The following is a 47,147-nucleotide window of genomic DNA, read 5'->3' as shown; positions in this document are numbered from 1 at the left end:
GCGGCGACATGTCGCGGGTGCCCATATGAATACTGCCGACCAGGTGCAGATAGCGCTCGCCGGGAAGCGTGATATCCAGCGCGGGCCAGGAATAAGACGAGCCGACGGCGGCTTGCCACAGCATTTTTATTCGGTTTAACAGGCCCATACGTGCTCCGTAGTGTGAGGAAGCCATGCTAGCGCGCGGGGGGCTGGGGCGCAAGGGGACTCAACGTGCGCGACGGAAGAGGCGTTTTGCAATGTCACGAAAATAACAAAAAAATTTGATGTTCTCTTTTTCGTCATTTCTTTAATGACGTTTTTAAATTAATTATCACTTAAAAAACAATGTAATGACTATTTATAACGTGAATGACTATGGTGTTTTTTTCTCAAATATTCCTCGATTGTGATAATAAAATAAAAAATCTGTAACAAAAGATAAACAAAACGCTTCTATATTGGCCCCTTCAATTTTTGGGGGGAGTGACATGCGTAACTGGAGTGAGCCTAAAAAGAATAAAGCCCATATCGAGCTGATCCCGATGATCGATGTGATGATGTTTCTACTGGTTTTCTTTGTCCTGATTAGCCTGAATGTGATCCCGGCTCTGGGCTTGAAAACGCAGCTGCCGTCGGCCGGCAGCGCCCAACAGCTTAAACCGCAAAAAAAAGCCATTATCACCCTCGGTGCCGGCGACCAGCTGCAGCTTGATGGCCAGCCGCTGCCCCTGAATGCGCTGGTCAATACCCTGAAGCAACAGCAGCAGGAAAACCAAACCACCACCATTATCGTGAACAGCGATAAAGATGTTGCGGTGGAACGCCTGATCGCCGTGATGGATACCCTGCGTCAGGGTGGTTTCTTCTCCATTTCCATTGCCACACGGAAGCAGTGATATGTATCTGCTTTATCGCTCACGTCACGTTGTTAGCTGGCTACCCGCCCTCGTCGTCGCCGGATGTTTACTGTTTGTCAGCCAGCAGGCAGTGCTGCAGGTCAAACCGCATTACGACGATACGGTCATGGAACTGTCGCTGGCTGAACCCGAACCGCCGCAGCCGGAGCCTGTCCCGGAACCGCAGCCGGAAATACCGCCGCAAATTCAACCTGAGCCGGAACCGGAGGCGGTCGCTGAACCCGTCGTTCCTGCGCCAGAACCCATTATCCAGGCCAAACCGGTTGTTAAACCGAAAGCCAAACCCAGGCCCAAACCGATTGTGAAGGAAAACGCGCCGAAACCGCAGGCGATCGCGGCTCCGCAGCCCGCCGCCGTTCGTCGCCCGGTGAGTAAACCGGCCCCGCCGCCTTCTCCCCCGGCGCCGAAGGCGAACGTGCAGGCGGTGGAAAACGGCTATCTGCAGGCGCTGCGCCGGGAGCTGGAGCAGCGCAAGCGCTACCCGAGCGGCCGTCAGGCTTCGCTGGAGCGCCCGCAGGGCAACGTGGAGGTCTGGCTGGAGGTTGACCGCAGCGGCAGAGTGCTGGCTTCCGGTATTGCCAGCAGGGCGCCGAACATGCTGCTCAATCGCGCTGCGCTTAGTTCCCTGCAAAGCATCAGCCAGCTGAAGCCCTTTCCTGAAGAGGCTTTTGCCGGACAAAGCAGCAAAAAATTTACCGCGACGTTTAATTACCAGGCGCCATAAGCCTAATTAATCATTTGTTTTTACAGGAAAAGAAATGAAAAACTTTAATTATTCCGGGATTGCGTTAGCCGTGGTGTCGGCCCTGTTATCGGGGGCCTCGCTGGCGGCGGAAAGCAGCGACGTGGGGGAGATTAACGTTAAGGGGCAATCGCTCGGCGGCGGTCTGATGGTGCAGGAAGACAGCGGCAAAGCGCGTTCCACCCTGACCAAAGAGGCGATGGAAAAAGCCCCCGGCGCCAGCAACGCTATCGACATGCTGAAATATACGCCGGGAATGAACGTCAACAGCAATGACGCCAGCGGCCTGAGCGGTATCGACTACACCATGCGCGGGATGAACTCGGATCAGATCGGCCTGTCGATGGACGGCATCCCGATTAACGACTCGGGCAACTATGCGGTCTACCCCAACCTGCTGGGCGACGCGGAAAACCTTGAGCAGATCTTTGTCACCCAGGGCTCTTCCGAGGCTGACGGCCCGCATATTGGTTCCAGCGGCGGTAATATTGGCCTTGTGACAAAGCGTCCCTCAAAGGAGTTTGGCGGCTTCGTCAAACAAACGCTCGGCAGCCATAACCTCAGCAAAACTTTCGCTCGTCTGGAGACCGGGGAGTACAACGGTTTTAGCAACTGGCTCTCGTACTCGCATACTGAAGCCAAAAAATGGCGCGGGGAGGGGCGTAATTATTCCGATAAGTTCGAAATGAACTCGCTGTACGAGGATGGCAACGGCAACAGCAGCAACCTGATCATGAAGTATAACCGTCAGGATAACAGCAACTATAACACCCTGAGTAAAGCGCAGTTCGAAGAAGACCCGCGTCAGGACTACTCGACCACCCCGGTCTACAACAGCAAAGGTCAACTGAGCAAATATTACAAGCTGAACCGTAATCCGTTTGAAACCTTCACCCTCTCTTTTGCCCAGCGCTTACAGCTGCGCGATAACCTCGCGTTGACCGTTCAGCCCTATTACTACTGGGGTAACGGCGGCAGCTTTACCGGACAAACGGCCTCGGTGCTGTCCAATACGTCTGATACCGCCGGACAGTACGATCTCAGCAACCTGACTTCCAATACCTACTACCGGCCTTCGTGGACCCAGACCTGGCGGCCGGGCGTTACTACGAAATTGAAGTGGGATATTAACGACGAACACAGCCTGGATATTGGCTACTGGTACGAGCGCGCGCGTCAGTCGCAGACCCAGCCGTTTATTAGCATTCAGGACGATGGCAACCCGGCGAACGTTTCCGGAAAACCGGGCGGTTCCGATCAGGTTAAAGATGCGAACGGCAATACGGTACAGGGGCGTAACCAGTACACGGTGACTCCTGCGCACAAAGTATGGCTTCAGGACAGCTGGTTCGTGACGCCGGACTGGACGCTGGTGGGCGGGCTGGCTTATCAGTATGTTGAACGTAAAGGCGATAATAAAGGCAGCCTGTATAGCGCTGCGGAAAAACGCCAGGCGACCTACCATGAATTCCTGCCGAACTTTAGCATCAGCTATAAGCCGGATAGTGAAAATCAGCTGTTCTATAACCTGACGCGCAACATGCGTACACCACCCAACTACGTGCTCTACAACGTCGGCGATTCGATCAGCACCAAACCTGAGCTGAGCTGGAACCATGAGCTGGGCTGGCGTTTTCAGCGCGAAGATATGTTGCTGAGCGCGACGCTGTTCTATATGCGCTATACCGACCGGCAGATTTCGACCACCAATGCGGATGGTGACTACGAAATGATGAACATCGGCAGCGTGGAGAGTAAAGGTCTGGAGCTGGAGTGGAGCGGTAAGCTGCCGTACAACTTCAACTACTACACCTCTTATACCTACACCCATTCCGAACAAAAAGACGACATTGTGAGCAACGGCGGACATCCGCTGCCAACGGCGGGCAAAACGGTGCCAAACGTACCGAAAAACATGCTTAACGCGTCGCTGGGCTATGACGATGGTCTCTACTACGGCAGCTTCGGCGGCAAATACGTCAGTTCGTTCTACGGCGATTTGACCAACGACGAAAAAATCGGCGGGCGCACGGTCTTTGATGTCGCCGCGGGCGTGCATCTGCCGGTGGATAAAAAGATTGTCAAAAGCGCCACCCTGCGCTTTGGCATCGATAACCTGTTCGATAAACAGTACCTGACCTCCGTCCGCTCGACGACTTTTAACGCGGCGGCTTACGACGGCGTGAAGGCCAGTACCCCGTACTACAACGTTGGCGAAGAGCGCACCTTTAGCGTCTCGCTGGAAGCAACCTTTTAATTAACCGGAGGGCACTCTGATGGATGCCAATCTGATTCACGATATTATTTTCTACGTTATGTACGCCGCGCTGGCGATCGCCGTGGTGATACTGGTTGAACGCGGCCTCTATTTTTCGTGGGCCCAGCGTCAGGCTTTGCGCTTTGAAAAGGCGCTGACGCCGGACGTTCGTCGCGCGTCGGATCTGCCGGAATCGCTGACCGGCCGCAGTAGCCTCCCGCTGACCCTCATTCTGCCGGTGCTGGAGAAAAAGCAGACGGCGGAAGACCGTGAGGCGATGAGCGATCTGATCGACGCTCAGTATCTGCTCAGCAAACCGCAGATGTCGCGTGGGCTGTGGATGCTTGAAACTGTTGTCACCGCCGCGCCGCTGTTGGGCCTGCTGGGGACGATCCTCGGTATTATGGATACCTTTAAGGCCCTTTCCGCCTCCGGCGTCTCCGATGCCAGCATGGTTTCTGCGGGTATGGGAACCGCCCTGTACGCCACCGGCCTGGGCATTGCGATTGCGCTGCTGTGCCTGGTGGGCAATAACTATTTGCAAAGCCGCATGGAGCGAATCAACGAACTGCTGAAGGTGCTGCTGATCCGCGCCGGCAGCCCGGTCAGCCGTCCGGAGCAGGGCGGCAAACGCTGGGAAGGCCACGAGGCGCAGCGCTATGCCTGAACATAGTCAATGCGGGTGGCCAACTGGCCGCCTGATGAGCGTGCTGGCGGGGAGCTGGATGCTGTTAAGCCATCCGGTATGGGCGGCGTTCTCTATACCCGGCTACGAGCTGGTGTATAACGCGCCGCAGGAAACCACCTTACAGGATAACGATTTACGTCACGCCGCCGAAGTCTGGCAGCAGATGTTCGATGCGGCGCGCAGCCATATCGATCTGGCGCAGTTTTATGTGGCGAATGAAAAAGGCTCTCTGCTGGATGGGGTTCTGGCACGTCTGCGGGCCGCCGGGGAGCGTGGAGTAAAAATTCGTTTTCTGATGGAGGAGAAGGGCGTGGGCCTTTCAACGCCGGAAACGCTGACGGCCCTGAAAGCGATCCCGAATCTGGAGCTGAGGGTGATCCCGTTCCATCGGCTGACCGACGGTATTGTTCACGCCAAGTATCTGCTGGTGGATGGCAAAGAGGCTTTTGTCGGTAGCCAGAATTTTGACTGGCGCGCGCTGGAACAGATCCAGGAGACCGGTCTGCGCATCAGCGATCCGCAAACGGTGCAGCAGATTCAGGCTATTTTCGATCAGGACTGGCAGGCGCAAGCTCTGCTGGCGGAGGGTAAGACGGTACCGAAGCCGCCGCGGCAAGCGGTAGCGTCGGCCCCGCAGGGCAATTATCTGGTTGCCAGCCCGCGCGATTATAACCCGAGCGGGGTGATAGATTCGCAGGTGGCGCTGCCGAGGCTGCTGGCGAGCGCCAAATCGCGGATCCGGGTGCAGGTGATGGACTATGCGCCGCTGGCGTGGGGAGAAAAGGGAAGCCGGCCCTTTTATGCGCCCATTGATAACGCCCTGCGCAGCGCGGCAGCCCGCGGCGTACAGGTGGAGCTGATGGTGGCGAACTGGAACCTGAAAAAGCCGGAGGTATTCTGGCTGAAGAGTCTCTCTCTGGTGCCAAACGTTCAGCTAAAAGTGGTGACCATACCTCCCGCCAGCCGAGGGTTTATCCCCTTTGCCAGGGTGGTACACAGTAAGCTGATGACCATCGACGGTACGACGGCGTGGATCGGAACCAGCAACTGGAGCGGAGGCTATTTCGATAACTCACGCAACCTTGAGCTGGTGCTGAATAATGCGTCGATGGCCGCGCGCGTGGACGCGCTTTACAGCCAGCTGTGGAATAGCCGCTATGCGGCACCGATCAAGGTCGATTTTGATTATCCGCTTCCGCATCCTGGCCGCGAGTTCGAATAGATAGATCGGCTGAGGCTTCCCCTCTCCCGAAGGGGGAGAGGAGAAGCCTGTTTTCGCCCTAGCCAGAGGCTGCCTTATTCTTTGGGCTTATAGCGCAGCAGGCGGTTGGCGTTGCTCACGACGGTAATCGAAGAGAGCGCCATGGCCGCGCCCGCCACCACCGGGTTGAGCAGCGTTCCGGTCAGCGGCCACAGGATCCCGGCGGCAATCGGAATGCCCAGCGAGTTATAAACAAATGCCCCCAGCAGGTTCTGCTTCATATTACGCAGCGTGGCTTTGGCGATGTCCAGCGCATCGGCAACGCCGTTCAGGCTATGGCGCATCAGGGTAATCGCTGCCGTCTCAATGGCGACATCGCTGCCGCCGCCCATGGCGATCCCCACATCGGCCTGCGCCAGCGCGGGCGCATCGTTGATACCGTCGCCGATCATCGCCACCTGATGCCCTTCGCTTTGCAGGCGCTTAATCGCATCGGCTTTCCCGTCCGGCAGCACTCCGGCAATCACTTCATCAATGCCCGCCTCTTTGGCGATAGCGTGGGCGGTGGTGGGGTTATCTCCGGTCAGCATCACCAGACGATAGCCCTGGCGGTGCAGCCTGGCTAATGCCGCCACGCTATCTTCGCGCAGCGGGTCGCGGATGGCGAACAGTGCCGCCGCCTGACCACCCACCGCCAGCAGCACCGGCGTGGCACCCTGTGACGCCTGGGCGGTCATGTCGTCTTCTATTTCAGCCGTTGCAATCTTGTGCTCATTAAGCAGCGCCTGGTTGCCGAGTAGCAGACGGCGGCCTTCGGCTTCGCCGCTGACCCCCAGCCCGCGCAGCGTACGGAAGTTTTCTACCGCAGGCAGGCGCTGGTCAGCGGCTTTGTCGAGAATGGCGCGCGCCAGCGGATGGCTGGAACCTTGCTCCAGAGACGCCGCCAGACGCAGAGCGGTGGACTCATCCATGGCGGTAAAGGTTTTTATCGCCACCACCTGCGGTTTACCCTCGGTCAGGGTACCAGTTTTATCAAAGACCAGCGTATCGAGGGTGCTGGCACGCTGCAGCGCATCGGCGTCGCGCACCAGTACGCCGTACTCCGCCGCGCGGCCCACGCCGGAGATAATCGACATCGGCGTTGCCAACCCCAGGGCGCACGGACAGGCGATAATCAGCACCGTGGTGGCGATCACCAGGGTATAGACAATTTGCGGCGCCGGGCCAAAAAAGTACCAGATTGCGGCGCTGAACAGGGCTATCGCCACAACAGCCGGGACGAACACGGCGGAGATTTTGTCCGCCAGCTGGCCGATTTCAGGTTTACTGCTCTGCGCCTGGCGCACCATGCGGATAATGCGCGCCAGGGTGGTTTGACTGCCGACGGCGCTGGCGATAAACAGTACGCTGCCGTCCTGCACTACGGTCCCGGCATGAACGGGGTCACCGTCGCCTTTTTGCTGCGGCACCGGCTCGCCGGTGAGCATCGCTTCATCGAACCAGGCTTCGCCCTGGCTAATGACCCCGTCGACCGGTACGCGATCGCCGGTGGTCAGACGCAGGATCATTCCCGCCTGAACCTCAGCCAGCGGCAGATCTTTTTCGCCTTCGTCGGTGACCACCCTCGCTGACGGCGGGGTTAAATCGAGCAGTTTTTCCAGCGCTTTCGAAGAGCGCTGGCGCGCGCGGGCTTCCAGCATATGGCCGAGGTTAATCAGACCGATAATCATCGCGCTGGCTTCATAATAAAGGTGGCGGGCTTCCATCGGAAACCACTGCGGCCACAGGTTGACGCTCATTGAATAGAGCCAGGCGACGCCGGTACCCAGCGCCACCAGCGTATCCATGGTCGCGGTGCCGTTTTTCAGGCTTTTCCACGCGCTGCGGTAGAAATGGCCGCCGGCAAAGATCATCACCGCCAGGGTGACAACACCGATAGCCAGCCACAGGGAGCGGTTATCATCGCTGACCATCATATTGTCGCCGATCATTCCCCAGCCCATGACCGGAATACCAACCAGCAGGGCGACGATAGCCTGCCAGCGGAAGCGCTTCATTGTGGCGACGGCGGTTTCCTGCTGGCGCTCTCGGCGTTCGAGGTCGTCTTCGATAGCTTCCGCGCCGTAGCCCGCTTTCTCTACGGCCTGGACTAATTCTGCGGCGGACGCGCTGCCCATCACCAGCGCAGTGCGTTCCGCCAGGTTGACCCGCGCCTGCGAGACGCCCGGCACCGCGGCGAGCGCGTGTTGTACCCGGGATACGCAGCTGGCGCAGCTCATGCCGTTGATTAACAGCTGCTGGCTGTCATCTTCGTCACGGGCTGCCGGAAGCTCAGAGGTGGCCGCTGTCAGCGCTTCCGGCGGGATTGATGATTCTGCCAGCGGTTTAGCCTTTGGGTGGCTGAGCTCCGCGCCGTATCCGGCCTGTTTAATGGTCTCAATCAGCGCTTCCGCGCTGGCGCTGCCCGTGACGTGGGCTTCGGTAACGGTGACTTCCGCCTGCTCAACGTCAGGACGCTGCTCCAGACTCTCTTTCACCCGTTTAACGCAGTGGCCGCAGGAGAGGCCATCAAGCACGAGGTCGATAGTGGTAGACATACATAACTCCTGAATAAATTTCCGGTTAATGATTGACCGAACACACTCTTTCATCGAGTATTAACAAGGTTAAACCTTCCAGCAAGGGGAAGGTCAAGGGGGAAAGATGAATATTAGCGATGTGGCGAAAAAGACCGGCTTAACCAGCAAAGCGATCCGTTTTTACGAGGAGAAGGGGCTGGTGACGCCGCCGCTGCGTAGCGAAAACGGCTACCGCAGCTACAGCCAGCAGCATCTGGATGAACTGACCCTGCTGCGCCAGGCGCGCCAGGTGGGGTTTAATCTGGAAGAGTGTCGCGAGCTGATATTCCTGTTCAACGATCCCTCGCGGCACAGCGCCGACGTGAAACGCCGGACGCTGGAGAAAGTCGCGGAAATTGAGCGGCATATCAGCGAGCTGCAGGGCATGCGTACGCAGCTGCTGGCGCTGGCGGACTCCTGCCCCGGCGATGACAGCGCGGATTGCCCGATCATTGATAATCTCTCAGGCTGCTGTCACCGCAAGGTGCAGGCTTAACGCCGCGTCGGGTTGAACATAAAGACCACCGTGCCGCGGTAGTAGGGGGAGTCATTCAGCTGCATTTCCGCCTGCCGATCGCGTCTGCCGTTTTGCACCAGCCCGAGTTTGAACGGGATACGCAGCCGGCTGAGCGCGGGGAGATAGTCCTGATAATTCGCCACCGTGCGGCGTCCTTGATAGCTTTGCACCACCAGTTCATCAACTGCAAGCGCGTTCAGTGTGGCAATATCGCCGGTTTTAGCCCAGTCCAGCAGTCCCGTTACCCCCAGCGCGAACTCTGGCGGCAGCTGCTGGCGTAGCTGTTGCAAAAATTGGGCGTAGTCGGCGAGCTGATATGTGGCTGCGTCAAAATCAACCTGCAGACCAACCACCTGATTGCCAGCCGCCCGCCAGCGCTGCATCAGGCGTACGATCCGCGGCACAATCGTCTGTGGTACATCAAGTGTGGTAAACCGGACGGTAAGCCAGATTGCGGGAAACGTCAGGCGGCTGACCGGCAGGCCGAGGCGCTGGAATATGACCTCGCCCGCGCGCGTCAGCACCTCGCCCTGATGCAGATACACCGTCTGCGCGTTCTGCAGATCGTTGCTGGCTTTCACCCCGGACCACAGCCAGAAGGCGGAATGCTGGTGCGCATCCACGCGCTCTGCCGCCTGCGCTGACCCGGACAGCAGCGCGATTACCAGTAATATTTGAGTTTTTGCGCCCACGGGCTTCCCGGATACTGCGTTTTCAACTGCGTGAACCAGCCCTTACGCTGCAGTTTTTCGACATCTTCGCCGCCGCATTCGTTGCTACCGGAGGGGGCGTAACAGAGAATCGCCCGATAGAGCGCATAGCTTTTATCTTCCGGCTCCGCTTTCGGCGAGGTGATAATCTGCTGGTAATAGCTTTGGCGATCGTACTGTCCCAGAGGCTGCTGGCGGTTGATGGCGGCCTCGAGCATATCGTTGCCGGCGTGGTCTTTCCACAGATCAACATGCGTCCGCGTGGTGCGGAAGAACTCGCCCAGGCAGTTAAGCGCATGGGCATCATCGGCGTTTTTACTGAGCACGGTGACGGTGTCATCCAGGCTGCGGCAGGCATAACCGGCTTCGGCCGCCTCGCCATCCCAGTCGAAGCTGCTAAGGTTGACGTCGTTAAAGGCCTCGCTAATTACCGGCTGGGTAATGGCGGTGGCGAGCTTTTTGTCGTTCAGCCAGTCGCTGAAACGGCTTTCCGTGAGATCCCGCACCAGCAGCGTATGCAGAGCGACAGTACGTTCTTCGTTATTGGGACCGTTGGCCGCCTGTTGGCGTAGCAGTTCAGGCGAGGCCTGGGTTTTCAGCACTCGGGAGCGAAAGCGTAGATTGGTCACCGGGCTATCGGCGGCAAAGATAGCCGCCGCGTTACCGCTGTAGACCAGCGTTGCCGCCAGTTTTGCCTGGATATACTGCTGTTGCTCGGGGTTTTGGCTAAGCTGTAGCAGCTGCTGCCAAAAATCGCGCGCCGCGGGCCACTGTGTTTGTCCCATTAGCGCTTCGCCGTAAAGGACCTGTTCGCTGAAGGCGAGAATATCATTCGCCGGCAGCGTTTTCGCCGGCGTGACAGCCTGCAGGATGGCGGCATCGTTGCCCGTCGCGCTCCACAGCTGCAGCTGCAGGTCGCGCCACAGCGGCAGATTTCCGCTCTTCTCAAACGCCGCTTTGCTGGCGTCAAGCTGTGTCTGGGTTAAGGTTGGCTTATTGTCAGCATTCAGGCGCAGGGCGCGGAGAAGTTCGACATAGCTGACCTGCAGCGCGTCCGGGAATGCTGCCAGAACGGGCTGCGCGTAGAACGGCATGCCGAAGACATTATCATATTCACTCACCAGTCTACGCAGCTCCCCGGCGTCGGCAGCCTGCCGGAAGGCCTGCTCATAGAGTCCGGCCAGCTGCGGCCACGCCTGCAGATACCAGTTAATGCGGCGCAGCATATTGCGCGCGGAGTCGGCATAAAGCCCTGCGGGCCAGCGTTGCAAATAGGCTTGAGCTTCTTTTTGCGCCTGTGCGGCATCATCACGATTGATCCGCGCAATATCAAAATCGCCGTACTGCCCGACGCTGTTCTGGCTACTTTTGTTGAGCGCCGTGCGCATCAGCATATATTGCGCGGTCTCGCTCAGCCAGGGCTGCTGACTCTCCAGCAACAGGGTGAAATCGTGGGTCGCGGCGGGGTAATTGCCGCCGTAGAAGTGGGCGATACCGGAAAGGTAATAAGCGAATAAGTCGGCGTCCGCATCTGCCGGGAAGCTATTAAGGATATCAGCAACTGCGGTGATATTGGCGCCATAAAACAGTTTCAGCCGCGCCAGCGCGAGGTCATGGCGCTGCTGCGGGGTCACAGAGGGCGCGGCGAGCAGGGCGGCGTTGAACTGGCTGACGGCGGCAAGGGTGTTGCTGACAAAGCGGTTTTCCAGTTCATAGTCGGATGTTCCCAGCCGTTCAGCCGAATCGGCCGGCATGACCTGCGCCGGATCGATATTCAGCGCCGCCATTTGTTGGATGAAGGTTTCATCTTCGCGTTGCGCCGGCGGCGCGGGAGGAAGCGACGCGCTATCCCACTCAGGATGCCAGGCGAAGTAAACATCGCGGGTACGGCTGACATCAGCGGGAATGGCCTGAACGGGCAGGGCGAAAGATTTCGCTTCGCTCAGCAGGCGCAACAGATTATCGCGAGAATCGTTTCCCGGGGTGAGGATTGGGTCGCCTTTTAGCAGGCATAGCGGGTCGCTCCACGAGCAATCTTCGATATCAGCAGAAGCATATGCCTGAGCGGCTGCCGCGAGCAGGGCGCAGAGCGAAAGGGTAAACGCTGTCTTCCTGACCATGACGGATGTCCTGTGGCGTTATTATTGTGATACGGCTCTTATATGTAGGGTGATGCCTTCGATGGCGACCACTTCAACCTTGCTGCCCGCCGCGAGGTCGTCATCGGCAATGACCGGCCATGAACTGTCGCCCACGCGAACGTGTCCGCGGCCGTTAACCAGCGCCGTTTCCAGCGTAAAGCGGCGGCCAAGCAGCTGCTGCCCGCGCTGATTAAGCTGAGCGTCCGCCGGCTTCTGGCGCTTAACGCGGTTACGCAGCCAGCGCGACCACAGCCAGGCCGCCAGCAGGGTCAGGACGGCAAACAGCGTACCCTGCCACTCCCAGCTCAACGGCAGCATCCAGACCAGTAGCCCGGTTACGACGCCGGCAATGCCGCTCCACAGCAGATAACCGTTGCCGCCGAGCATTTCCGCCGCCAGCAGCAGCCCGCCGAGGCTGAGCCAGAAAATATGCGGGTGGGCGAGAATCAGCGCGATCATGATTTTTTCTGCGCGCCAGCGCCTTCTTTAAGCAGCTCGCCGATCCCGGCGATGGAGCCCATCAGGCTGCTGGCGTCGAGCGGCATCAGCACCACTTTACTGTTGTTGGCCGCGCCAATTTGCTGCAGCGCATCGGTATATTTCTGCGCGACAAAGTAGTTGATGGCCTGAATGTCGCCGGAGGCGATAGCGGATGAGACCATCTGCGTAGCGCGCGCTTCCGCTTCCGCGGAACGTTCGCGCGCCTCTGCCTGTAAAAACGCCGACTGACGCTCGCCTTCGGCTTTGAGGATCTGCGACTGCTTCTCGCCCTCGGCTTTTAAAATTTCCGCCTGACGTATCCCTTCGGCCTCAAGAATATAGGCGCGCTTGGTTCGCTCGGCTTTCATCTGGGCGTTCATTGAGGCGATAAGCTCCGCCGGTGGGCGTACGTCGCGGATCTCAACGCGGGTGATTTTGATGCCCCACGGGTTGGTCGCTTCATCGACAATATGCAGCAGGCGGGTGTTGATGCTGTCGCGCTGGGAGAGCATTTCGTCCAGCTCCATGGAGCCCAGCACGGTACGAATGTTGGTCATGGTCAGGTTGATGATCGCCAGCTCGAGGTTGCTGACTTCATAGGCGGCTTTCGGCGCGTCGATGACCTGAATAAAGCACACCGCATCAATGGTGACGTTGGCGTTATCGCGCGAAATCACCTCCTGCGAAGGGATATCGAGCACTTGCTCCATCATATTAATTTTGCGCCCGATACGATCCATAAAGGGCACCACCAGGCTCATCCCCGGCTGCAGCGTTTGCGTATAGCGGCCAAAGCGCTCTACCGTCCACTGGTAGCCCTGAGGAACGATTTTTACCGCCGCTCCGACGATAACCAGCGCGACGAAAATAAGAATGGGGATAAAAATCAGCATCAAAAACCTCCTGTCTTGTTGCCTGTTGATGCGCCGGGAGAGTGGCGCGCGTTTAACCAGAGTATATCTTTCCGCGCATCCGGGTGAAAGAAAAGTGGAGTAAACTAGAGGCGTTGTCGAAAAACTGGGAATAATAATGACCGAAAGTAACGCTATTTTGCGCCTGGATAATGTGGGTTTTCAGGCCGATGGAGTGACCATCCTTAATGAGATGAGTTTTCAGCTCAGGGCAGGGGAATTTAAGCTGATTACCGGCCCTTCCGGCTGCGGAAAAAGCACGTTATTAAAAATAATCGCTTCGCTGCTGAGCCCCACCGCGGGAAGCATTTTCTTCGCCGGTAAAAACATTAATGACTTAACCCCGGAAACCTATCGTCAGCAGGTTTCCTACTGCGCGCAAACCCCGGCGCTGTTCGGCGATTCAGTGTATGACAACCTGGTCTTCCCGTGGCAGATCCGTCATCAACAGCCGGATCCCAACGCGCTGGTCGCCGATCTGCTGCGCTTCGGGCTGGCGGAGAATACGCTGGAAAAGTCAATCAATGAACTTTCGGGCGGGGAAAAGCAGCGCGTTTCGTTGATTCGCAATCTGCAGTTTTTACCGCAGGTGCTGCTGCTCGATGAAATTACCAGCGCGCTGGACGAGAGCAATAAAAAAAACGTGAATGAGATTATCCATCGCTACACGACCGAAAAAAATATCGCCGTTCTGTGGGTCACTCACGATAGCAATGAAATTGCCCATGCGGATGAAGTGATTACCCTAAAGCCTGCCGGCGGAAAAGCGCAGGAGGAGAAAAAAAATGAACGGGCATAATATTACTAACGAATCGCTGGCGCTCTCCATGGTTCTGGTGCTGGTGGCGATCGTGGTCAGCTACCGGGAAAAGCTGGCGCTGGAAAAAGATATTATCTGGAGTATCTGCCGGGCGATTGTGCAACTGATTATCGTCGGCTACGTGCTGAAATATATCTTTAACGTTAATCACGCCGTGCTGACGCTGCTGATGGTGCTGTTTATCTGCTTTAACGCGGCGTGGAATGCGAAAAAGCGCAGCAAATATATCGATAAAGCCTTTGTTTCTTCGTTTATCGCGATAACCACCGGCGCCGGATTAACCCTGGCGGTGCTGGTTTTTTCCGGATCGATTGCGTTTGTGCCGATGCAGGTGATTCCGATTGCCGGGATGGTGGCCGGTAACGCGATGGTGGCGGTCGGGCTGTGCTACAACAACATGGGGCAGCGTTTCAGCAGCGAGCAGCAGCAGATCCAGGAGAAGCTGAGCCTGGGCGCGACGCCGAAGATGGCTTCCGCAAGGCTTATCCGCGATAGCATTCGCGCCGCGCTGATCCCGACGGTAGATTCGGCGAAAACGGTGGGGCTGGTGAGCCTGCCGGGGATGATGTCGGGGCTGATTTTCGCCGGGATTGATCCGGTAAAAGCGATTAAGTACCAGATTATGGTGACGTTTATGCTGCTGTCGACCGCCAGCCTGTCAACGATTATCGCCGGGTATCTGACCTACCTGAAGTTCTTTAATGCTCGCCATCAGCTGGTGGTGACGCAGTTGAAAAAACGCGCGTAACCTTTCCCCGGGTTGCGGCGTAAACGCCTTACCCGGGCTACTTGCCCGCAGGCGGCGGTGAACCTGTATCCCGGGTTGAGGCGTAAACGCCTTACCCGGGCTACCCGCCCGCAGGTGGCGGTGAGCCTGTAGCCCGGCTAAGCGCAGCGCGAGCCGGGGTTGTTGCAATTAGTACAGCAGAGAGTAGAGCTGACGGCGGTACTTCGCGGCCAGCGCGTCACCGGTGCCGAGTGCGGAGAGGATCTCCTGCAGCATCTTGCGAACCTCGCCGTTTCCGGCGCCTAAATCTTTTTGCAGATGGCTGAACAGCAGCGCCAGCGCCTCTTCGTTACGCCCAACCTGATGCAGCTGTAATGCCAGCTGGGAGGCCAGCGCCGCGTCTTCCGGGTTCTGCTCTACCTGTTGCTGCAGCTGCTGAATTTCCGGCGTGTCGGCGGCTTTTTTCAGCAGCTCGATCTGCGCTACCAGCCCCTGATAGCGGGTATCCTGATCCTGCAGCGGCACGGTTTTCAGCACCGTTTCCGCTTCATCGGAACGGTGCAGGGCAATCAGCGTTTCCGCCAGCAGCAGGCCAATCTGGCTCTCCTGGTTCGACAGCTGCCAGGCGTCTTTCAGCAGCGGCAGCGCTTCGGCGTAGTTCTCTTCCTCCATCAGCGCCAGCGCCTGCTGCGCTTTGAGCTCCTCTTCGCGCGGCAGGAACTTATCCAGCAGCGCGCGCACCGCTTCTTCCGGCTGCGGGCCTTCGAAGCCGTCGACCGGCTGACCGTTCTGGAACAGGTAAACCGTAGGGATTGCGCGCAGGCCAAACTGCGAAGCCAGCATTTGTTCGGCATCGCAGTCAACTTTAGCGAGGGTAAACAGGCCGTTGTACTGGGCGGCGAGGCTCTCCAGTACCGGCGTCAGCTGCTCGCAATGTTGGCTGCGCGCGGACCAGAAATAGAACAGCACCGGCGTTGTCGCGGACTGCTGTAGCGTCTGGTGTAGGTTAGCTTCGGTAATATTGACAATATTCTGTGCGGACATGAGCAAGTCTCTTTAATCGATATTTGTATAGATATATGGGGGCGACGGCAGGCGCTTCAACTTAGCCCTGGATAATTTTGTCCATCGCGCGGGTCGGCAGCAGGCGTTTCAGCAGGGCGACCGCATGCGCCACCAGAGTGACCGGGTAGCGCAGCTTCGGTTTATCGCTGACAAAAGCATGGCGCACTTTTTCCACCACCGCTTCCGGCCCGAGAGTAAAGCGGGCGGCGATGCCGGGGTTTTCCACCGGCTTATCGGCCTGGGTCTGGTTGACGTTGTTGGTGAAGCGGGTGTGGATCGGGCCCGGCTCAATCAGGATGACCTTAATTCCGCTGTGGCGCAGCTCCATGCGCAGCGCGTCGGACCAGGCTTCCAGCGCGAATTTGCTGGCGGCATAGGCGCCGCGGCCGGGGCTGGAGATAATTCCCATCACCGATGAGGTCATCACAATACGCCCTTCGCCGTGCGGCTCCATTGCCGGAAGCAGCAGCATCGTTAGCTGATGGGCGCCGAAAAAGTTGGCGGAAAACTGCTGCTCCATCTGCCGGCGGCTGATGGTCGGCAGCGGGCCGTAGACGCCGTAGCCTGCGTTGTTAAACAGGCCGTACAGGCGGTTGTCGGTCAGGGCAATCACCTCGGCGGCGGCGCGTTCAACGCTCTGCGGATCGTCAAGATCCAGCAACACACCGGTCAGCCCCAGCTCCTGCATCCGTGCGACATCTTCCGCTTTGCGGCAGGCGGCCAGCACGTTAAAGCCCTGGCGCTTTAAATCAAGGGCGCTTTCAAGACCAATTCCGCTGGAACATCCTGTAACTAAAACCGATTTTTGCATAACTTTACCTGCAAATGACTCGCTGTTATCAGGAGTCATGATTAACTAAGGGAGCCAAACGCGTCGCCATCCAGTCGGCGATAAACGGCTGGGCGTCGCGATTAGGGTGAATTCCATCGTCCTGCATCCACTGCGGTTTCAGATAAACCTCTTCCATAAAAAAGGGCAGCAGAGGAATATCAAACTCTTTGGCCAGTGCCGGATAAATTGCGCTAAAGGCTTCATTATAACGGCGGCCATAGTTGGCGGGCAGGCGAATTTGCATCAGCAGCGGCTGGGCGTTCGCCGCTTTGATATGCTCAATAATGGTACGCAGCGTCTGCTCCGTCTGCTGCGGCGGGAAACCGCGCAGCCCGTCGTTACCGCCCAGCTCTACCAGCACCCAGCGCGGCTGATGCTGCTTAAGCAGGGCCGGCAGCCTTGCCAGCCCCTGCTGCGAGGTATCGCCGCTGATGCTGGCGTTGACCACCGGCGTTTTGGTCTGCCACTTATCGTTAAGCAGCGCAGGCCAGGCGGTATTTCCCGCCATGCGATAACCGGCGCTCAGACTGTCGCCGAGAACCAACAGCGTGTCGGCCGCCATCGCGCGGCAGGTAAACAGGACCAGAAACAGGAAAGGCAAATGCCAGCGGAAAACATACTTGAAGTTCATCATCTTAAGAAATCCGTCGGTCAGGGTGAGCATCAGCTTTCCATCCTTACCGGAGTTGAGCTGGTTGTCAAACAGGGGCAGACCATCGCCCTGATTGGCGAGTCGGGGTCCGGTAAATCGACGCTGCTGGCGATCCTCGCCGGGCTGGACGACGGCAGCAGCGGGGAGGTTTCGCTGCTCGGACAACCGCTGCACCAGATGGACGAAGAGGCGCGGGCGAAGCTGCGCGCTAAGCACGTCGGCTTTGTGTTTCAATCTTTTATGCTGATCCCCACCCTCAATGCGCTGGAAAACGTTGAGCTTCCGGCGCTGCTGCGCGGCGAAAGCGACAGCCAGAGCCGCGGCAGCGCCCGGGCGCTGCTGGAGCAACTGGGGCTGGGCAAACGCCTGCATCACCTGCCGGTACAACTCTCCGGCGGCGAGCAGCAGCGGGTCGCGCTGGCGCGCGCATTTAACGGCCGCCCGGAGCTGTTGTTCGCCGATGAACCCACCGGCAACCTCGACCGTCACACTGGGGATAAAATCGCCGACCTGCTGTTCTCGCTGAACCGCGAGCACGGCACCACGCTGATCCTCGTCACCCACGACCCGCTGCTGGCGGCGCGCTGCGACCGACGGCTGCGGCTGGTGGATGGCCAGCTGCGGGAGGAAGCATGATCGCCCGCTGGTTCTGGCGCGAATGGCGTTCGCCGTCGCTGCTGATCGTCTGGCTGGCGCTGAGCCTGGCGGTGGCCTGCGTGCTGGCGCTGGGCTCGATAAGCGACCGCATGGAGAAAGGACTCAGCCAGCAGAGCCGGGAATTTATGGCCGGCGACCGCACGCTGCGCAGCTCGCGCGAAGTCCCGGGCGCTTGGATTGACGAAGCGCGTCGCCTTGGCTTAACCGTCGGCGAACAGCTGAGCTTCGCCACTATGACGTTTTCCGGCGATACGCCGCAGCTGGCGGACGTCAAAGCGGTTGACGACACCTATCCGCTATATGGTCAGCTGCAGACCCAGCCGCCGGGGCTGAAGCCGCACGCCGGCACGGTGCTGCTGGCGCCGCGATTAATGGCGCTGCTGAATCTGAAAACCGGCGACACCATCGACGTGGGCGACGCCACGCTGCGCATCGCCGGCGAGGTGATTCAGGAGCCGGATGCCGGATTTAACCCCTTCCAGATGGCGCCGCGGCTGATGATGAATACCGCAGACGTGGCGAAGACCGGCGCGGTGCAGCCCGGGAGCCGCGTCTCCTGGCGCTATAAGTATGCCGGAACCCCGCAGCAGCTGGCGGACTACGAAAAGTGGCTGCTGCCGAAGCTGGGGCCTGAACACCGCTGGATCGGCCTGGAGCAGGACGACAGCGCGCTGGGTAAATCGCTGGAGCGCTCGCAGCAGTTTTTGCTGCTGTCGGCGCTGTTAACGCTGCTGCTGGCGGTCGCCGCGGTGGCGGTGGCGATGAGCCACTACTGCCGCAGTCGTTACGATCTGGTGGCGATCCTCAAAACCCTCGGCGCCGGGCGGGCGCAGCTGCGCAGGTTGATTGTCGGCCAGTGGCTGATGCTGCTGGCGCTGGCGGTGGTCGCCGGCGGGGCGATGGGCGTCGGGCTGGAGCATATTCTGCTGCTGATGCTTAAGCCGGTGCTCCCGGCGGCGCTGCCGGCGGCGAGCGGCTGGCCGTGGCTGTGGGCGATCGGCGCGATGGTGGTGATTTCCCTGCTGGTCGGGCTGCGACCCTATCGACTGCTGCTGGCGACGCTGCCGCTGCGGGTGCTGCGCCAGGATGTCGTCGCTAACGTCTGGCCGCTCAAGTTCTATGTTCCCGTGGTGTGCGCGGTAGTGGTGGCGCTGCTGGCACTGCTGATGGGCGGCAGCCCTCTGCTATGGGCGGTGCTGGCGGGCGCCGTGGTGCTGGCGCTGGTGTGCGGCCTGGCGGGATGGGGCGTTCTGTGGCTGCTGAAGCGTTTGACGTTAAAAGCGCTGCCGCTGCGCCTGGCGGTGAACCGTCTGCTGCGCCAGCCATGGTCTACCCTGAGCCAGCTGGCGGCCTTTTCGCTGTCGTTTATGCTGCTGGCCCTGCTGCTGGTGCTGCGCGGCGATCTGCTTGATCGCTGGCAGCAGCAGCTGCCGCCGGAAAGTCCTAACTATTTCCTGATTAACATTGCGCCGGAGCAGGTGGTGCCGGTGAAAACCTTCCTCGCCGAACATCAGACCCGCGCCACCGAGTTCTACCCCATCGTGCGCGCCCGCCTGACGCAAATTAACGGTCAGGTGACGGAGGGCAATAAAGATGAAGCCCTGAACCGGGAGCTTAACCTCACCTGGAGCCGCGAGCGTCCGGATCATAATCCGCTGGTTGCCGGTAGCTGGCCGCCGAAGGCGGGCGAGGTGTCGATTGAAGAGGGGCTGGCGCAGCGTCTGGGCGTCAAGCTCGGCGATAGCGTGACCTTTACCGGGGATACTCAGGACTTTAGCGCGAAGGTGTCCAGCGTGCGTAAAGTCGACTGGGAGAGCCTGCGGCCGAACTTCTTCTTTATCTTCCCGCAGGGGGCGCTCGACGGCCAGCCGCAAAGCTGGCTGACCAGCTTCCGCTGGGATAACGGCAACGGGATGCTCACGCAGCTCAACCGCGAATTCCCCACCGTCAGCCTGCTGGATATCGGCGCGATTTTGCAGCAGATTGGCCAGGTGCTGACCCAGGTAAGCCGCGCGCTTGAGGTGATGGTGATTCTGGTCACTGCCTGCGGCGTTTTGCTGCTGCTGGCGCAGGTACAGGTCGGGATGCGTCAGCGTTATCAGGAGCTGGTGGTCTGGCGCACGCTGGGGGCCGGGAAGTCTCTGCTGCGCACCACGCTGTGGGCGGAGTTCGCGCTGCTGGGCGTGGTGTCCGGCGTCGTGGCGGCGATTGGCGCTGAGGTGGCGCTGGCGCTGCTGCAAAGCAAAATCTTTGACTTCCCGTGGTCTCCGGACTGGCGGCTGTGGGTAATGCTGCCGCTCTGCGGGGCGATACTGCTGTCGCTGTGCGGCGGCTGGCTGGGGCTGCGTTTGCTGAAAGGGAAGGCGCTGTTCCGCCAGTTTAGTCAGGGATAGGGTTAGCTATGTTGCCCGGGTAAGGCGTTAGCCGCGACCCGGGGTTTTCACCCGGCTCGCGCTGCGCTTAGCCGGGCTACCGTTTCACCGCTGTCTGCGGGAAAGTAGCCCGGGTAAGGCGTCAGCCGCAACCCGGGGGACTCGGTACGGATGCCAGGGGCTATTACACATGACCGTGGTTCAAGACGGTGAGCGGCTCGTTGACGTCGAAGATTTTGCAGATAACGTCAGCCACGCCGAGAGATTTCAGACGCGCGGTGTGCTTGTTGAGATAAGCGAGCGCGGTTTCTTCATTCGCAAAAAGATAGATCCCGCCCGCCTCCTGATTTTTTTCGCTTTCCGTCCAGACCTTCCAGATAAACCCCGGCTCCTGATTGATGGACTCGGCCAGCTCCACGAGCTGACGGGACATCTCGCTGCCGAAGGGACCGTTAAAGGCAAAGTGCAGCTGCAGTAGTTTTTTCGACATACTTCCTCCATGGATGATGTTTGCGCGGTAATAGACCATTTTAATGACATGGCGATGAAAAGATAACCACAGTTTTTTTAACGGCACAAAATGGTAAGTCACTGATTTTTAACCGCACGAAACATTAAAAACTCAACAACACGCCATACTCAATCGCAGTTAATATTCAACTGGCAAATATAAGGTTGCTTATTAATCAAGGAAAAAGTATGGCACATAAAATAAAAGCGCTGGCGATAACGATCGGCGCAGCTCTGGCGTTAACCTCTTTTGCATCCCAGGCGGAAATTACGCTTTTAAAACAAGATCCGCAGGCGGGCGATCCGTTAAGCCGGCTTAATTTCACCGTCGGCGGGAGTATCCGTCCCCAGTTCAACATGATGTCCGGCGACGGAGACAAAGGCTCTTATAAACGTAACGGTTTTGACGGCGGCACCCGTTTCCGCTTCGCCGCCGACTACTATCTGTTCGATGATATTAGCTGGATCAGCTACTACGAACTGGGCGTCAATATTCCGGCGCTTTTCGACTGGGATAACCACTACGCCGAAGGCGCGAATAACACCAGCCGCCGTATGCTCTATACCGGCCTGAAAAGCGATACCTGGGGGACGTTAACCTACGGTCAGCAGAACAGCGTTTATTACGACGTGGTCGGGGTAAAAACCGATATCTGGGATTACGACATGATAGGCCAGGCGCCGGGTAACGGCATCAACGGCGACTACGATGGCTCCTATCGCTCACGCAATATGCTGAAATATAAGAAAACCGTTGGCGATGTCGATCTTTACGCCTCTTATCTGTTTGAGGACAGCGAATATCTGCCGGGCAACGGCCTGCGCTACAAGCGTAAAGGCGGCGGCTCCATCGGCGCCGATTACCACATCATGAAGGATTTGACCTGGGGCGCAGCGTGGAACTATACCCGCGCCGATATGCGTAACCCCTCCAGTTCAGACAGTAAATCATACGATCAGAATATCGTCGGTACCGCGCTAAGCTGGACGCCGGATAACTGGACCTTCTCCTTCGGCGGCGGCTGGTATCAGAACTTCCTGACCACCAAAAAAACCGATGTTCATAACTATTTCGCGGGCGATGCCTGGGGTATTGAGTACTTTGCCGGTTATAAATTCCCGATTGGTCAGTATGCGGTAAAATCTATTCAGCCGTACTTTATGGGCGACCGCCTGCAGTACGTGAACGGCCGCAACTATCAGCGGATCGATAACGGCGTCGGCGTGAGCTTCCAGCTGGATTATGGTTTCCGCGTTGACTATGAACACGTCTTCACGTCGAGCACCGACAACCTGGGCGATATGAACCTGGTGCGTCTGCGCTACGACTTCTAAGCGCTGACACTTCCCCGGTGGCGCTGCGCTTACCGGGGCTACAGGTTCACTGCCGTCTGCGGACCCGTAGCCCGGCTAAGGCGTTTACGCCGCAAGCCGGGACAGGAGAGGATGTGATTACTCCGCCAGCCAGGCGGCGACGTCCTGCCAGCTGCCGCGAAAAATAATCTTCTCCGCTTTTTTGCCGAGCTGGTAGCGGTACATCGGATCGTAATACTCGTTCAGCAGGGGAACCAGCCAGCTGAAGTGGGCTTCGGTGCTGGTGGTTCGCTGCTGCTCAAGCAGGGCTTCATCAAGCCGGGCGGTGAGCTGGGCAAAACGCTGTAACCCGAGGCGGCGGCGGATTGCGAACAGACCATGATGCAGATATTCGCTATACGCCTGCCAGCCTTGCTCTTCGCCGTAGGCCGCCAGGAAGTCATGATGCATGCGCGCAAAATACTCTTCGCGCAGCCGTTCAAGACGGACAGCGAACGGATCTTCCACCACCGCCAGCGGCGACTGCGCCATGCGAAGGCGCATGCACTCCGGCAGATGATTGGCGCCAATCATATGCCCCTCATCCTCCAGCACCCAGCGCGTCTGCCGCTCTGACTTTTTGAGCATTACCACTGCCAGGTGATTTTCAAAGGTAGCCTGCTGATGCTGCTCCTGGAGGGTACGGCCAAATGAAGAGCCACGATGATGGGCGAGCCCTTCGAGATCGATACCGTCCGGTTGAGCGCAGACCAGCTGGGTTTTACCGTTACCGGTACAGCCGCCGATCAGCACGATAGGGCGCTGCACCAGCTCTTCGGTAAGCTGTATCGCCGCCTGGCGCAGCGCTTTGTAGCCGCCGACGATCAGCGGATAATCCACGCCCGCTTCCTTCAGCCACTGCTGGACGATATGCGAACGCTGGCCGCCGCGAGCGCAGCACAGGTAGCCCTCGGGATAGCGCGCGCAGGCCTCTTTCCAGGCGGCGAGGCGGCGGGCGCGAATCTCGCCGTTGACCAGCTGATGGCCCAGCGCGAGGGCGGCGTCCGGCCCCTGACGCTTATAGCAGGTGCCGACGGCGGCGCGCTCGTCATCGTTCATCAGCGGCAGGTTGATCGCCGTGGGCATGGCGCTTTGCCTGAATTCAACCGGGGCGCGTACGTCAATCAGCGGCGTATCGCTGGCGAGAATCTGCCGAATATTCTGTGGTACTAATTCCATCATTTAAACCGTTAAGCCATCCAGACGCGTCACGCGACGCGATAATTCTTCTATTGTACGCGGTGAGCGGCAGGCTGAATTGATTTTTCACGGTGTATCGCTGAATAGCGTCAGGAATGGCTGGGTTTAAGCATCCGTGGGGCTGGCAAGTTGGATAGCCCGGCTAAGGCGCAGCGCGCCGCAAGCCGGGATAAAAGAGAAAGGATTACGCCAGCTGCGCCTGCGCCCAGAAGATACCGCTGGCGTATTCCGGCGGCAGCAGCGGCTTCAGCGCTTCCAGCGTCGCGCTCAGACGGTCGGTATCGCTGTCGGTCAGGTTCAGGTGCCCGACTTTACGACCCGGACGCACCTCTTTGTCGTACCAGTGCAGATGCACCAGCGGCAGCTTCAGCCAGTCATAGTTCAGAGCGGTACCGATCAGGTTGATCATCACCGACGGGCTGTTTACCACCGGCGGCGGCAGCGGCAGATCGGTAATCGCCCGCAGATGCAGCTCAAACTGGCTGATGGACGCGCCGTTCTGCGTCCAGTGGCCGCTATTGTGCACGCGCGGCGCCAGTTCGTTAATCAGCAGACCATCAGCGGTGACAAAACACTCCATCGCCATCACGCCAACGTAGCCCAGCTCATGCATGATCGCCGACAGCATCTGCTCCGCCTGCGCCTGCTGGCGGGCGTTGGCCTGCGGAAAGGCGACGCTGGCGCGTAAAATACCGTCCTGATGCAGGTTGCGGGTCAGCGGATAGAAGACCGTGCTGCCGTCCCGGGCGCGTGCGCCGACCAGCGAGACTTCGGCGGAGAAGTTAATCCCCTGCTCAACGATACACTCGCCGTAGTTATCATCCGGCAGCTGCGCGGTTTCATTTTCCCGCAAACGCCACTGGCCGCGGCCATCGTAGCCGCCGACGCGGCGCTTAACGATAGCCAGCTCGCCGAGGCGGGCGAAGACCGCAGGCCATTCGCTTTTATCCGCCAGAAGCTGCCACGGCGCGGTGGCGAGCGCCAGCTTATCGAACAGCTGCTTTTGCGTCAGGCGGTCGGCGATTATCGGGAAAACGTCGCGGTTAACGAAGGCGGAATGACGCGCCAGCTCGCGGGTCAACGCGGTTTCCGGCCAGCGTTCAATCTCTGCGGTAATCACGCTTTGCTGTACCGGCACCGCTTCCGGGTCGGCTTCCAGACCGACCGGCCAGACCGCAATACCCAGCGGCTCGCCGGCCTGGCGCAGCATCCGGCCTAGCTGGCCGTTGCCGAGAACGCAAACCTGCTTCATGCCGCACCCCGCGGATCCGGGTTATCCAGCACTTCATCGGTTTGCGCCTGACGCCAGGCGCTGAGGCGCTGGTGCAGTTCCGCATCGTGCTGGGCGAGGATCTGCGCCGCCAGCAGTGCGGCGTTGGCGGCCCCGGCTTTGCCGATGGCCAGCGTACCCACCGGGATGCCGCGCGGCATCTGGACGATGGAGTAGAGGCTGTCTACGCCGCTCAGCGCCGCGCTCTGAACCGGCACGCCTAACACCGGCACCAGCGTTTTCGCCGCAATCATGCCCGGCAGATGCGCCGCGCCGCCGGCACCCGCAATAATCACCTGAAAACCGTTTTCTTCCGCGCCTTCGGCGAAGCTGAACAGTTTATCTGGCGTGCGGTGGGCGGAGACCACTTCGACATGGTACGGAACGTTCAGGGCATCAAGGATTTCTGCGGTAAACTGCATGGTAGCCCAGTCGCTTTTGGACCCCATCACGATGGCGATACGCGCCGAATTATTGCGGGAAGACATGCGTCTTAAAACTCCTGTGGGTGTGTTGCACACTGCTTTAGAGGCCACAGAGAATAGCATGAACTTCCGGCAAGGAAAACGGTTGCGTGCGCATGGCTAGCCGTCTTATGTATCGTCGTTACTGGATGAAACTCGTCGGTTATGAGCGGCGGTCGCGCTGGCGAAAAAGGTAAAAATCAGCACCAGCCCCCAGGGCAGCATAAGAATACTCATAATCAGCATGTATACCTGCACAAAGCGCTCATCGTGCGGTCGCGTACAGAGCAGATAAATCGCGTAAAAATAGAGGAACCATAATAAAACCGCGAACCAGACTACGCTCAGCGTTCCAAAATAGGTAAACGCCAGGCCAAAAAAGCTGGCCATAATCGGGCCGATGACGGCGATGACCATTCCCCAAATCAGGGGCTGACTCCATTTTTGCATGCTCGTTCCTTGAGAGAGGTTTGCTGGAAAATTAACCTGGCGGGAGCAAGGAAAGACAGCAATTCAGTTGCCTGAGGGGATTTTTCAGAATAGTGCTTGCAGGCTATCAGAAAGGGAAATGAATCAGCTCGACGTCTTCTGGCGTGACTTTGACCATGGAACCTTCGCTGTGCCATGCGCCGAGCACCACCCGATACGCGGTTTTGCCGTTGGCTTCCAGGGAATGGACGGCAGGGCGGTGCGTATGCCCGTGAATCAGCCACTGGACGCGATGTTTCTCCATGACGTCAACGACCGCCTGGGGGGTCACATCCATAATTTCCATCGACTTGCTGCTGTTGGCCGCTTTGCTGTCGGCGCGCATTCTGGCGGCGATACGGCGGCGGATAAACAGCGGCAGGGCCAGAAACAGGCGCTGGATCCAGGGATTGTGGACTTTCGCGCGAAACGCCAGATAGCCCGCGTCGTCGGTGCAGAGGGTGTCGCCGTGCATAATCAGCACTTTGCGTCCGTAGAGGTCGAGAAGCTTCTCTTCCGGCAGCAGGGTCATGGCGCTTTCGCGGGCAAAGCGCTGACCGACGAGAAAATCGCGGTTGCCGTGGAGAAAGTAGCAGGGGACGCCGGACTCGGCTAACGCTTTGAGCGCAGAGGCAATTTGCCGATGCAGCGGGTTCGGATCGTCATCGCCGATCCAGGCTTCAAACAGGTCGCCGAGGATATACAGGGCGTCCGCCTGGCGGGCTTCCCCCTGTAAAAAACGCAGAAAACCGGCGGTAATCGCCGGTTCTTCCGTTTGCAGATGCAAATCCGCAATAAAAAGCGTCGCCACGAATTATTCGCTAACGGTGACGCTTTTGATCACAACATCTTCTTTCGGCACATCCTGATGCATGCCGCTGCGGCCGGTGGCGACCGCTTTGATTTTGTCGACCACGTCCATACCCTCAACGACCTCTGCGAATACGCAGTAGCCCCAACCCTGCAGGCTTTCGCCGGAGAAGTTCAGGAAGTCGTTATCGGCGACGTTGATGAAGAACTGCGCGGTGGCGGAGTGGGGCGCCTGAGTACGGGCCATCGCCAGGGTGCCGCGGGTGTTTTTCAGACCGTTGTTCGCTTCGTTCTGAATAGGAGATTTGGTGGTTTTCTGATTCATGCCCGGCTCAAAACCGCCGCCCTGAATCATAAAGCCGTTGATTACACGGTGGAAAATAGTGTTGTCGTAGAAACCTTCACGACAGTAGTCCAGGAAGTTTTTAACTGTTTCCGGCGCTTTGTCGTCAAACGTCTTGATTACGATATCGCCATGATTGGTGTGGAAAGTAACCATTTTTGCATCCTGTTCCGATGATTGTGGTGCCTGCACCCGGTGTCGGGTGAGATATAGGGGGCTGTTATAGCATAACCGCGAGGTTGGATCACCTTGCAATGTGTGCTGCTTCGGGGTTGAATTAAGGTTAGAATACGCGACTTATATCCACACACGTCTACACGGAATCTTCGATGTTAAAAATTTTTAATACACTGACGCGCCAAAAAGAAGAATTTAAACCTATCCATGCCGGGGAAGTTGGCATGTACGTGTGTGGTATTACCGTTTACGACCTCTGTCACATCGGCCATGGCCGTACCTTCGTCTCCTTCGACGTGGTTGCGCGCTATCTGCGTTTTTTAGGCTACAAGCTAAAGTATGTGCGCAACATCACCGACATTGACGACAAAATCATCAAGCGTGCCAATGAAAACGGCGAAAGCTTTGTTGCGCTGGTAGACCGCATGATTGCCGAGATGCACAAAGACTTCGACGCGTTGAATATCCTGCGCCCGGATATGGAGCCGCGAGCGACTCATCACATTGCGGAAATTATTGAGATTACCGAGCAGCTGATCGCTAAAGGCCACGCGTATGTTGCTGACAACGGCGACGTCATGTTCGATGTGCCGACCGATCCGAACTACGGCCAGCTGTCGCGTCAGGATCTCGACCAGCTGCAGGCCGGCGCGCGCGTTGATGTCGTTGACGTCAAGCATAACCCGATGGACTTTGTGCTGTGGAAAATGTCGAAAGAGGGCGAGCCAAGCTGGCCGTCGCCGTGGGGCGCGGGCCGTCCAGGCTGGCACATTGAGTGTTCAGCGATGAACTGCAAGCAGCTGGGCAACCATTTTGATATTCACGGCGGTGGTTCGGATCTGATGTTCCCGCACCATGAAAACGAAATCGCCCAGTCCACCTGCGCCCACGACGGCGAGTACGTGAACTACTGGATGCACTCCGGGATGGTGATGGTTGACCGCGAGAAGATGTCAAAATCGCTGGGCAACTTCTTTACCGTGCGCGACGTCCTGAAGTTCTATGACGCGGAAACCATTCGCTACTTCCTGATGTCCGGCCACTATCGCAGCCAGCTGAACTACAGCGAAGAGAACTTAAAACAGGCGCGTTCCGCGCTGGAGCGTCTGTATACCGCGCTGCGCGGAACCGATAAAAACGCAGAGCCGGCCGGCGGCGAAGCGTTTGAAGCGCGCTTCATTGAAGCGATGGACGACGATTTTAATACGCCGGAGGCTTATTCCGTGCTGTTTGATATGGCGCGTGAGGTTAACCGCCTGAAAACCGAAGATGCCGCCGCGGCCAACGCGATGGCGGCGCATATGCGCAAACTCTCTTCGGTGCTGGGGCTGCTCGAACAGGAGCCAGATGCGTTCCTGCAGAGCGGCGCGCAGGCGGACGACGGGGAAGTGGCGGAAATCGAGTCTTTAATCCAGCAGCGTCTGGACGCGCGTAAAGCGAAAGACTGGGCGGCGGCGGATGCCGCGCGTGACCGTCTTAACGAGATGGGGATCGTGCTGGAAGATGGGCCGCAGGGTACCACCTGGCGCCGGAAGTAGTCTCATTCTCTCTTTTTGCCGGGGTTATCCCCGGCATTTTTTTTGCCCATACCCAGATCAGTACACCCGACGCTGACCGTCGTGTTTAATGTCCTGGATGGGGATAACGTTAAGGCGCCAGTTGCGGCGCCTGAACGTTTTACTCGGTGACGGTAACGCTCTGACCTTCAAAGCTGACCGTTTGGCCGGCGACGATTTTACAGCGTTTGCGGGTTTCGACCGCGCCGTCGACTTTGACCAGACCATCGGCAATGGCGATTTTCGCCTGCGCGCCGCTTTCGCTCCAGCCTTCCAGCTTAAGCAGGTCGCAAAGCTCAACGTGCGGGTGTTTGCCTAAAGAAAAATTCGCCATCTCAGGCCTCCTGAATATCGTGATATTCTTCGCACGCCTGCAGCGTGTTCTGAATAAGGGTGGCTACGGTCATCGGGCCGACGCCGCCGGGAACCGGCGTGATGTACGACGCGCGCGCGGCGGCATCTTCATAGACCACATCGCCAACCACTTTGCCGTTTTCCAGGCGGTTAATCCCGACATCGATCACGATCGCGCCTTCTTTAATCCATTCGCCCGGAATAAAGCCCGGTTTACCGACAGCCACGATCAGCAGGTCGGCGTTTTCGACGTGATGACGCAGGTTTTTGGTAAAACGGTGGGTGACGGTGGTGGTGCAGCCTGCCAGCAGCAGCTCCATGCTCATCGGGCGGCCAACGATGTTAGAAGCGCCAATGACTACCGCGTTCAGGCCGTAGGTATCGATATTGTAACGCTCAAGCAGCGTGACGATCCCTCGCGGGGTGCACGGACGCAGGCGCGGCGCGCGCTGGCACAGACGACCCACGTTATACGGGTGGAAGCCGTCAACGTCTTTGTCCGGCGAAATGCGCTCGAGGACTTTGACATTATCAATGCCGGCGGGAAGCGGCAGCTGAACCAGGATGCCATCAATAGCCTCATCGGCATTCAGCGTGTCGATAAGTTCCAGCAGCTCCGCTTCGCTGGTGGTTTCCGGGAGATCGTACGAGCGGGAGACGAAGCCTACCTCTTCACACGCTTTGCGCTTGCTGCCGACATAAATCTGCGATGCCGGGTTGCTGCCGACCAGCACGACGGCCAACCCTGGGGCACGAAATCCGGCCGCAACGCGCGCCTTCACTTTTTCCGCAACCTCAGAGCGTACCTGCTGCGCAATCGTTTTACCGTCAATAATTTTTGCTGCCATCAGAGAGAGGATTCCATCTGTATCTTTACGAAAGGGGGATGGCGATATTTTGTCAGAAGCCAGCCCCGCTGTCAGTCTTCGTTTAAGATTTTATCTTGCTTTGACGCTGCGGCGGCTGAAAAATGGGCCTGACCGCGCTGCGAATGGCGCAAAAAGGAGCCCGGGAGCCGAAGAAAAGTTAACGTGCAGAAACATAAACCTGGATAAACTTTATACTGCTTTTGCGGCATAAGCCGCCAGCCTGCACGGGCAAGCGCAGTTTCGCGGCAAAATACATTGACTCATCAGGCGTGGACCGTATAATTCCGGCGATTGCACATCATGAAGCTTGCTTCTCAATGCGCCCTTAGCTCAGCTGGATAGAGCAACGGCCTTCTAAGCCGTAGGTCACAGGTTCGAACCCTGTAGGGCGTACCATTAAGAAACAATAACTTACGCCAGTTTTAAACCAGCCTGATTTCCTCCTTGTGTCGTATTTGTGTCGCTAGCGCCAAAAATGGCGTCAATTTTTCGTGCGTGCTCGGTCAAATGGTTTGGCGCCAGGTGAGCATATCGGCGCACCATCTCGATGCTCTCCCATCCGCCCATTTCCTGCAAAACAGAAAGCGGGACGCCGGACTGAATCAGCCAGCTAGCCCAGGTATGCCGGAGGTCGTGAAAACGGAAATCCTCTATCCCCGCTTTTTTCAGTCCGGCGCGCCAGGCGTTATTGTCATCCACCCGCATTTTTCTCACCGCGGGCGTCAGCGTTCCGTCAGGGCGATGTTTTGCCGTGGTATGAACGAATACCCACCGGGAGTGTTTCCCTATCTGATCCCTTAATACCCTGCATGCGGTATCATTCAGAGCTACGCCAATCGCCTTGCCCGCTTTTGCGTTCTCCGGATTTACCCATGCAACCTTTCTCTGCATATCGACCTGCTGCCACTCAAGCCCGATGATGTTTGAGCGGCGCAGGCCGGTTGCCAGTGCAAATATCACCACTGGCTTAATGCTCTCCGGCATGCACTCGATCAACCGCTCAGCTTCCTCTCTGGTCAGCCACCGTATCCGTTTACTGATCGGCTTACGGGTTTTGATAACTGGTGCCGTTTTTATCCAGCCCCAGTCATTCGCCGCGGCCCTGAGCAGGGATCGAATGAAGGAAAGGTGTTGTGCCTTCGTCGCCTGAGAAACCTGCCGTGGTTTGTACTCCGGAACCGGCTTACCCTTACGCAACGCGGCATCGCGTTTACTCTCCCACACCTGCAGGTGCTTACGGTTGATCATCCCGTTAACGGCTTCGTGAATTTCCTCCACCGTTATTTTCGAGACATCCCGGCCGGAAAAATGCTGCAGCCAAAACTCTATTTTGGTTTTGTCATCATCCAGCGACCGCTTATGGTCTTTCTCCCGCAGCCACCGGATACAGCATTCTTCGAAGGTTTTAACAGGCAGCTCGCCGATCTGGTCAACCCGCCACGCCTCTGCCTTTAGCTTGTCGTGGAGCTCCTGCGCCTGCTTTTTGTCCCCCGTACCAAGAGATCGCCTAACTCTTTTCCCTGACGGCGTAAAGAAATGACAGTGCCACATGCCGCCTCTGAGGGTGATGGACATAAAATATCTCCTTTATGCTCACCCGCGTTCGCTCGTTTAGTTTCCTGCGGGGATGACAAATACGCAATACATGCCGCTTCGGTCGTTCTGTACTTGTTGCCGACCTTGCGGCCGGCGAGTTCTCCTGACTCAATCAGGCGGTAGATTACCCTCGCCGACACGATGAGTAAGTCGGCGGCCTGCTGAGCTGTTATCGGTTTATCTGACGCCATATCACCTCCGATGCCTACCGCGCAATTCATCTTCCTCCTGGCAATCAGCGCAGCGCTGACAGCCCGCCACCGCCTCCCTGCGCTGTTCTGGTATCTCTTCCCCGCAATCGCAGCAGTGAGTAGCCGAAACTGCGTTATGGTTGATGCGCATGTTCTGGATGGTCATTTCCAGCCGGCGCTCTGCCAGCTCGTTGGCCTGATCGATGATTTCTGCGCTCATGCGGCACGCTCCGCCAAAATTTCAGCTTTCTGTTCATCGTCGAGCATGTCATCCGATACTATGGCAACACGGTCACTACCGCTCCACGATACTGGCAAGCTTTCCTTGATGGCCTTATTCAGTGCATCGGCAGCATCACGCACTGCCTGAGGTAGACAGTAATAATCATCGCCTTCGGGCATGATTTCTTCGCAGTGCTGCTCTAAGTCGAACTCTGGAGGGTAATTAGGTTCGCAGATCAGGAGTTTCAATTCGCTTGGAAGAAGTGAGTGCTCCCAGCAGTAATCAGCCAAAGATTCAGCATCGAAAAAATATTGGTCATCATCAAAGATAACCAGCGGCTCGCCAGCCCAAACCACGCGTTCCAACTTTTCAAATGCAGCCTGACGGCTTATGCGGTGGCATTCTTCGCAATAGCCATTAATGACGTGAATAGGGTGTTCGTCAGGGAAGCTCTTGCATTTACGGTGCGTTGCACCACACCAGCGAGCCATATGCTCGTCATTACCCCAAAAGCGACCGTCACGCGCCACCCAGCCCGTTAACGTCTGGATGCTGGCTGCTTCATCACTGTCCATCATCACGATTTTTTCAGTTTTCATGTTCATGATTCCACTCCATACCGCCCATTCATGCGGCCAATAACACTGACAAATTTCACCAGGCTGACACCCATCGGCTTTACCTTCTCGTAGTGCTTACGAAGGATGGGGGGGAATACAGCGTTCCACTTCGGTTTAGGCTTTACGCTCATCGCTTTGGTTATCTCTTCTGCGCAGCGACGAGCCTGGGCGCGGAGAGCGTTTTCTTTTTCCTCTTGCGTCATGCTGCCTCCGCCTTCACTACGTCAATGGCGCATCCGGGGATCAGCTCAACGGAAGCGGCGGCGCACTGGTTGCCCCAGTGACTCCAGCCTTTCGCTGCGCTGCGACTGAACAGCTCAATCCGCGGCACGTCGCCGTAGAGCAGCTCCAGGCGGTGGCGAACTTCCCACGGTTTCTCGCTGTGCGCGCCGAGCGGGCTATATACCACTTGCTTAATGCCGGCGTGCTTGCGCTCCAGCCCAGCGCCGCGGGTGGCGATCAGCACGTCTTCGGTATTGGCGCGGGTATGGTTGCCGCCATTCATGCGCGTCTCGGCGTTCAGCAGGTCGAGGAAGTCGTAAAAGTCGGTGACGTCACCCTCAGCCAGAGCCTTGTTAATGCGCAGCTCGGCCAGTTGATTCAACTTCACCCAGGTAAAGCCCTTCATCGTGCGCACTGTAAAGCCCCAGGCCTCGGCAAGTTCGATTGCCTCCTGGTTATGCGTTCCGGTGTACCACATCGCCAGCACCGCGTTTTCGGCAGCAACTTCCCATACTGGCAGGCGCTTCAGGTCGATGAGTCGCATCGTCGAGTAGTGGTCCGCAGCGGCGCCGTTGCTGATTGTGTTCCCATAAGCCCAGGGCGGATCGGCATAAATCAGAGAGTATTTTTCGCTCATGCCATCACCTTCTTACTGTTCATCAGCTCAGCCAGGCGCTGAGCCTTTAATGGGTTTTTGATAACGTCGCCGCTTGGGGCGATCCATCCCCGGCGATTGATGGAATAGGGAAGAGTGATACTTCCTACGGTGATTCCGTCGTGGTGATGTTTCATTTTTCCTCCCGAGGGATTCGATAAATTTCCCCACCAATTAGCCCGTCACCCCATTTCTCTACAAAGAGGTAGGGAATTACCTGCTCAAGTTCAGGCGCTGAAATGAATACCTCGCGCATTTCAAGAGCCGGCGCCCATCCTTCGTAATAAGGATCGTGATAGTTGAGAGTTATTCCGGCTGTATGACCAAGAGCACCCTTTGCTGTCTGCCAGCGGTGAAACGCTGTGATGTTGTTACGCGCGTCCTTGCGCAGGATGGACAGGATTGATTCAGCTGTTACTTTCATGGCTGCCACCACTTGCGGCTTGTTTCAGCTCTCTCAGGCGGATGCCGGTAACGTCCCTGCACTTCGTCTGATGCTCAGGGAAGCCATGAAGGCCGTTCCATGCTTTCCCGTAGTTATCCTGGAGGGCCTTCGGATCGTTCTCTGAGCCTGCGTAAGCAGTGAAATCAGCGAGAATCTGATCTGCGTCGGCGGGCCTTACCTGGTGAGCCTCATAGTCAGGGTCCACCGTCGTCTCTTCTGTAGGGATGCAGAACGCCTGAAAGGCCGCATATTTGTACGCAATCGACATGGCCTTGTTCGTTGCTTTATCGCCGCTGTCCATCGCCTCGCCGTAGGTGACGACGGTATGAATGCTGCCGTCCTCCGTGCTGACAAAGTCGAACTCTGCCCGGACGGTCACATAAAACAACGCCCCACCATTTTTGCTGGTTCGCTCACAGCATGACCGCTCAGTACACCGTGGGAGGATCAGCAACTTGTGCTTAACCAGAGCAGGGGCCAGAGCGTTGTAAACGTCATCAATCCCACGGAATGCGTAGTTGACCTGGCTTCCCTGTTTTCTGGCCTTGCTGATACCTTTCTCTGCCAGCTCACCGGCTACCGAGCTGATGGCCGCATAAACTTTTTTCTCCGTCATTGAAAATTCCCCGCAAATTCATCCCAGCTGATCACCGGGTTCTGCCGTTCCGCAGAAAGGTTTACTGGTTCTTCATCGTCGAAATCACGTTCGCCAATTGCATCGCTCATCAGCTGAATGAATTTTTCGTCATCCCATTTTTCCGCCGCGCTCATGCCGCTTTCTCCCGATGAGTAATGACGTAGCCATGCTCCGCCAGACATTCGATCACCACGTCCCAATCCAGTTGCATGAGGACTTCACGACTATTAACCGTCCCCGACAGCACAACGTCTTCCAGCTCGACAGTTAACGTGTTATGCGGGCCTACAGATGTGCGCATGTCTGTGCATTCACATTTGATGTTCATAAGCACCTCAGTAGCTGATCCCGGTATGTGGGATATTTCCGTCTTTAATCGCAATCAGGACTTCAATAGCCTGATCGCGGGTGAGGCTGGTATTGGCCAGCAAAGCCTTGACGATTTCAGTCCCCACAAACTTGCGGTGCTTAACGTCGGCTTCGCGGCGAGCCTGCTCATCTGCTTTGCGCTTCTCCTCAGCCAGGCGGGCTTGTTCGCGTTGCTCTGCCTCGCGGCGGATGCGATCGGCTTCTTCCTGTGCTTTGCGCCGCTCGGCTTCAACTGCGGCCTTTTTTTCAGCCTCTGCTTTCTGCTCGGCTGCAATGCGATCTCGCTCTGCCTGCTCAGCTTGTGCTTTCAACACAGCTTCACGATGCGCCGCCTCTTCACGTTCACGCTGTGCGCGCTGCTCAACTTCGCGGGCTGCTGCGGCGGCTGCCATTCGCTTAATTTCCTCTTCATGGGCAATGCGCTGGCGCTCAGCCTCAGCTGCTTTATCTGCCTGCTCACGGTCGAAAGCGTCATTCATCAGCAGAGCCATTTCGTGGTCAGACTCAATCCGAGCTGCCAGCTGCCGATCGAAGTCTTCATTCATGGCCAGCGCTTCGGCATGCAGTGCGTTCATGGCTTCTTCTGCCTTAATGCGTTCCTGCTCGGCTTCCCATTCAGTCAGTGGGCGACGTGTTGCATCGCGCAGCTCGTCACATGCGTCAACGAACCGCTTAATTTCCGCCTCAGCAGGGCGCACAGCCTCTTTAAGACGTTTCAGGTACTCGCGCCCCGGCTTCTCGATTGCCGTCTTGCTGCGTGATACCTGCGCCGCCAGAGAAGCGACACGGTCACGACCTTTCTTGGTGGTCAGGTCCGGAACCTCGTTCACGGCCTGGCGAATCTGCTCCAGGTAAGCGTCAAGACCGCCAGCCCGGTACAGGGCAGGCGCCTGTTCTGGTTTTATTTCGATGACGGTTAAATCCATTATTTCGCTCATGGTTTCCCCTGAAATTTGGTTGTAAGAATCCCGGCACCGTAATGGCTGCCTGATAGCTCAGCTAAATTCTTCGTTTCGATTACCGGCTGAGACCTTGTCCCAACCCGTTCAGATAAACTTCAACCAGCAAGTCGGTTGTGTAAGTCCGCTCAATCCCGCGATGCAGGTACAGGCGGCCGCGTTTATTTGCTGATGCTGTCCAGGTGCTTTCCCGATGCTTAACCAGCATCCCTGGCAGAACGGCGCCGCGGTTAACGGTCTGTGTCCCGTAATGATGACTAACCATTGAACACCCCCGTAACGTGCAGAATTTTGATAATCAACGCTGTCCAGATGACGCCGCAGATCAGCAGGCAGTAAATCAGTGAACGAATGCCTTGTTTGCTCATTTTCCACCCCAGCATGAGAAGCTAAAAAACAGGACAGCAACCAAAAACGGAACGACCTTTAACCAAAAATTACGCCATGCAGGCTTGTCTTCTTCGCGGATCATCTCTTCACCTTTGCCTTATCGCGGCTAACGGAGCGTTGTTACCTATTACCGGCGCCAACGTTGTTGTTTGGATGAGTTAATTTAAAACCATAGTTGTTTTGCAGTCAACAACAATAGTTGTTTAAATGGCTATTATAGTTTTATTTGGTTGTTTTTATTGGTTATTTATTTTTGTAAAGCGTGCTGTTATGCTCAAAAAAACATCAGATAGGGCAAGATTATGGGGCTAGGTATGGATATGGAGCGGGATGAGTTACTGGAAGACCGTGCAGCGTTTATCGCTGGCGAAATCGGCGGGGCTGTCGTTGAGCTGATAATCGACGGTGCGACAATTGACCGTGACGCTATTGTCGAACGGCTGGAGGCAAAGCGACGCTCTGTAGGCAATGTCATTCACAAGGGGTTGCTGCGTGATGCGGCGGAGTTCGCAAGGAAGGGGCATTAAAAACCCGGATCGGTGGCCGGGTTATTTAATGAAATATTTAGAAAAAACAGCTAGTAACACGGTTATCACTATAGCTGTAATGATTTTCCATGTTTGAGCATTCAACTCCTTATGTAGCTCTGTCTTTACTGACTGAATATCTTCCTTGGAAGCTAGCTTGTCTTTGATGATTGCAACATCGGTTACAAGGGTTGCGACTTTGTTTTCAAGTTCTTTCACTCTCTGAAGCATATCGTCTCCTCCGCCCCCTCCATCATCATTATTATGTGGTTGAGGGATTCGTTCTTCATCTTCAGGCCTCAGCTTGTACATCCTTGCTGTCACTATTGATCCCTCAACGTTGTTTTAACGATTACTATAGAGCAAGTCTTTTCATCAACCAAATGCTGCCTGCTTTGTTCATCTATTTCAAATAACTCCAAAGTTATGTCATATGTACCTGGGGTTGTAGGCTTAACTCCTTTTAGATGCAACTGAGTTCCAACAAGGAGACTGTTCTCATCAGGTTTTGTGAACATAAAATTTTGCGAATGATTTTCGTCATTGTTTGCGTTCGAGTCTAAAACTGAATCACCGTTATGCTTAACGTCAAGGGTAGTTACATACTCTTTTGATGAATCTAGGAAAACAGCCATAGTTATATAAAAAGACAAGGGAGAATCAAAGCTACCTACTGTTATAAGTGGCGTTGGAGCCATATAGGCTGTTATGGCAAGCCCCGCCTGGACTAGCGTGGGATAGAGGATAAGAATTTTTTCTTCAATCATGAACTGCACTCCTTGCTGTATCAACCGTGTTTACGGTAAGTCTGCGGCATACTGCCAATCACCTTGCCGAACACGAACACCCGGTTCATCTCGTCTTTCTCGATCGGGTCCCATGGCGTATAAATCTTGTTGTCTGAGATAACCAGCAGCTTGTCTTTCATCTTCTGCAGGCGCTTAACATGTGCCGTATCGTCGTACAGGAACGCGTAAATACCGTCGCCGTCAAAGCTCTTAACGCTGATGTCCACGAACAGCAGATCGCCAGGCTCAATCGTGCCAGACATGCTATCGCCGCGGACGTTGATAATCCTGATGTTCTCGGCCTTGCGACCATCGAACATGTGGCGAGCCTCTGCCGGTGCATATTCAACGGAGTGGAGAATCTCGACGAACTCCTGGTTCACAATGCCCGGGCCCGCACTGACGGCCAAATCCAAAATGTCGACCCTGAATACATCCTGGTTTGTGCGTGATGGATTTTTATCACTTTCACGATCAGCACTCATGGCGCCAGTTCCTGAGGAAAGCCACTCAGGTCTAACCCTTAAAGCGTTAGCTATATCGAGCAATTTTGTGGTCTGAGCAGCCCTTCCAGTTTCAATCTTCTGGATCGCAGCCTGGCTGACCCCGACAGCCTCGCCCAGAGCCTTCTGGGTCATGTCTGCCGCCTTTCTGGCTTCTCTTAATCGTTCTGCAAGTGTCGTTTTCATCTTCTCAATTTACAACCATGGTTTTATAGCGGCAAACGAAAATGGTTGTTGACTAAATACAACTAAGGTTTTATTCTTTGTTTGTATTTACTACGGAGGTTGTCATGAACCCAACCATTAAAACCGCAATCAATATTGTCGGCTCTCAGAAAAAGCTTGGTGAAGCCTGCGATGTTTCACAGCAGGCGGTTTACAAGTGGCTCCACAACAAGGCAAAGGTTTCGCCTGAACATGTAAACAGCATCGTAAATGCAACTAATGGGGAGGTTCAGGCGCATCAAATTAGACCAGACCTTCCAAAGCTATTCCCTTCGCCGAAGGGCGTTCCGGCCGCCTAACTGGCGGCCATTCCTAATAACACCAGAGGAAGTATCACAAATGGAGAGTTCAACGACACGCAACAAAGTGGAGGCTCGCAGGATAGAAAGCTGGTTACACAGCCAGATAGCTGAACTGGGAACCACGAATATCGCCAAAGTGGCCGGAGTGAATAAGTCGACGGTAAGTCGCTGGCGGGAAAGTCTGCTACCGAACATGTCGCTGCTGCTGGCCATCCTGATTTCTAACAGGCCGGGAGAGAAAGGTGATTTTGAAGCATGAGTGGGAACAGAAAGGCGAAAGCCGCAGTGCGGTAACACTAACGGCTTTCAGGTGCAAAAACGAAGAGGTAATTGCGAGGTAATTATGCCTGGTAAATCTGTAAGAGTAAACAATCCGGAGGTAGCACGTGAGCATGTCACTTATGGCGAAAGCAATGGGGGTCAAAGTGGGAAACTCACTGCGTAAGCTCGTTCTTATCAAGCTGGCCGACAACGCCAATGACAAGGGCGAATGCTGGCCTTCTTATCAACACATTGCCGATCAGTGCGAATGCAGCAAATCCGCTGTTCGCAACCATATTGACGCGCTTGAGGATATGGGGCTACTCAAGCGTGAAAATCGCGTTGGGGTTAACGACGGGAAGGGTAATACATCCAACGTGTATTATCTGAACCTTAATGCTACCCCTATGCCATCAAAAAGCACAGGGGTATGCCATGAAATAGCACCCCCTATGCCATCTGATGGCACACCCCCTATGCCACCAGATGGCACCAGAACCAGTCACTCTTTTGAACCAGTCACTGAACCAGACTCTCTCTCTGCGCGAGGGCAGTTTATCAGCGAGGCTGCAAAGCGACGGATCGGGATTTCACCCAACGGGGAGATACCTTTCCCTCCTGCCTTCAAGCCATCGGCAGATCACATTGCGATTGCCTCGGAAAAAGGGATCAACATTGAAACCGAGTTGCTGAACTTTCGTGATTATCACCAGGCCCGCGGCACAAAGCTGATCGACTGGAACTCGGCATTCCGGGTATGGCTCAGGAACGCGAGAGTCAATCCGCTTTCCGGGCGCCAGAGAAGCGAACCTGATTCCCCACACTGGAACAGCCCTGAAGGCTGGAAGGACTTCATATGACCACACAGCTTATGACCGCGATCAGCAATCGCGATGGTGATGCGCTGGCCAGAATGGCCGCAGGGAGCACGGAGCCGCAGAGGCTTCTCGATTTCGAAGCTGAAAGGCTGGTTGACTCTCTGTTCCGTCAGCTGAAGCAGATCTTCCCGGCGTCTACCCAGACTAACCTGCGGACCGACGCCGAAGAGAAGACAGCGAAGCGCCAGTGGATTGCCGCTTTTGCCGAAAACGGAATCCGCACCCGCGAACAGCTATCTGCCGGCGTGCGCCATGCGAGAGCCAGTGAGTCGCCGTTCTGGCCATCGCCGGGGCAGTTCATCAAGTGGTGCAAGGACAGCGGCACCGTGCTCGGCGTGACTCTTGTCGACGTGATGAACGAGTTCCACCGCTACAGCCGTGAAAAAGGGCTGCATACCGGCGGTGCTGAGCGCTTCCCGTGGTCTCACCCTGTCATGTACTGGGTTGTTACCGATACCCGGCGAGCAATGTACCAGCGCCAGCTCAGCGAGGCAGAAACCGAGAAATATGCCGCCAAGAAACTGGAAGACTGGGCACTGAAAGTCGCCGCCGGAGAACAAATACCGTCACCGGTACTGGCTCTGGAGAACAACCAGGAAGTGATCCCCACAAATCACGCCAGCAGGCAGCGCGGTTATCACCCGGAAGGCAAAAGCTTCGGATGCATGCCAAGTGCCGCATCACTCGGCGCTCTAACCCCGGCTCAGTGGCTGCGAGACGAATACCTGATTGGCAAAGAAAAAGGGCTGATTCAATGAAACGTATATCCGGTACTCAAATCGTCATCAATTTTATCGGCAGCAATCCCGGTTGCACTTTTTCAGAGATACGCACCGGAACAGGCTTGCACTCTTCTGTCGTTAACTCAGCTATCTGGGCCACGTTTAACGATGGCCGAGTTTTGCGAGCAGGTGAGCGCAAAGGCTATCGCTACACCCTGGCCGATAAGACAACCGTAACCGAAAGCACGTCGTCGGATTTTCAGTTTAGCAATCATCATTGCGGCGCCAACAAGCTGACCAACCTTTTTAACCAGTGCCTGGCGGGAGTAAGAAAATGAACATCGAAACAGTAAACGAGCTCATTCAGTCGCTGGAGAGTGCGGGCGAGCTGTCGATCAAAGAGACAAAGGTTATGGCGCTGGCGAGAGCTTACCAGCAGCTGGCTGCGGAGAATGCCTATCTTCTCAGCGGAGCAGCCCGTGAACTTAACACTTCATGGATGTTCCACAAAACGATGCTGGGTGCTCAGGCGGCGCTGGCTTGCCTTTCGCTTGGCAGGGAGTCCGCTGCTCGCGACTGGCTGGAAGGTACTACAGACGAAGCTGGGGCCGATATTCCCGTTGATATTACCGTTGCTGGCCTGCAGGCATGGTTCGACAGCCAGATGGTCAGCAATGACGGGAAAAGCGGATTCCTGACCAGGAAGGAAGCCGAAGAGGCTATCCGTAAGGCGTGCCCCGCCACCGACGCCTTCCTGGCCGGGATTAAGGCTGATGGGGTGGAGGAGTTCGTATCCAACACCGTGCATAAGATTTTTGATGAAAGCGAAGCAGTATCAGCTTTGGCTTACCTTTCCCTGGCTAATTCACACGTGAAGCAGCTGCGCGAGGGGGCCGATAAATGCTGAAACCAAACCACGTCTATATCGAGGTATCTCATAACCAGAGTGGTGGACTGTCTCTCTGTGTCAGTAATGACAGTGGTGGCTACCGTATTTCAGGCGACAAAGTTGGCGGGTGCGAGGCGTTGGCGCGGTTTGAGGTTAACGCTGCGGAGCTCATTGCACAGATTTTCGAGCATATGAGCGCAGAGGGGGCCAAATGAGCAACTTCGATACTTCATCACAAGTTAAGGCTCACAAGCTACACCGCTGCTCTGAATGTTATGGCGCCATTAATCCCGGTGATACCTACGAGAAGGTGTTTGTTGTCCAGGATGGAGATGCGAGCAACTTCAAGACATGTCAGAAATGCACAGAAGCACGCGACTGGCTGCTTAACGAAACTGATTGGCCTGACGATATCGACGGCGAAGGGCATTCGCTTTTCTTCACGATGCTTCGTGACCACCTCCGTGAGCAAGGCCGTGAAGGCGACCGCAAATACGCATTTCGAGCGTATCGGCTTGTCGTCCTGATGGGTAAGCGCCGTATGGCTTATGCCAACGCATACAACGCGGAGACCGTGAAAATCCGCGATTCTCTTGCTCAAGGAGTCTCAGCATGACAACTGATATCACCAAACTGGCGCAGAGGCTGGCCACCTGCGCAAAGGAAGACACATATGCGGTTCTATCGCCTGCTGATTGCGGCACGCTGGTAGAGGCGCTGGAGAAGGCGCAGCAGCGCATCGACTCCCAGCGCGAATGCTATGATGGCGTTATTGCAGATGGTGGTAAGCGCATCGCCGAGCTGGAGTCCCGCACCGTGAAGCTGCCGAAGCCACACGCTCACTTAATCTGGATTCAGGCAGGCCATGCGCCAGATGATTACTGGGATGATGTAGCGGTATCTCACAGCGAGAAAGACCACTGCTGCGATGGTTCCGAACGTTATCCGGTTTATGCACGCTGGGAAATTGAAGAGATGCTGTCCGCCGCTGGCATCAAGGTGGAGGCTGAGTGATGGATACTAAAGAATTACTGGAACACATTGACGCCGGGGACTATTACGAGGCCAGTTGCTTGCTCGATGAAAAATGCCCAGGCGCAGCGCGCAAATTTAAGCACCTGACTAAAGGGTTAGCCGAGTTACTTAAGGACGTTCAGAAAGAGTTCCCTGACGCGAATTTTTACACCGCTTCCAGTGGTTTTAATTTGTTGCTGGGTAGCGCAACTGACTGCAATAGCGCTGAGGGTAATCAGTTAATTGCTATTTCTGCCAGTGGATATCTTAGTGTTGGCGACGGAGATTTTTAAATGACCAGCAAATTAACCAGAGAAGAGAATGTTCAGGCTGTCTTTGATTTAAAAGCCGGCTACACATTGGGGCTCGCCGATGTAGAGATTCTCAAGCGAGTGGCCCGCATGGCGCTGGCCGCAATGGACAGCGAGTCTGGGTGTTTGCCTCTCGACTACCTGCAGGGACACAAAGACGGTCTGGAGTGGGCCGCTCGACTGGCAGAAGCCAATCACCCTGACACCGGAGACTGGCTTTACGATGACCCTATTGAGCTGGCAAAAGCCATTCGCAAAGGTCCAGATATGCCGCCAGCGCAGCCGGTAGAGGACAGCGAGCCGGATCGCAATCCTGTGCTGGCGTATGCCGACAGTTATCGTGATATGGCGAAGCAAGGCGTCCAGTCAGTCCCAATATGGAGCGTTATTACCGACCTGGAGCGAAACATAGCTCCGCTCTATCGCCACGCGCAGCAGCCGGTGGTGCCTGATTATCCCGAAACATTACCATGCCCCGTATTGCTGGAGCTTGGCCTGCGCTTCGGGAAAGGCGTGAAAACCAGACTGGTACTGGATGCCATTCAGCGCAGGGCCGAGCATTCCGCCGAACTTGAGGCTATGACGCCAGAGGAGCGGGCTGAATATGATGCTGGTATCGAAGAATTTAAAGCTATGCTGCCGCAGCCAGCGCAGCCAGCGCAGCCAGCGCCGGTAGTGCCAGATGAGAGCTATCAGCAACTAAGCGATTTGTATCACGCGCAGGAAAAGCGACTGTTCAAAATTGCACAGCGCATCAAAGGGTCAGCTTTCGACAAATACTCGCACTCGCCATCGCAGGCTATCGATGTACTGGAGGCGGCTATATTTGGCGATAATGACGCCTGCCGCGCCGCCATGCTCCAGGCTCAATCTGAAGATGATGACGGCGAACCAACCGACGATGAACGCATTATGGCTATTGAGGGCATTCATAACTGCGAACGGTGCAGTGATGGAGGGTGGGTTATCGGTGAAATGGGTATCACGCGCTGTGCGTGTGGCCAGGCTGGCAACTCTCCGGTAATCCCCGGAGCAGAGCAACGCATCGCTGATGCGGTTGAGCTGCTGAAACAGGCCGCTCCGGCAATGCTGGCTGATAACGGCGGCCCTGATGGTCCCTTGGTTGGCAGGTTGAAGTCTCCGGTAATTCCGGATGGTTCAATGGCCATGCTTCGGCGCTGGTTGGCATTTGGTCGCGGTATGCAAAATGCAGGAAGCCAGTTACCTCGCAACCTGATTGCGGAAACTGAGGAAATGCTCGCAGCCGCCCCGCAACCACAAAACGCACCACAAAATATTCCTGAAATTATTCCGGGATGGATTCCGGTAAGCGAGCGGATGCCGGAGCGTGAGTACGTTCTGGCTGCCGACTTCAGTGGAAAGCATTACTCGCCATGCCAGCCTAATATGCAAGTAGGTATTTATGCTGATTGGTTTGATGATGGCAATCCTACGTGGGATGACGGCGACGGGAATGACCTCCATCTCAAGCGGGTAACCCACTGGATGCCGCTGCCAGCCGGTCCGAAGGAGGTGAAAAGTGAATAAGGTCGAACTGCTTCAGAAGATATCGGCGCTCGCTACTGAATGCCACACGCTGGCCTGTGAGCTTGATATTGGTGACGAGCGAACCGAAATGTTCGAAATCTACGGCGTACTGCACAACCTCGGTCGCCGCGGGTACGCCAGCCAGGTAGGGCGGCGCATGAATCCGCTGCTCGCTTCCTGCGATGACGACGAGGATGAGGAAGATGACGATTGGGATGAGGAAGATGACTGATGCCTAAATCCCCCGCAGAACGCAAAGCCACCTGCTAATCTCAACCCCTCTCCGGAGGGGTTTTTATCGTATATGCTCATTTTGCTTTTCTCCCCGGGAAGGGCGATAATGACCTAGTCAGCCTGAGCAACTGACACGATTATCCGGCGCCAAGTGGGGACACATGGCGCACAAAACCTTAAAGCAATCCCTGTCACCGATGGCGAAAGTCACCGGAGATTTTCTGCATTCATCGTTTGACCTCTCAGGAGGTGAAGCGTGAAACAGCAATTCCACCTCGTCAACGACGCTATCAAACAGAACGCCATCAATTTCATTCGAGAATTGCCAGTGGATGCCAGGCGCCCTCTGATTCTCGATATCAAGGAGATGACGCGCACTCTCGAACAAAACAAGAAAATGTGGCCGCTCCTGAAAGACCTGTCAGATCAGGTTGTCTGGTTCGGTAACAAATACGACTCCGACGACTGGAAAGACCTCATTACTGCCCTGGTGGCCAAATCGAAAAAACAAGAGCAGCGCATGGCCCCCGGGCTGGATGGCGGCGTTGTGATGTTCGGTCAGCGTACCAGCAAAATGACAGTGCGCCAGATGGTTGAAGTCATCGAAGCGATCTACTGGTTCGGCACTCAACAGGGCGTCAAGTTCAGTGAAAAGTCCCGCATTGAAATCGAATGGGCCAAGCGCTGGGGAGAATCCCATGCATAGTCCCCTCGCCAAAGTAATGGAGCGCTCAATCTTCCGCATTCCTGCTCGCCGCAAGCGCAAAGCCGAAGTTAAACCTTCCGACATCCCGACGCTGAAAGGCTATACGGCCCGTCTGGTCGACAAGAAGTGGCTCTGCCTGAGAGCAAGGAGGCCACATGCTTAATCGTACTCAGCGCCGCTGCAAAATCTGCCGGGCGAATTTTACCGCGGCATTTGAGAATCAACGCTGGTGCTGTCCTGAGCATGGCGCTGAATTTGCCATGCAGGAACTGGAGAAGAAGCGCGAGAAGCAGGCACAGGCAAAAGCGAAGAAAGAGCGCGCAGCCTGGCGCAAGCGCAAAGCAGCGGTGAAACCACTCCGGCACTGGGAAGATATGACCCAGCGCGTCGTTAACGACTATATCCGTGAGCGTGACCACGATCTGCCGTGTATCAGCTGCGGCACGTTCGAGACGGTTCAATGGGAGGCCGGGCATTACCGATCCCGCGGTAAAGCATCGCACCTGCGCTACAACGAGGACAACATTCACAAGCAGTGTCATCACTGCAACGTGCAAATGTCAGGTAACCAGCAGCAGTACCGCATCGCTCTGGTAGAGAAAATCGGCGCTGAGCGCGTCGAGGCGCTCGAAAACAACAACACCCCTCACCGATACACTATCGAAGAACTGGAAGGCATCAGGCGCCATTACAGCGCGCTACGCCGTGCGCTCATAAAACAACGGGAGGCCGCATGAGCACAGAAACCGAAATTGAACTGGGAAAGGTTGTAGCTTTCCCAGCGAAGAATAACGACCTGCAGGATGGGCTCGTTATTCAGCGCGAAGGTAAGAAGGTGATGTGTCTGCACTCCACCGTTTGGGTTAACGAAAAGGACCGGACCTTACGCTGCAGGAAGTGCGAAACATTGATAGAGCCTTTTGACTTCCTGATGACGCTTTGTGACCAGGAGTCTCGCTACATGGAAAGCGTGAAATATCTCCGACGGGAAGAAAAGCAGCGCCGCCAGAACATCGAGAAACTCATTCAGATTGAGAAGAACGCAAAGTCCCGAATTCGCCGTGCCGGGGATAAGTCTCCGCTTCCTCTCTGGCAGAACGAGAGGGTTGACGAATGAGCCGTGACGTTATCGAACGCATCCGCGACCGCTGGCAAAAGCTCCGCCTCTGCCGGCACCGCGGCACCGTACTGGTTGACTACCGCATACTGAGAAATTTCGTTCGCATCTATCAGACCCTGGGAGAGACAGCATGATTAACACTCAATACCTCCAGTATGTTCGCCAGCAGCTGATAGTGGCCACCGCCGATCTAAGCGGCGCGACGAAAGGGCAACTGGTGGCCTTTGCAGAGAACGCGCAATTCACCGCTACGGCGCGCAGCCGGGGAAGGAAAAAGGTATTCGATAAGGATAATCAGCGCATGGTGAATCCGGACGGCCCGCCGATGGCCGGCAGCCAGTCCCGCGCGAAAGGTTCCGCAATCGCCCTCGTTCTACCAATAGAGTATTCGACAGCTAGCTGGCGCCGCGCGCTGCTGTCACTGGAAGAGCATAAGAAAGCCTGGTTGCTCTGGAACTACAGCGACAATATCCGCTGGGAGCACCAGGAGACGATCACCCGCTGGGCATGGGAGCAATTCAGCGAGAAGCTGGCCGGTGCGCGTGTCGCAAAGAAAACGGTTGATCGCCTGCGTCAACTTATCTGGCTGGCGGCGCAGGACGTCAAAGCCGAGCTGGCAGGCCTGGAAACTTATGAATACCAAAAGCTTGCTTCCCTGGTCGGAGTGACCCCCAAGAACTGGTCAGAAACGTTTACGGAGCGGTGGGAGGAGATGAAAACCACCTTGCGGCGCCTTGATAGCGATTCTCTTTTGCAGGTTACGCGATCACGTTCACAACAAAAGGCGACAAATTTAGATGTAAGTCTTGCAAAACTGGATTAAATGCGTCATATTTAAGTCTACTTTGATATGCTGCCTTAACTTTAAGTGGCGGCAAGAAGATGATAATCACACACCAGTTTGCAAAGTTAGCCTCGGCATCCGCCGGGGCTTTTTTATGTCCGCAATCCGGTCAGGGCTCTTGAGTGAATACGTGCCGCACTACACGCTGAATCTCATACGCGAGAGCTCTGAACCAGATTGCTGATTTAGCTCAGCAGGTAGAGCGTCTGCCTTGTAAGCAGGATGTCGGCGGTTCGATTCCGTCAATCAGCACCAGAACTGAGCAAAGGCTGAAGGGCCTAAAATAAGTCTCTACCGGTACCAGG

65 protein-coding genes, 2 tRNA genes and 2 pseudogenes are annotated in these 47,147 nt (G+C 56.4%); 33 read left to right on the top strand and 36 right to left on the bottom strand.

Annotation, left to right across the window (positions count from 1 at the left end; translation table 11 throughout):
- Positions 1-148: pseudogene (locus tag HMPREF1144_RS09930) on the bottom strand (conjugal transfer protein TraB); the annotation flags it as partial.
- A 322-nt stretch (positions 149-470) separates the two neighbouring features.
- On the opposite strand from HMPREF1144_RS09930, the gene HMPREF1144_RS09925 reads away from it, so the two are divergent.
- From HMPREF1144_RS09925 to HMPREF1144_RS09905, 5 genes are read left to right on the top strand one after another with little or no spacing between them, the layout of a single operon-like run.
- Positions 471-878, top strand: coding sequence for an ExbD/TolR family protein (locus tag HMPREF1144_RS09925; protein ID WP_009652625.1), 408 nt, complete (start codon positions 471-473; stop codon positions 876-878).
- Between the two features lies 1 nt (position 879).
- Positions 880-1,623, top strand: a complete 744-nt coding sequence (locus HMPREF1144_RS09920; RefSeq protein ID WP_009652609.1) for an energy transducer TonB — start codon at positions 880-882, stop codon at positions 1,621-1,623.
- 34 nt (positions 1,624-1,657) lie between these two features.
- A complete protein-coding gene (locus tag HMPREF1144_RS09915; RefSeq protein WP_004848383.1) occupies positions 1,658-3,898 on the top strand; it encodes a TonB-dependent receptor family protein in 2,241 nt (746 codons plus the stop codon).
- A 19-nt stretch (positions 3,899-3,917) separates the two neighbouring features.
- Positions 3,918-4,565 (top strand): MotA/TolQ/ExbB proton channel family protein, encoded by a 648-nt coding sequence (locus tag HMPREF1144_RS09910; protein ID WP_004137930.1) that lies wholly within the window; start codon positions 3,918-3,920, stop codon positions 4,563-4,565.
- Positions 4,558-5,808, top strand: coding sequence for a phospholipase D-like domain-containing protein (locus tag HMPREF1144_RS09905; RefSeq protein ID WP_009652624.1), 1,251 nt, complete (start codon positions 4,558-4,560; stop codon positions 5,806-5,808). Before HMPREF1144_RS09910 ends, HMPREF1144_RS09905 begins: the two co-directional genes overlap by 8 nt.
- A 74-nt stretch (positions 5,809-5,882) precedes the next feature.
- Here HMPREF1144_RS09905 and copA read toward each other — a convergent pair whose 3' ends face one another.
- The gene (gene copA / locus HMPREF1144_RS09900; protein WP_009652613.1) at positions 5,883-8,384 is read right to left on the bottom strand and encodes a copper-exporting P-type ATPase CopA; all 2,502 of its coding nucleotides are present in this window, start codon (positions 8,382-8,384) and stop codon (positions 5,883-5,885) included.
- A 106-nt stretch (positions 8,385-8,490) separates the two neighbouring features.
- Between copA and cueR the strand changes: the two genes are divergently transcribed.
- Positions 8,491-8,901 carry a Cu(I)-responsive transcriptional regulator gene (cueR, locus tag HMPREF1144_RS09895; protein WP_004099697.1) on the top strand — a complete coding sequence of 137 codons (411 nt, stop codon included), beginning with the start codon at positions 8,491-8,493 and terminating at the stop codon, positions 8,899-8,901.
- Here the strand turns inward: cueR and HMPREF1144_RS09890 are convergent.
- The 4 genes from HMPREF1144_RS09890 to HMPREF1144_RS09875 are packed head-to-tail and all read right to left on the bottom strand — an operon-like array spanning position 8,898 to position 13,146.
- Positions 8,898-9,614: a DUF3142 domain-containing protein gene (locus tag HMPREF1144_RS09890; RefSeq protein ID WP_009652649.1), complete on the bottom strand. Its 717-nt coding sequence runs from the start codon at positions 9,612-9,614 to the stop codon at positions 8,898-8,900. The genes cueR and HMPREF1144_RS09890 overlap by 4 nt on opposite strands.
- On the bottom strand, positions 9,584-11,752 hold the full coding sequence (locus tag HMPREF1144_RS09885; protein WP_009652638.1) for a hypothetical protein: 2,169 nt from the start codon (positions 11,750-11,752) through the stop codon (positions 9,584-9,586). Before HMPREF1144_RS09885 ends, HMPREF1144_RS09890 begins: the two co-directional genes overlap by 31 nt.
- A gap of 21 nt (positions 11,753-11,773) precedes the next feature.
- Positions 11,774-12,232 (bottom strand): NfeD family protein, encoded by a 459-nt coding sequence (locus HMPREF1144_RS09880; RefSeq protein WP_009652651.1) that lies wholly within the window; start codon positions 12,230-12,232, stop codon positions 11,774-11,776.
- Entirely contained in the window at positions 12,229-13,146 is a 918-nt protein-coding gene (locus HMPREF1144_RS09875) for an SPFH domain-containing protein (RefSeq protein ID WP_004129981.1), read from the bottom strand. The genes HMPREF1144_RS09880 and HMPREF1144_RS09875 overlap by 4 nt, the downstream gene beginning before the upstream one ends.
- A 136-nt stretch (positions 13,147-13,282) precedes the next feature.
- Between HMPREF1144_RS09875 and fetA the strand changes: the two genes are divergently transcribed.
- A complete protein-coding gene (gene fetA / locus HMPREF1144_RS09870) occupies positions 13,283-13,963 on the top strand; it encodes an iron efflux ABC transporter ATP-binding subunit FetA (RefSeq protein ID WP_004848402.1) in 681 nt (226 codons plus the stop codon).
- Positions 13,950-14,732 (top strand): iron efflux ABC transporter permease subunit FetB, encoded by a 783-nt coding sequence (gene fetB, locus HMPREF1144_RS09865; protein WP_004129987.1) that lies wholly within the window; start codon positions 13,950-13,952, stop codon positions 14,730-14,732. Before fetA ends, fetB begins: the two co-directional genes overlap by 14 nt.
- Positions 14,733-14,900: 168 nt before the next feature.
- On the opposite strand, the gene HMPREF1144_RS09860 is transcribed toward fetB, so the two are convergent.
- The 3 genes from HMPREF1144_RS09860 to tesA form a co-directional block, all read right to left on the bottom strand.
- The gene (locus tag HMPREF1144_RS09860) at positions 14,901-15,755 is read right to left on the bottom strand and encodes a co-chaperone YbbN (protein WP_004848408.1); all 855 of its coding nucleotides are present in this window, start codon (positions 15,753-15,755) and stop codon (positions 14,901-14,903) included.
- Between the two features lie 61 nt (positions 15,756-15,816).
- Entirely contained in the window at positions 15,817-16,626 is an 810-nt protein-coding gene (locus tag HMPREF1144_RS09855; protein WP_161505845.1) for an SDR family oxidoreductase, read from the bottom strand.
- Complete coding sequence (gene tesA / locus HMPREF1144_RS09850) at positions 16,616-17,239, bottom strand: multifunctional acyl-CoA thioesterase I/protease I/lysophospholipase L1 (protein ID WP_014228230.1); 624 nt, start codon at positions 17,237-17,239, stop codon at positions 16,616-16,618. Before tesA ends, HMPREF1144_RS09855 begins: the two co-directional genes overlap by 11 nt.
- Here tesA and ybbA point away from each other — a divergent pair.
- Positions 17,210-17,896, top strand: a complete 687-nt coding sequence (ybbA, locus tag HMPREF1144_RS09845; RefSeq protein WP_004099723.1) for a putative ABC transporter ATP-binding protein YbbA — start codon at positions 17,210-17,212, stop codon at positions 17,894-17,896. The two genes, tesA and ybbA, sit on opposite strands and share 30 nt — an antisense overlap.
- The gene (ybbP, locus tag HMPREF1144_RS09840; RefSeq protein ID WP_009652667.1) at positions 17,893-20,310 is read left to right on the top strand and encodes a putative ABC transporter permease subunit YbbP; all 2,418 of its coding nucleotides are present in this window, start codon (positions 17,893-17,895) and stop codon (positions 20,308-20,310) included. Before ybbA ends, ybbP begins: the two co-directional genes overlap by 4 nt.
- A 163-nt stretch (positions 20,311-20,473) precedes the next feature.
- On the opposite strand, the gene HMPREF1144_RS09835 is transcribed toward ybbP, so the two are convergent.
- Positions 20,474-20,779 (bottom strand): monooxygenase, encoded by a 306-nt coding sequence (locus HMPREF1144_RS09835; RefSeq protein WP_004848418.1) that lies wholly within the window; start codon positions 20,777-20,779, stop codon positions 20,474-20,476.
- A 209-nt stretch (positions 20,780-20,988) separates the two neighbouring features.
- Here HMPREF1144_RS09835 and HMPREF1144_RS09830 point away from each other — a divergent pair, with 209 nt between their 5' ends.
- Positions 20,989-22,134 carry a porin gene (locus tag HMPREF1144_RS09830; protein ID WP_004130005.1) on the top strand — a complete coding sequence of 382 codons (1,146 nt, stop codon included), beginning with the start codon at positions 20,989-20,991 and terminating at the stop codon, positions 22,132-22,134.
- Positions 22,135-22,251: 117 nt separating this feature from the next.
- Here HMPREF1144_RS09830 and mnmH read toward each other — a convergent pair whose 3' ends face one another.
- The 6 genes from mnmH to ppiB form a co-directional block, all read right to left on the bottom strand.
- Positions 22,252-23,331, bottom strand: coding sequence for a tRNA 2-selenouridine(34) synthase MnmH (gene mnmH / locus HMPREF1144_RS09825; RefSeq protein WP_009652610.1), 1,080 nt, complete (start codon positions 23,329-23,331; stop codon positions 22,252-22,254).
- A gap of 205 nt (positions 23,332-23,536) precedes the next feature.
- A complete protein-coding gene (purK, locus tag HMPREF1144_RS09820; RefSeq protein WP_004848423.1) occupies positions 23,537-24,604 on the bottom strand; it encodes a 5-(carboxyamino)imidazole ribonucleotide synthase in 1,068 nt (355 codons plus the stop codon).
- A complete protein-coding gene (gene purE, locus HMPREF1144_RS09815) occupies positions 24,601-25,110 on the bottom strand; it encodes a 5-(carboxyamino)imidazole ribonucleotide mutase (RefSeq protein WP_004848424.1) in 510 nt (169 codons plus the stop codon). Before purE ends, purK begins: the two co-directional genes overlap by 4 nt.
- Before the next feature lie 105 nt (positions 25,111-25,215).
- A complete protein-coding gene (locus HMPREF1144_RS09810; RefSeq protein ID WP_004848426.1) occupies positions 25,216-25,536 on the bottom strand; it encodes a hypothetical protein in 321 nt (106 codons plus the stop codon).
- Positions 25,537-25,642: 106 nt separating this feature from the next.
- Positions 25,643-26,365 (bottom strand): UDP-2,3-diacylglucosamine diphosphatase, encoded by a 723-nt coding sequence (gene lpxH, locus HMPREF1144_RS09805; RefSeq protein WP_009652637.1) that lies wholly within the window; start codon positions 26,363-26,365, stop codon positions 25,643-25,645.
- Between the two features lie 3 nt (positions 26,366-26,368).
- Positions 26,369-26,863, bottom strand: a complete 495-nt coding sequence (gene ppiB / locus HMPREF1144_RS09800; RefSeq protein WP_004099775.1) for a peptidylprolyl isomerase B — start codon at positions 26,861-26,863, stop codon at positions 26,369-26,371.
- Positions 26,864-27,036: 173 nt separating this feature from the next.
- On the opposite strand from ppiB, the gene cysS reads away from it, so the two are divergent.
- Positions 27,037-28,422: a cysteine--tRNA ligase gene (gene cysS / locus HMPREF1144_RS09795; protein WP_009652634.1), complete on the top strand. Its 1,386-nt coding sequence runs from the start codon at positions 27,037-27,039 to the stop codon at positions 28,420-28,422.
- 139 nt (positions 28,423-28,561) lie between these two features.
- On the opposite strand, the gene ybcJ is transcribed toward cysS, so the two are convergent.
- Positions 28,562-28,774, bottom strand: a complete 213-nt coding sequence (gene ybcJ / locus HMPREF1144_RS09790) for a ribosome-associated protein YbcJ (RefSeq protein ID WP_004099787.1) — start codon at positions 28,772-28,774, stop codon at positions 28,562-28,564.
- 1 nt (position 28,775) lies between these two features.
- On the bottom strand, positions 28,776-29,642 hold the full coding sequence (folD, locus tag HMPREF1144_RS09785; RefSeq protein WP_004137856.1) for a bifunctional methylenetetrahydrofolate dehydrogenase/methenyltetrahydrofolate cyclohydrolase FolD: 867 nt from the start codon (positions 29,640-29,642) through the stop codon (positions 28,776-28,778).
- Between the two features lie 340 nt (positions 29,643-29,982).
- On the opposite strand from folD, the gene HMPREF1144_RS09780 reads away from it, so the two are divergent.
- Positions 29,983-30,059, top strand: a tRNA-Arg gene (locus HMPREF1144_RS09780).
- Between the two features lie 15 nt (positions 30,060-30,074).
- On the opposite strand, the gene HMPREF1144_RS09775 is transcribed toward HMPREF1144_RS09780, so the two are convergent.
- From HMPREF1144_RS09775 to HMPREF1144_RS33250, 14 genes are all read right to left on the bottom strand, one after another.
- A complete protein-coding gene (locus HMPREF1144_RS09775; protein WP_227500433.1) occupies positions 30,075-31,214 on the bottom strand; it encodes a tyrosine-type recombinase/integrase in 1,140 nt (379 codons plus the stop codon).
- Positions 31,115-31,450: a helix-turn-helix domain-containing protein gene (locus HMPREF1144_RS33575; RefSeq protein WP_227500431.1), complete on the bottom strand. Its 336-nt coding sequence runs from the start codon at positions 31,448-31,450 to the stop codon at positions 31,115-31,117. Before HMPREF1144_RS33575 ends, HMPREF1144_RS09775 begins: the two co-directional genes overlap by 100 nt.
- A gap of 1 nt (position 31,451) precedes the next feature.
- Complete coding sequence (locus HMPREF1144_RS32920) at positions 31,452-31,670, bottom strand: TraR/DksA family transcriptional regulator (protein ID WP_009652670.1); 219 nt, start codon at positions 31,668-31,670, stop codon at positions 31,452-31,454.
- A complete protein-coding gene (locus tag HMPREF1144_RS09765) occupies positions 31,667-32,278 on the bottom strand; it encodes a hypothetical protein (protein ID WP_009652627.1) in 612 nt (203 codons plus the stop codon). The genes HMPREF1144_RS32920 and HMPREF1144_RS09765 overlap by 4 nt, the downstream gene beginning before the upstream one ends.
- Entirely contained in the window at positions 32,275-32,496 is a 222-nt protein-coding gene (locus tag HMPREF1144_RS09760) for a hypothetical protein (RefSeq protein WP_009652600.1), read from the bottom strand. The genes HMPREF1144_RS09765 and HMPREF1144_RS09760 overlap by 4 nt, the downstream gene beginning before the upstream one ends.
- Positions 32,493-33,152, bottom strand: coding sequence for an MT-A70 family methyltransferase (locus HMPREF1144_RS09755; protein WP_009652606.1), 660 nt, complete (start codon positions 33,150-33,152; stop codon positions 32,493-32,495). Before HMPREF1144_RS09755 ends, HMPREF1144_RS09760 begins: the two co-directional genes overlap by 4 nt.
- Positions 33,149-33,307: a DUF1317 family protein gene (locus HMPREF1144_RS31240; RefSeq protein WP_009652677.1), complete on the bottom strand. Its 159-nt coding sequence runs from the start codon at positions 33,305-33,307 to the stop codon at positions 33,149-33,151. The genes HMPREF1144_RS09755 and HMPREF1144_RS31240 overlap by 4 nt, the downstream gene beginning before the upstream one ends.
- A complete protein-coding gene (locus tag HMPREF1144_RS09750) occupies positions 33,304-33,594 on the bottom strand; it encodes a hypothetical protein (RefSeq protein WP_009652612.1) in 291 nt (96 codons plus the stop codon). Before HMPREF1144_RS09750 ends, HMPREF1144_RS31240 begins: the two co-directional genes overlap by 4 nt.
- Positions 33,578-34,231 (bottom strand): ERF family protein, encoded by a 654-nt coding sequence (locus tag HMPREF1144_RS09745; protein WP_009652641.1) that lies wholly within the window; start codon positions 34,229-34,231, stop codon positions 33,578-33,580. Before HMPREF1144_RS09745 ends, HMPREF1144_RS09750 begins: the two co-directional genes overlap by 17 nt.
- Positions 34,228-34,386, bottom strand: a complete 159-nt coding sequence (locus HMPREF1144_RS33255; protein ID WP_009652675.1) for a hypothetical protein — start codon at positions 34,384-34,386, stop codon at positions 34,228-34,230. The genes HMPREF1144_RS09745 and HMPREF1144_RS33255 overlap by 4 nt, the downstream gene beginning before the upstream one ends.
- A complete protein-coding gene (locus HMPREF1144_RS09740) occupies positions 34,383-34,553 on the bottom strand; it encodes a hypothetical protein (RefSeq protein WP_012542637.1) in 171 nt (56 codons plus the stop codon). The genes HMPREF1144_RS33255 and HMPREF1144_RS09740 overlap by 4 nt, the downstream gene beginning before the upstream one ends.
- A gap of 34 nt (positions 34,554-34,587) precedes the next feature.
- The gene (locus tag HMPREF1144_RS09735; RefSeq protein ID WP_042927420.1) at positions 34,588-35,559 is read right to left on the bottom strand and encodes a hypothetical protein; all 972 of its coding nucleotides are present in this window, start codon (positions 35,557-35,559) and stop codon (positions 34,588-34,590) included.
- Positions 35,560-35,638: 79 nt separating this feature from the next.
- Positions 35,639-35,845, bottom strand: coding sequence for a phage encoded cell division inhibitor protein (locus HMPREF1144_RS09730; protein WP_008807814.1), 207 nt, complete (start codon positions 35,843-35,845; stop codon positions 35,639-35,641).
- On the bottom strand, positions 35,838-35,963 hold the full coding sequence (locus HMPREF1144_RS33250; protein ID WP_009652632.1) for a hypothetical protein: 126 nt from the start codon (positions 35,961-35,963) through the stop codon (positions 35,838-35,840). Before HMPREF1144_RS33250 ends, HMPREF1144_RS09730 begins: the two co-directional genes overlap by 8 nt.
- Before the next feature lie 327 nt (positions 35,964-36,290).
- On the opposite strand from HMPREF1144_RS33250, the gene HMPREF1144_RS09725 reads away from it, so the two are divergent.
- Positions 36,291-36,497, top strand: a complete 207-nt coding sequence (locus HMPREF1144_RS09725) for a hypothetical protein (protein ID WP_176678792.1) — start codon at positions 36,291-36,293, stop codon at positions 36,495-36,497.
- Positions 36,498-36,518: 21 nt separating this feature from the next.
- Here the strand turns inward: HMPREF1144_RS09725 and HMPREF1144_RS09720 are convergent, their stop codons facing one another.
- The 4 genes and pseudogenes from HMPREF1144_RS09720 to HMPREF1144_RS33565 all read right to left on the bottom strand — a co-directional run.
- Positions 36,519-36,821 (bottom strand): hypothetical protein, encoded by a 303-nt coding sequence (locus HMPREF1144_RS09720; RefSeq protein WP_227500430.1) that lies wholly within the window; start codon positions 36,819-36,821, stop codon positions 36,519-36,521.
- A complete protein-coding gene (locus HMPREF1144_RS09715) occupies positions 36,821-37,264 on the bottom strand; it encodes a hypothetical protein (protein WP_032422233.1) in 444 nt (147 codons plus the stop codon). Before HMPREF1144_RS09715 ends, HMPREF1144_RS09720 begins: the two co-directional genes overlap by 1 nt.
- A gap of 20 nt (positions 37,265-37,284) precedes the next feature.
- The gene (locus HMPREF1144_RS33570) at positions 37,285-37,770 is read right to left on the bottom strand and encodes a helix-turn-helix transcriptional regulator (protein WP_264648149.1); all 486 of its coding nucleotides are present in this window, start codon (positions 37,768-37,770) and stop codon (positions 37,285-37,287) included.
- A 30-nt stretch (positions 37,771-37,800) separates the two neighbouring features.
- Positions 37,801-37,974, bottom strand: a pseudogene (locus HMPREF1144_RS33565) (helix-turn-helix transcriptional regulator); the annotation flags it as partial.
- Positions 37,975-38,078: 104 nt separating this feature from the next.
- Between HMPREF1144_RS33565 and HMPREF1144_RS09705 the strand changes: the two are divergent.
- The 19 genes from HMPREF1144_RS09705 (at position 38,079) to HMPREF1144_RS09615 (ending at position 47,097) form a co-directional block, all read left to right on the top strand.
- Entirely contained in the window at positions 38,079-38,312 is a 234-nt protein-coding gene (locus HMPREF1144_RS09705; RefSeq protein ID WP_004178811.1) for a transcriptional regulator, read from the top strand.
- 40 nt (positions 38,313-38,352) lie between these two features.
- Positions 38,353-38,574, top strand: a complete 222-nt coding sequence (locus HMPREF1144_RS09700) for a CII family transcriptional regulator (RefSeq protein ID WP_001548453.1) — start codon at positions 38,353-38,355, stop codon at positions 38,572-38,574.
- A gap of 133 nt (positions 38,575-38,707) precedes the next feature.
- Positions 38,708-39,436 carry a helix-turn-helix domain-containing protein gene (locus HMPREF1144_RS09695; RefSeq protein ID WP_042927412.1) on the top strand — a complete coding sequence of 243 codons (729 nt, stop codon included), beginning with the start codon at positions 38,708-38,710 and terminating at the stop codon, positions 39,434-39,436.
- Complete coding sequence (locus HMPREF1144_RS09690; protein WP_009652633.1) at positions 39,433-40,212, top strand: replication protein P; 780 nt, start codon at positions 39,433-39,435, stop codon at positions 40,210-40,212. Before HMPREF1144_RS09695 ends, HMPREF1144_RS09690 begins: the two co-directional genes overlap by 4 nt.
- Positions 40,209-40,514 carry a hypothetical protein gene (locus HMPREF1144_RS09685; protein ID WP_042927409.1) on the top strand — a complete coding sequence of 102 codons (306 nt, stop codon included), beginning with the start codon at positions 40,209-40,211 and terminating at the stop codon, positions 40,512-40,514. The genes HMPREF1144_RS09690 and HMPREF1144_RS09685 overlap by 4 nt, the downstream gene beginning before the upstream one ends.
- Positions 40,511-41,083, top strand: a complete 573-nt coding sequence (locus HMPREF1144_RS09680) for a hypothetical protein (RefSeq protein ID WP_009652623.1) — start codon at positions 40,511-40,513, stop codon at positions 41,081-41,083. The genes HMPREF1144_RS09685 and HMPREF1144_RS09680 overlap by 4 nt, the downstream gene beginning before the upstream one ends.
- Positions 41,077-41,280: a hypothetical protein gene (locus HMPREF1144_RS09675; protein ID WP_042927407.1), complete on the top strand. Its 204-nt coding sequence runs from the start codon at positions 41,077-41,079 to the stop codon at positions 41,278-41,280. Before HMPREF1144_RS09680 ends, HMPREF1144_RS09675 begins: the two co-directional genes overlap by 7 nt.
- The gene (locus HMPREF1144_RS09670; protein WP_042927405.1) at positions 41,277-41,681 is read left to right on the top strand and encodes a hypothetical protein; all 405 of its coding nucleotides are present in this window, start codon (positions 41,277-41,279) and stop codon (positions 41,679-41,681) included. The genes HMPREF1144_RS09675 and HMPREF1144_RS09670 overlap by 4 nt, the downstream gene beginning before the upstream one ends.
- Entirely contained in the window at positions 41,678-42,079 is a 402-nt protein-coding gene (locus HMPREF1144_RS33560) for a hypothetical protein (RefSeq protein ID WP_009652652.1), read from the top strand. The genes HMPREF1144_RS09670 and HMPREF1144_RS33560 overlap by 4 nt, the downstream gene beginning before the upstream one ends.
- Entirely contained in the window at positions 42,079-42,372 is a 294-nt protein-coding gene (locus HMPREF1144_RS09660; RefSeq protein WP_009652611.1) for a hypothetical protein, read from the top strand. The genes HMPREF1144_RS33560 and HMPREF1144_RS09660 overlap by 1 nt, the downstream gene beginning before the upstream one ends.
- Positions 42,373-43,938, top strand: coding sequence for a DUF551 domain-containing protein (locus HMPREF1144_RS33555; RefSeq protein ID WP_009652644.1), 1,566 nt, complete (start codon positions 42,373-42,375; stop codon positions 43,936-43,938).
- A complete protein-coding gene (locus HMPREF1144_RS09645; RefSeq protein WP_009652671.1) occupies positions 43,931-44,170 on the top strand; it encodes a hypothetical protein in 240 nt (79 codons plus the stop codon). Before HMPREF1144_RS33555 ends, HMPREF1144_RS09645 begins: the two co-directional genes overlap by 8 nt.
- A gap of 258 nt (positions 44,171-44,428) precedes the next feature.
- The gene (locus HMPREF1144_RS09640) at positions 44,429-44,878 is read left to right on the top strand and encodes a recombination protein NinB (RefSeq protein WP_009652643.1); all 450 of its coding nucleotides are present in this window, start codon (positions 44,429-44,431) and stop codon (positions 44,876-44,878) included.
- Positions 44,871-45,041, top strand: a complete 171-nt coding sequence (locus tag HMPREF1144_RS31230; protein WP_071532248.1) for a NinE family protein — start codon at positions 44,871-44,873, stop codon at positions 45,039-45,041. The genes HMPREF1144_RS09640 and HMPREF1144_RS31230 overlap by 8 nt, the downstream gene beginning before the upstream one ends.
- Positions 45,034-45,615, top strand: a complete 582-nt coding sequence (locus tag HMPREF1144_RS09635; protein ID WP_009652621.1) for a recombination protein NinG — start codon at positions 45,034-45,036, stop codon at positions 45,613-45,615. The genes HMPREF1144_RS31230 and HMPREF1144_RS09635 overlap by 8 nt, the downstream gene beginning before the upstream one ends.
- Complete coding sequence (locus tag HMPREF1144_RS09630) at positions 45,612-45,995, top strand: hypothetical protein (RefSeq protein WP_004196866.1); 384 nt, start codon at positions 45,612-45,614, stop codon at positions 45,993-45,995. The genes HMPREF1144_RS09635 and HMPREF1144_RS09630 overlap by 4 nt, the downstream gene beginning before the upstream one ends.
- Complete coding sequence (locus tag HMPREF1144_RS32605) at positions 45,992-46,132, top strand: YlcG family protein (protein ID WP_004884232.1); 141 nt, start codon at positions 45,992-45,994, stop codon at positions 46,130-46,132. The genes HMPREF1144_RS09630 and HMPREF1144_RS32605 overlap by 4 nt, the downstream gene beginning before the upstream one ends.
- The gene (locus HMPREF1144_RS09620; RefSeq protein WP_042927429.1) at positions 46,132-46,821 is read left to right on the top strand and encodes a bacteriophage antitermination protein Q; all 690 of its coding nucleotides are present in this window, start codon (positions 46,132-46,134) and stop codon (positions 46,819-46,821) included. The genes HMPREF1144_RS32605 and HMPREF1144_RS09620 overlap by 1 nt, the downstream gene beginning before the upstream one ends.
- Before the next feature lie 200 nt (positions 46,822-47,021).
- Positions 47,022-47,097 (top strand) — tRNA-Thr (locus HMPREF1144_RS09615).
- The last annotated feature ends 50 nt before the right edge of the window (positions 47,098-47,147 follow it).

Source organism: Klebsiella sp. OBRC7, from assembly GCF_000293135.1.
GTDB classification, from domain to species: Bacteria; Pseudomonadota; Gammaproteobacteria; order Enterobacterales; family Enterobacteriaceae; genus Klebsiella; species Klebsiella michiganensis.
This window is presented reverse-complemented; position numbering and strand designations above follow the sequence as displayed.

Bases quoted from the DNA above. Each gene is read 5' to 3' on its own strand.
- HMPREF1144_RS09925 (WP_009652625.1), top strand. From the start codon at position 471: ATGCGTAACTGGAGTGAGCCTAAAAAGAATAAAGCCCATATCGAGCTG.
- HMPREF1144_RS09920 (WP_009652609.1), top strand. From the start codon at position 880: ATGTATCTGCTTTATCGCTCACGTCACGTTGTTAGCTGGCTACCCGCC.
- HMPREF1144_RS09915 (WP_004848383.1), top strand. From the start codon at position 1,658: ATGAAAAACTTTAATTATTCCGGGATTGCGTTAGCCGTGGTGTCGGCC.
- HMPREF1144_RS09910 (WP_004137930.1), top strand. From the start codon at position 3,918: ATGGATGCCAATCTGATTCACGATATTATTTTCTACGTTATGTACGCC.
- HMPREF1144_RS09905 (WP_009652624.1), top strand. From the start codon at position 4,558: ATGCCTGAACATAGTCAATGCGGGTGGCCAACTGGCCGCCTGATGAGC.
- copA (WP_009652613.1), bottom strand. From the start codon at position 8,384: ATGTCTACCACTATCGACCTCGTGCTTGATGGCCTCTCCTGCGGCCAC.
- cueR (WP_004099697.1), top strand. From the start codon at position 8,491: ATGAATATTAGCGATGTGGCGAAAAAGACCGGCTTAACCAGCAAAGCG.
- HMPREF1144_RS09885 (WP_009652638.1), bottom strand. From the start codon at position 11,752: ATGGTCAGGAAGACAGCGTTTACCCTTTCGCTCTGCGCCCTGCTCGCG.
- HMPREF1144_RS09880 (WP_009652651.1), bottom strand. From the start codon at position 12,232: ATGATCGCGCTGATTCTCGCCCACCCGCATATTTTCTGGCTCAGCCTC.
- HMPREF1144_RS09875 (WP_004129981.1), bottom strand. From the start codon at position 13,146: ATGCTGATTTTTATCCCCATTCTTATTTTCGTCGCGCTGGTTATCGTC.
- fetA (WP_004848402.1), top strand. From the start codon at position 13,283: ATGACCGAAAGTAACGCTATTTTGCGCCTGGATAATGTGGGTTTTCAG.
- fetB (WP_004129987.1), top strand. From the start codon at position 13,950: ATGAACGGGCATAATATTACTAACGAATCGCTGGCGCTCTCCATGGTT.
- HMPREF1144_RS09860 (WP_004848408.1), bottom strand. From the start codon at position 15,755: ATGTCCGCACAGAATATTGTCAATATTACCGAAGCTAACCTACACCAG.
- HMPREF1144_RS09855 (WP_161505845.1), bottom strand. From the start codon at position 16,626: ATGACTCCTGATAACAGCGAGTCATTTGCAGGTAAAGTTATGCAAAAA.
- ybbA (WP_004099723.1), top strand. From the start codon at position 17,210: ATGCCAGCGGAAAACATACTTGAAGTTCATCATCTTAAGAAATCCGTC.
- tesA (WP_014228230.1), bottom strand. From the start codon at position 17,239: ATGAACTTCAAGTATGTTTTCCGCTGGCATTTGCCTTTCCTGTTTCTG.
- ybbP (WP_009652667.1), top strand. From the start codon at position 17,893: ATGATCGCCCGCTGGTTCTGGCGCGAATGGCGTTCGCCGTCGCTGCTG.
- HMPREF1144_RS09835 (WP_004848418.1), bottom strand. From the start codon at position 20,779: ATGTCGAAAAAACTACTGCAGCTGCACTTTGCCTTTAACGGTCCCTTC.
- HMPREF1144_RS09830 (WP_004130005.1), top strand. From the start codon at position 20,989: ATGGCACATAAAATAAAAGCGCTGGCGATAACGATCGGCGCAGCTCTG.
- mnmH (WP_009652610.1), bottom strand. From the start codon at position 23,331: ATGGAATTAGTACCACAGAATATTCGGCAGATTCTCGCCAGCGATACG.
- purK (WP_004848423.1), bottom strand. From the start codon at position 24,604: ATGAAGCAGGTTTGCGTTCTCGGCAACGGCCAGCTAGGCCGGATGCTG.
- purE (WP_004848424.1), bottom strand. From the start codon at position 25,110: ATGTCTTCCCGCAATAATTCGGCGCGTATCGCCATCGTGATGGGGTCC.
- HMPREF1144_RS09810 (WP_004848426.1), bottom strand. From the start codon at position 25,536: ATGCAAAAATGGAGTCAGCCCCTGATTTGGGGAATGGTCATCGCCGTC.
- ppiB (WP_004099775.1), bottom strand. From the start codon at position 26,863: ATGGTTACTTTCCACACCAATCATGGCGATATCGTAATCAAGACGTTT.
- cysS (WP_009652634.1), top strand. From the start codon at position 27,037: ATGTTAAAAATTTTTAATACACTGACGCGCCAAAAAGAAGAATTTAAA.
- ybcJ (WP_004099787.1), bottom strand. From the start codon at position 28,774: ATGGCGAATTTTTCTTTAGGCAAACACCCGCACGTTGAGCTTTGCGAC.
- folD (WP_004137856.1), bottom strand. From the start codon at position 29,642: ATGGCAGCAAAAATTATTGACGGTAAAACGATTGCGCAGCAGGTACGC.
- HMPREF1144_RS09775 (WP_227500433.1), bottom strand. From the start codon at position 31,214: ATGTGGCACTGTCATTTCTTTACGCCGTCAGGGAAAAGAGTTAGGCGA.
- HMPREF1144_RS33575 (WP_227500431.1), bottom strand. From the start codon at position 31,450: ATGGCGTCAGATAAACCGATAACAGCTCAGCAGGCCGCCGACTTACTC.
- HMPREF1144_RS32920 (WP_009652670.1), bottom strand. From the start codon at position 31,670: ATGAGCGCAGAAATCATCGATCAGGCCAACGAGCTGGCAGAGCGCCGG.
- HMPREF1144_RS09765 (WP_009652627.1), bottom strand. From the start codon at position 32,278: ATGAACATGAAAACTGAAAAAATCGTGATGATGGACAGTGATGAAGCA.
- HMPREF1144_RS09760 (WP_009652600.1), bottom strand. From the start codon at position 32,496: ATGACGCAAGAGGAAAAAGAAAACGCTCTCCGCGCCCAGGCTCGTCGC.
- HMPREF1144_RS09755 (WP_009652606.1), bottom strand. From the start codon at position 33,152: ATGAGCGAAAAATACTCTCTGATTTATGCCGATCCGCCCTGGGCTTAT.
- HMPREF1144_RS31240 (WP_009652677.1), bottom strand. From the start codon at position 33,307: ATGAAACATCACCACGACGGAATCACCGTAGGAAGTATCACTCTTCCC.
- HMPREF1144_RS09750 (WP_009652612.1), bottom strand. From the start codon at position 33,594: ATGAAAGTAACAGCTGAATCAATCCTGTCCATCCTGCGCAAGGACGCG.
- HMPREF1144_RS09745 (WP_009652641.1), bottom strand. From the start codon at position 34,231: ATGACGGAGAAAAAAGTTTATGCGGCCATCAGCTCGGTAGCCGGTGAG.
- HMPREF1144_RS33255 (WP_009652675.1), bottom strand. From the start codon at position 34,386: ATGAGCGCGGCGGAAAAATGGGATGACGAAAAATTCATTCAGCTGATG.
- HMPREF1144_RS09740 (WP_012542637.1), bottom strand. From the start codon at position 34,553: ATGCGCACATCTGTAGGCCCGCATAACACGTTAACTGTCGAGCTGGAA.
- HMPREF1144_RS09735 (WP_042927420.1), bottom strand. From the start codon at position 35,559: ATGAGCGAAATAATGGATTTAACCGTCATCGAAATAAAACCAGAACAG.
- HMPREF1144_RS09730 (WP_008807814.1), bottom strand. From the start codon at position 35,845: ATGGTTAGTCATCATTACGGGACACAGACCGTTAACCGCGGCGCCGTT.
- HMPREF1144_RS33250 (WP_009652632.1), bottom strand. From the start codon at position 35,963: ATGCTGGGGTGGAAAATGAGCAAACAAGGCATTCGTTCACTGATTTAC.
- HMPREF1144_RS09725 (WP_176678792.1), top strand. From the start codon at position 36,291: ATGGAGCGGGATGAGTTACTGGAAGACCGTGCAGCGTTTATCGCTGGC.
- HMPREF1144_RS09715 (WP_032422233.1), bottom strand. From the start codon at position 37,264: ATGATTGAAGAAAAAATTCTTATCCTCTATCCCACGCTAGTCCAGGCG.
- HMPREF1144_RS33570 (WP_264648149.1), bottom strand. From the start codon at position 37,770: ATGAGTGCTGATCGTGAAAGTGATAAAAATCCATCACGCACAAACCAG.
- HMPREF1144_RS09705 (WP_004178811.1), top strand. From the start codon at position 38,079: ATGAACCCAACCATTAAAACCGCAATCAATATTGTCGGCTCTCAGAAA.
- HMPREF1144_RS09700 (WP_001548453.1), top strand. From the start codon at position 38,353: ATGGAGAGTTCAACGACACGCAACAAAGTGGAGGCTCGCAGGATAGAA.
- HMPREF1144_RS09695 (WP_042927412.1), top strand. From the start codon at position 38,708: ATGTCACTTATGGCGAAAGCAATGGGGGTCAAAGTGGGAAACTCACTG.
- HMPREF1144_RS09690 (WP_009652633.1), top strand. From the start codon at position 39,433: ATGACCACACAGCTTATGACCGCGATCAGCAATCGCGATGGTGATGCG.
- HMPREF1144_RS09685 (WP_042927409.1), top strand. From the start codon at position 40,209: ATGAAACGTATATCCGGTACTCAAATCGTCATCAATTTTATCGGCAGC.
- HMPREF1144_RS09680 (WP_009652623.1), top strand. From the start codon at position 40,511: ATGAACATCGAAACAGTAAACGAGCTCATTCAGTCGCTGGAGAGTGCG.
- HMPREF1144_RS09675 (WP_042927407.1), top strand. From the start codon at position 41,077: ATGCTGAAACCAAACCACGTCTATATCGAGGTATCTCATAACCAGAGT.
- HMPREF1144_RS09670 (WP_042927405.1), top strand. From the start codon at position 41,277: ATGAGCAACTTCGATACTTCATCACAAGTTAAGGCTCACAAGCTACAC.
- HMPREF1144_RS33560 (WP_009652652.1), top strand. From the start codon at position 41,678: ATGACAACTGATATCACCAAACTGGCGCAGAGGCTGGCCACCTGCGCA.
- HMPREF1144_RS09660 (WP_009652611.1), top strand. From the start codon at position 42,079: ATGGATACTAAAGAATTACTGGAACACATTGACGCCGGGGACTATTAC.
- HMPREF1144_RS33555 (WP_009652644.1), top strand. From the start codon at position 42,373: ATGACCAGCAAATTAACCAGAGAAGAGAATGTTCAGGCTGTCTTTGAT.
- HMPREF1144_RS31230 (WP_071532248.1), top strand. From the start codon at position 44,871: ATGCATAGTCCCCTCGCCAAAGTAATGGAGCGCTCAATCTTCCGCATT.
- HMPREF1144_RS09635 (WP_009652621.1), top strand. From the start codon at position 45,034: ATGCTTAATCGTACTCAGCGCCGCTGCAAAATCTGCCGGGCGAATTTT.
- HMPREF1144_RS09630 (WP_004196866.1), top strand. From the start codon at position 45,612: ATGAGCACAGAAACCGAAATTGAACTGGGAAAGGTTGTAGCTTTCCCA.
- HMPREF1144_RS32605 (WP_004884232.1), top strand. From the start codon at position 45,992: ATGAGCCGTGACGTTATCGAACGCATCCGCGACCGCTGGCAAAAGCTC.